Source organism: Kocuria sp. KH4, from assembly GCF_053711175.1.
In genome coordinates, this window is sequence record NZ_JBSJYX010000012.1 from 56,652 (window position 1) to 108,868 (window position 52,217).

At 73.0% G+C, this 52,217-nt stretch carries 54 protein-coding genes, 1 other RNA gene and 1 pseudogene (1 of these 56 only partly in view); 45 read left to right on the forward strand and 11 right to left on the reverse strand.

Annotated elements, in window-relative coordinates:
- From ACWCOM_RS10400 to secA, 10 genes are all read left to right on the forward strand, one after another.
- Nucleotides 1–368, forward strand: the final stretch of a protein-coding gene (locus ACWCOM_RS10400; protein WP_454548670.1) for a cysteine desulfurase family protein. Its footprint begins 838 nt before the window's first position; only the last 368 of its 1,206 coding nucleotides appear in the window; its start codon lies off the left edge, out of view; its stop codon occupies nt 366–368.
- Nucleotides 369–468: 100 nt separating this feature from the next.
- A complete protein-coding gene (mnmA, locus tag ACWCOM_RS10405) occupies nt 469–1,665 on the forward strand; it encodes a tRNA 2-thiouridine(34) synthase MnmA (protein ID WP_454548671.1) in 1,197 nt (398 codons plus the stop codon).
- Nucleotides 1,666–1,675: 10 nt separating this feature from the next.
- Nucleotides 1,676–2,077 carry a chorismate mutase gene (locus ACWCOM_RS10410; protein WP_454548672.1) on the forward strand — a complete coding sequence of 134 codons (402 nt, stop codon included), beginning with the start codon at nt 1,676–1,678 and terminating at the stop codon, nt 2,075–2,077.
- The gene (locus tag ACWCOM_RS10415) at nt 2,074–3,126 is read left to right on the forward strand and encodes a hypothetical protein (protein ID WP_454548673.1); all 1,053 of its coding nucleotides are present in this window, start codon (nt 2,074–2,076) and stop codon (nt 3,124–3,126) included. The genes ACWCOM_RS10410 and ACWCOM_RS10415 overlap by 4 nt, the downstream gene beginning before the upstream one ends.
- A 163-nt stretch (nt 3,127–3,289) precedes the next feature.
- Entirely contained in the window at nt 3,290–3,973 is a 684-nt protein-coding gene (gene mtrA, locus ACWCOM_RS10420; RefSeq protein WP_454548674.1) for an MtrAB system response regulator MtrA, read from the forward strand.
- Complete coding sequence (gene mtrB, locus ACWCOM_RS10425; RefSeq protein ID WP_454548675.1) at nt 3,970–5,715, forward strand: MtrAB system histidine kinase MtrB; 1,746 nt, start codon at nt 3,970–3,972, stop codon at nt 5,713–5,715. The genes mtrA and mtrB overlap by 4 nt, the downstream gene beginning before the upstream one ends.
- Nucleotides 5,712–7,406: an LpqB family beta-propeller domain-containing protein gene (locus tag ACWCOM_RS10430; RefSeq protein ID WP_454548676.1), complete on the forward strand. Its 1,695-nt coding sequence runs from the start codon at nt 5,712–5,714 to the stop codon at nt 7,404–7,406. The genes mtrB and ACWCOM_RS10430 overlap by 4 nt, the downstream gene beginning before the upstream one ends.
- A gap of 175 nt (nt 7,407–7,581) precedes the next feature.
- Nucleotides 7,582–8,388, forward strand: a complete 807-nt coding sequence (locus ACWCOM_RS10435) for a ComF family protein (protein ID WP_454548677.1) — start codon at nt 7,582–7,584, stop codon at nt 8,386–8,388.
- Nucleotides 8,389–8,477: 89 nt separating this feature from the next.
- Entirely contained in the window at nt 8,478–9,164 is a 687-nt protein-coding gene (hpf, locus tag ACWCOM_RS10440; RefSeq protein WP_454548678.1) for a ribosome hibernation-promoting factor, HPF/YfiA family, read from the forward strand.
- Between the two features lie 191 nt (nt 9,165–9,355).
- Nucleotides 9,356–12,097, forward strand: a complete 2,742-nt coding sequence (secA, locus tag ACWCOM_RS10445; RefSeq protein ID WP_454548679.1) for a preprotein translocase subunit SecA — start codon at nt 9,356–9,358, stop codon at nt 12,095–12,097.
- Between the two features lie 25 nt (nt 12,098–12,122).
- Here the strand turns inward: secA and ACWCOM_RS10450 are convergent, their stop codons facing one another.
- Together ACWCOM_RS10450 and ACWCOM_RS10455 are read right to left on the reverse strand one after the other, a co-directional pair.
- The gene (locus ACWCOM_RS10450) at nt 12,123–12,638 is read right to left on the reverse strand and encodes an Rv3235 family protein (protein ID WP_454548680.1); all 516 of its coding nucleotides are present in this window, start codon (nt 12,636–12,638) and stop codon (nt 12,123–12,125) included.
- Between the two features lie 118 nt (nt 12,639–12,756).
- The gene (locus ACWCOM_RS10455; RefSeq protein WP_454548681.1) at nt 12,757–13,644 is read right to left on the reverse strand and encodes a LysM peptidoglycan-binding domain-containing protein; all 888 of its coding nucleotides are present in this window, start codon (nt 13,642–13,644) and stop codon (nt 12,757–12,759) included.
- Nucleotides 13,645–13,788: 144 nt separating this feature from the next.
- Between ACWCOM_RS10455 and ACWCOM_RS10460 the strand changes: the two genes are divergently transcribed.
- Nucleotides 13,789–14,352 carry a hypothetical protein gene (locus tag ACWCOM_RS10460; RefSeq protein ID WP_454548682.1) on the forward strand — a complete coding sequence of 188 codons (564 nt, stop codon included), beginning with the start codon at nt 13,789–13,791 and terminating at the stop codon, nt 14,350–14,352.
- 34 nt (nt 14,353–14,386) lie between these two features.
- Here ACWCOM_RS10460 and ACWCOM_RS10465 read toward each other — a convergent pair whose 3' ends face one another.
- Nucleotides 14,387–14,602 (reverse strand): helix-turn-helix domain-containing protein, encoded by a 216-nt coding sequence (locus ACWCOM_RS10465; protein WP_454548683.1) that lies wholly within the window; start codon nt 14,600–14,602, stop codon nt 14,387–14,389.
- 238 nt (nt 14,603–14,840) lie between these two features.
- Between ACWCOM_RS10465 and ACWCOM_RS10470 the strand changes: the two genes are divergently transcribed.
- Genes ACWCOM_RS10470 through ACWCOM_RS10480 form a run of 3 tightly spaced genes read left to right on the forward strand, consistent with a single transcriptional unit; the run spans nt 14,841 to nt 18,487 of the window.
- Nucleotides 14,841–15,494, forward strand: a complete 654-nt coding sequence (locus ACWCOM_RS10470; protein ID WP_454548684.1) for an SAF domain-containing protein — start codon at nt 14,841–14,843, stop codon at nt 15,492–15,494.
- Nucleotides 15,495–15,508: 14 nt separating this feature from the next.
- Nucleotides 15,509–16,873 carry an AAA family ATPase gene (locus tag ACWCOM_RS10475; protein WP_454548685.1) on the forward strand — a complete coding sequence of 455 codons (1,365 nt, stop codon included), beginning with the start codon at nt 15,509–15,511 and terminating at the stop codon, nt 16,871–16,873.
- 48 nt (nt 16,874–16,921) lie between these two features.
- Nucleotides 16,922–18,487 (forward strand): sensor histidine kinase, encoded by a 1,566-nt coding sequence (locus tag ACWCOM_RS10480; protein ID WP_454548686.1) that lies wholly within the window; start codon nt 16,922–16,924, stop codon nt 18,485–18,487.
- Nucleotides 18,488–18,559: 72 nt separating this feature from the next.
- Here ACWCOM_RS10480 and ACWCOM_RS10485 read toward each other — a convergent pair whose 3' ends face one another.
- Nucleotides 18,560–18,808 (reverse strand): WhiB family transcriptional regulator, encoded by a 249-nt coding sequence (locus ACWCOM_RS10485; protein WP_017833636.1) that lies wholly within the window; start codon nt 18,806–18,808, stop codon nt 18,560–18,562.
- Nucleotides 18,809–19,116: 308 nt separating this feature from the next.
- Between ACWCOM_RS10485 and ACWCOM_RS10490 the strand changes: the two genes are divergently transcribed.
- The 6 genes from ACWCOM_RS10490 (at nt 19,117) to ACWCOM_RS10515 (ending at nt 25,713) form a co-directional block, all read left to right on the forward strand.
- On the forward strand, nt 19,117–19,515 hold the full coding sequence (locus ACWCOM_RS10490; protein ID WP_454548687.1) for a hypothetical protein: 399 nt from the start codon (nt 19,117–19,119) through the stop codon (nt 19,513–19,515).
- Nucleotides 19,516–19,613: 98 nt separating this feature from the next.
- Nucleotides 19,614–20,792, forward strand: coding sequence for a glycosyltransferase family 4 protein (locus ACWCOM_RS10495; protein WP_454548688.1), 1,179 nt, complete (start codon nt 19,614–19,616; stop codon nt 20,790–20,792).
- Between the two features lie 103 nt (nt 20,793–20,895).
- Nucleotides 20,896–22,083: a UDP-galactopyranose mutase gene (gene glf, locus ACWCOM_RS10500; protein ID WP_454548689.1), complete on the forward strand. Its 1,188-nt coding sequence runs from the start codon at nt 20,896–20,898 to the stop codon at nt 22,081–22,083.
- Nucleotides 22,080–24,083, forward strand: coding sequence for a glycosyltransferase (locus ACWCOM_RS10505; protein WP_454548690.1), 2,004 nt, complete (start codon nt 22,080–22,082; stop codon nt 24,081–24,083). The genes glf and ACWCOM_RS10505 overlap by 4 nt, the downstream gene beginning before the upstream one ends.
- Nucleotides 24,083–24,943, forward strand: a complete 861-nt coding sequence (locus ACWCOM_RS10510) for an ABC transporter permease (RefSeq protein WP_454548691.1) — start codon at nt 24,083–24,085, stop codon at nt 24,941–24,943. Before ACWCOM_RS10505 ends, ACWCOM_RS10510 begins: the two co-directional genes overlap by 1 nt.
- Before the next feature lie 2 nt (nt 24,944–24,945).
- Nucleotides 24,946–25,713: an ABC transporter ATP-binding protein gene (locus ACWCOM_RS10515; protein ID WP_454548692.1), complete on the forward strand. Its 768-nt coding sequence runs from the start codon at nt 24,946–24,948 to the stop codon at nt 25,711–25,713.
- 35 nt (nt 25,714–25,748) lie between these two features.
- Here ACWCOM_RS10515 and ACWCOM_RS10520 read toward each other — a convergent pair.
- Nucleotides 25,749–27,788 (reverse strand): annotated as a pseudogene (locus tag ACWCOM_RS10520) (DUF6541 family protein); the annotation flags it as partial.
- Between the two features lie 141 nt (nt 27,789–27,929).
- Here ACWCOM_RS10520 and ACWCOM_RS10525 point away from each other — a divergent pair.
- Both ACWCOM_RS10525 and ACWCOM_RS10530 read left to right on the forward strand, forming a co-directional pair.
- Entirely contained in the window at nt 27,930–28,595 is a 666-nt protein-coding gene (locus ACWCOM_RS10525; protein ID WP_454548693.1) for a glycosyltransferase family 2 protein, read from the forward strand.
- 55 nt (nt 28,596–28,650) lie between these two features.
- Complete coding sequence (locus ACWCOM_RS10530) at nt 28,651–29,067, forward strand: DUF2304 family protein (RefSeq protein ID WP_454548694.1); 417 nt, start codon at nt 28,651–28,653, stop codon at nt 29,065–29,067.
- A gap of 10 nt (nt 29,068–29,077) precedes the next feature.
- Here the strand turns inward: ACWCOM_RS10530 and ACWCOM_RS10535 are convergent, their stop codons facing one another.
- A complete protein-coding gene (locus tag ACWCOM_RS10535; RefSeq protein WP_454548695.1) occupies nt 29,078–30,016 on the reverse strand; it encodes a glycerophosphodiester phosphodiesterase in 939 nt (312 codons plus the stop codon).
- Between the two features lie 402 nt (nt 30,017–30,418).
- Between ACWCOM_RS10535 and ACWCOM_RS10540 the strand changes: the two genes are divergently transcribed.
- The 10 genes from ACWCOM_RS10540 to ACWCOM_RS10585 all read left to right on the forward strand — a co-directional run bounded on the left by ACWCOM_RS10540 (nt 30,419) and on the right by ACWCOM_RS10585 (nt 38,651).
- Nucleotides 30,419–31,534 (forward strand): CpaF family protein, encoded by a 1,116-nt coding sequence (locus ACWCOM_RS10540; RefSeq protein WP_454548696.1) that lies wholly within the window; start codon nt 30,419–30,421, stop codon nt 31,532–31,534.
- Nucleotides 31,452–32,861 carry a recombinase family protein gene (locus ACWCOM_RS10545; RefSeq protein ID WP_454548697.1) on the forward strand — a complete coding sequence of 470 codons (1,410 nt, stop codon included), beginning with the start codon at nt 31,452–31,454 and terminating at the stop codon, nt 32,859–32,861. Before ACWCOM_RS10540 ends, ACWCOM_RS10545 begins: the two co-directional genes overlap by 83 nt.
- 772 nt (nt 32,862–33,633) lie before the next feature.
- Nucleotides 33,634–33,936, forward strand: coding sequence for a hypothetical protein (locus ACWCOM_RS10550; RefSeq protein WP_454548698.1), 303 nt, complete (start codon nt 33,634–33,636; stop codon nt 33,934–33,936).
- Nucleotides 33,933–35,009, forward strand: a complete 1,077-nt coding sequence (locus ACWCOM_RS10555; RefSeq protein WP_454548699.1) for an AAA family ATPase — start codon at nt 33,933–33,935, stop codon at nt 35,007–35,009. Before ACWCOM_RS10550 ends, ACWCOM_RS10555 begins: the two co-directional genes overlap by 4 nt.
- A 289-nt stretch (nt 35,010–35,298) precedes the next feature.
- Nucleotides 35,299–36,087, forward strand: a complete 789-nt coding sequence (locus ACWCOM_RS10560) for a hypothetical protein (protein ID WP_454548700.1) — start codon at nt 35,299–35,301, stop codon at nt 36,085–36,087.
- Nucleotides 36,088–36,376: 289 nt separating this feature from the next.
- The gene (locus ACWCOM_RS10565) at nt 36,377–36,583 is read left to right on the forward strand and encodes a hypothetical protein (protein WP_454548701.1); all 207 of its coding nucleotides are present in this window, start codon (nt 36,377–36,379) and stop codon (nt 36,581–36,583) included.
- A complete protein-coding gene (locus ACWCOM_RS10570; protein ID WP_454548702.1) occupies nt 36,580–36,891 on the forward strand; it encodes a hypothetical protein in 312 nt (103 codons plus the stop codon). Before ACWCOM_RS10565 ends, ACWCOM_RS10570 begins: the two co-directional genes overlap by 4 nt.
- Nucleotides 36,872–37,063: a hypothetical protein gene (locus ACWCOM_RS10575; RefSeq protein ID WP_454548703.1), complete on the forward strand. Its 192-nt coding sequence runs from the start codon at nt 36,872–36,874 to the stop codon at nt 37,061–37,063. Before ACWCOM_RS10570 ends, ACWCOM_RS10575 begins: the two co-directional genes overlap by 20 nt.
- A gap of 4 nt (nt 37,064–37,067) precedes the next feature.
- Entirely contained in the window at nt 37,068–37,970 is a 903-nt protein-coding gene (locus tag ACWCOM_RS10580; protein ID WP_454548704.1) for a hypothetical protein, read from the forward strand.
- A 375-nt stretch (nt 37,971–38,345) separates the two neighbouring features.
- Nucleotides 38,346–38,651 carry a hypothetical protein gene (locus ACWCOM_RS10585; protein ID WP_454548705.1) on the forward strand — a complete coding sequence of 102 codons (306 nt, stop codon included), beginning with the start codon at nt 38,346–38,348 and terminating at the stop codon, nt 38,649–38,651.
- An 82-nt stretch (nt 38,652–38,733) separates the two neighbouring features.
- On the opposite strand, the gene ACWCOM_RS10590 is transcribed toward ACWCOM_RS10585, so the two are convergent.
- Nucleotides 38,734–38,976 (reverse strand): helix-turn-helix domain-containing protein, encoded by a 243-nt coding sequence (locus ACWCOM_RS10590; RefSeq protein WP_454548706.1) that lies wholly within the window; start codon nt 38,974–38,976, stop codon nt 38,734–38,736.
- A gap of 160 nt (nt 38,977–39,136) precedes the next feature.
- On the opposite strand from ACWCOM_RS10590, the gene ACWCOM_RS10595 reads away from it, so the two are divergent.
- Nucleotides 39,137–40,042 carry a hypothetical protein gene (locus ACWCOM_RS10595; protein ID WP_454548707.1) on the forward strand — a complete coding sequence of 302 codons (906 nt, stop codon included), beginning with the start codon at nt 39,137–39,139 and terminating at the stop codon, nt 40,040–40,042.
- 89 nt (nt 40,043–40,131) lie between these two features.
- Here ACWCOM_RS10595 and ACWCOM_RS10600 read toward each other — a convergent pair whose 3' ends face one another.
- Entirely contained in the window at nt 40,132–40,338 is a 207-nt protein-coding gene (locus ACWCOM_RS10600; RefSeq protein ID WP_454548708.1) for a MerR family transcriptional regulator, read from the reverse strand.
- Nucleotides 40,331–40,594: a hypothetical protein gene (locus ACWCOM_RS10605; protein ID WP_454548709.1), complete on the reverse strand. Its 264-nt coding sequence runs from the start codon at nt 40,592–40,594 to the stop codon at nt 40,331–40,333. The genes ACWCOM_RS10600 and ACWCOM_RS10605 overlap by 8 nt, the downstream gene beginning before the upstream one ends.
- Nucleotides 40,595–41,221: 627 nt before the next feature.
- On the opposite strand from ACWCOM_RS10605, the gene ACWCOM_RS10610 reads away from it, so the two are divergent.
- The 8 genes from ACWCOM_RS10610 (at nt 41,222) to ACWCOM_RS10645 (ending at nt 46,237) form a co-directional block, all read left to right on the forward strand.
- Nucleotides 41,222–41,485, forward strand: coding sequence for a hypothetical protein (locus tag ACWCOM_RS10610; protein ID WP_454548710.1), 264 nt, complete (start codon nt 41,222–41,224; stop codon nt 41,483–41,485).
- Nucleotides 41,482–42,339, forward strand: a complete 858-nt coding sequence (locus ACWCOM_RS10615) for a type II secretion system F family protein (RefSeq protein ID WP_454548711.1) — start codon at nt 41,482–41,484, stop codon at nt 42,337–42,339. Before ACWCOM_RS10610 ends, ACWCOM_RS10615 begins: the two co-directional genes overlap by 4 nt.
- Nucleotides 42,336–43,280 (forward strand): type II secretion system F family protein, encoded by a 945-nt coding sequence (locus ACWCOM_RS10620; RefSeq protein ID WP_454548712.1) that lies wholly within the window; start codon nt 42,336–42,338, stop codon nt 43,278–43,280. The genes ACWCOM_RS10615 and ACWCOM_RS10620 overlap by 4 nt, the downstream gene beginning before the upstream one ends.
- Nucleotides 43,281–43,331: 51 nt before the next feature.
- Nucleotides 43,332–43,556: a hypothetical protein gene (locus tag ACWCOM_RS10625; protein WP_454548713.1), complete on the forward strand. Its 225-nt coding sequence runs from the start codon at nt 43,332–43,334 to the stop codon at nt 43,554–43,556.
- A 2-nt stretch (nt 43,557–43,558) separates the two neighbouring features.
- A complete protein-coding gene (locus ACWCOM_RS10630; RefSeq protein ID WP_454548714.1) occupies nt 43,559–43,990 on the forward strand; it encodes a TadE/TadG family type IV pilus assembly protein in 432 nt (143 codons plus the stop codon).
- Nucleotides 43,971–44,426 (forward strand): hypothetical protein, encoded by a 456-nt coding sequence (locus tag ACWCOM_RS10635; RefSeq protein ID WP_454548715.1) that lies wholly within the window; start codon nt 43,971–43,973, stop codon nt 44,424–44,426. Before ACWCOM_RS10630 ends, ACWCOM_RS10635 begins: the two co-directional genes overlap by 20 nt.
- Nucleotides 44,423–44,923, forward strand: coding sequence for a pilus assembly protein TadG-related protein (locus ACWCOM_RS10640; protein ID WP_454548716.1), 501 nt, complete (start codon nt 44,423–44,425; stop codon nt 44,921–44,923). Before ACWCOM_RS10635 ends, ACWCOM_RS10640 begins: the two co-directional genes overlap by 4 nt.
- A gap of 168 nt (nt 44,924–45,091) precedes the next feature.
- Nucleotides 45,092–46,237: a glycerol dehydrogenase gene (locus ACWCOM_RS10645; RefSeq protein ID WP_454548717.1), complete on the forward strand. Its 1,146-nt coding sequence runs from the start codon at nt 45,092–45,094 to the stop codon at nt 46,235–46,237.
- A 74-nt stretch (nt 46,238–46,311) separates the two neighbouring features.
- On the opposite strand, the gene ACWCOM_RS10650 is transcribed toward ACWCOM_RS10645, so the two are convergent.
- On the reverse strand, nt 46,312–47,472 hold the full coding sequence (locus ACWCOM_RS10650; RefSeq protein ID WP_454548718.1) for a glucose-1-phosphate adenylyltransferase family protein: 1,161 nt from the start codon (nt 47,470–47,472) through the stop codon (nt 46,312–46,314).
- A gap of 87 nt (nt 47,473–47,559) precedes the next feature.
- On the opposite strand from ACWCOM_RS10650, the gene prfB reads away from it, so the two are divergent.
- Complete coding sequence (gene prfB / locus ACWCOM_RS10655; protein WP_454548719.1) at nt 47,560–48,681, forward strand: peptide chain release factor 2; 1,122 nt, start codon at nt 47,560–47,562, stop codon at nt 48,679–48,681.
- A 96-nt stretch (nt 48,682–48,777) separates the two neighbouring features.
- Here prfB and ACWCOM_RS10660 read toward each other — a convergent pair whose 3' ends face one another.
- Nucleotides 48,778–50,028, reverse strand: a complete 1,251-nt coding sequence (locus ACWCOM_RS10660) for a polysaccharide pyruvyl transferase family protein (RefSeq protein ID WP_454548720.1) — start codon at nt 50,026–50,028, stop codon at nt 48,778–48,780.
- Between the two features lie 178 nt (nt 50,029–50,206).
- On the opposite strand from ACWCOM_RS10660, the gene smpB reads away from it, so the two are divergent.
- The 3 genes from smpB to ACWCOM_RS10675 all read left to right on the forward strand — a co-directional run bounded on the left by smpB (nt 50,207) and on the right by ACWCOM_RS10675 (nt 52,165).
- The gene (gene smpB, locus ACWCOM_RS10665; RefSeq protein ID WP_062734798.1) at nt 50,207–50,683 is read left to right on the forward strand and encodes an SsrA-binding protein SmpB; all 477 of its coding nucleotides are present in this window, start codon (nt 50,207–50,209) and stop codon (nt 50,681–50,683) included.
- Between the two features lie 86 nt (nt 50,684–50,769).
- Nucleotides 50,770–51,152: a transfer-messenger RNA gene (ssrA, locus tag ACWCOM_RS10670) on the forward strand.
- Nucleotides 51,153–51,340: 188 nt separating this feature from the next.
- Nucleotides 51,341–52,165, forward strand: a complete 825-nt coding sequence (locus ACWCOM_RS10675; protein WP_454548721.1) for a hypothetical protein — start codon at nt 51,341–51,343, stop codon at nt 52,163–52,165.
- Nucleotides 52,166–52,217 lie beyond the last annotated feature (52 nt).

A 52,217-nucleotide genomic window follows, 5' to 3' on the forward strand; every position in this document is an offset into this window, starting at 1 on the left:
TGGCGGGCGTGCGGCGGGTCGTGCCGGAGGCCGTCCTGCGCGGACCGGAGGACCCGGACCGCACCGGCGCCCGGCTGCCCGGCAACGCCCACTTCACCTTCCCGGGGTGCGAGGGGGACTCGCTGCTGTTCCTGCTCGACGGCGCCGGGATCGCCACCTCCACCGGCTCCGCCTGCCACGCCGGGGTGCCCCGGGCGTCCTCGGTGCTGCTGGCCATGGGCCTGGACGAGGCCACCGCCCGCGGCGCCCAGCGCTTCAGCCTGGGGCGCACGAGCACCGAGGCCGACGTCGACGCCCTGCTCGAGGCGCTGCCCGAGGTCCACGCCCGGGCCCGGCGCGCCGGGCTCTCCGGCGCGCCCCCGGGCTGAGCCCGCGCCCCCGGACCGGGAATAGGCCCCGGCACCGGGTCGTTGAGCCCACGACCCCCGATCCCGACCCACCTGCCGCGTGCAGGGGAAGGACCCGACCGTGCGAGTACTGGCAGCCATGAGCGGCGGCGTCGACTCGGCCGTGGCGGCGGCGCGCGCCGTCGACGCCGGCCACGACGTCACGGGCGTGCACCTGGCCCTCTCCCGCACCCCCGGCACCCTGCGCACCGGCTCCCGCGGCTGCTGCACGATCGAGGACTCCCGGGACGCGTGGCGCGCCGCCGACGTGCTGGGCATCCCCTACTACGTGTGGGACTTCTCCGAGCGCTTCCAGGCCGACGTGGTCGACGACTTCGTGGCCGAGTACGCCGCCGGGCGCACGCCCAACCCGTGCCTGCGCTGCAACGAGAAGATCAAGTTCGCGGCCCTGCTGGAGAAGGCCCTCGCCCTGGGCTTCGACGCCGTGTGCACCGGTCACTACGCCAAGGTCGTCCACGACGCCGACGGCCGGCGGGAGCTGCACCGGGCCGCGGACTGGGCCAAGGACCAGTCCTACGTGCTGGGCGTGCTCACCGCCGAGCAGCTCGAGCACGTGCTGCTCCCGCTGGCCGACACCCCGTCCAAGGCCCAGGTGCGGGCCGAGGCCGCCCGCCGGGGCCTGTCCGTGGCGCAGAAGCCCGACTCCCACGACATCTGCTTCATCCCCGACGGCGACACCCGCGGCTGGCTCGCCGAGCGCATCGAGATGCGCGAGGGCGAGATCCGCGACGTCGAGGGCGCCGTCGTCGGCACCCACCCCGGAGCCACCGCGTTCACCGTGGGCCAGCGCCGGGGCCTGCGGATCGGCACCCCGGCCCCCGACGGGAAGCCCCGCTTCGTGCTGGAGATTCGCCCGAAGACCAACGAGGTTGTGGTGGGCCCGGAGTCGATGCTCGCGGTGGACGAGCTGCGCGGGATCCGCCCCTCCTGGGCCGGGGCGCCCGTGCCCGAGGCGGCGTCCGTGCTGCGGCCCGGGGCCGCGGCGGGGGAGGCGTCGTCGTCGTTCCCCGTCCTCGCGCAGGTCCGCGCGCACGGGGACCCGGTCGCCGCCCGGGCGCACGTGGAGCTCGTCCCGGGGGCCGACGGCGCCCCCGCGCCCGAGCTGGTGGTCCGGCTCGAGGAGCCGCTGCGCGGTGTCGCCCCGGGGCAGTCCGTGGTGCTCTACCAGGGCACCCGCGTGCTGGGGCAGGCCACCGTGGACCGCGCGCACTCGCTGGCCCGCCCCGACCTCGCGGGCGGGTCCGGCGCCGGCCGATAGACTGGCGGGCATGAGCGCTCCGCACCCCCACGCCTCCGCCGACGTCCGGGCCCACCACGACTTCGACCCCGCGGCGTCCTCGCTGCAGGGCGAGGCGGATCCCCGGGTGCTCGCCGAGCTGCAGTCCATCCGCGGCACCATCGACAACATCGACGCGGCCCTGGTGCACCTGCTCGCCGAGCGGTTCAAGGCCACCCAGCGGGTGGGCGTGCTCAAGGCCACCCACGGCCTGCCCGCCGGCGACCCGGACCGCGAGACGGCCCAGATCGGCCGGCTGCGCGCCCTCGCCGCCTCCGCCCAGCTCGACCCGGAGTTCGCGGAGAAGTTCCTGAACTTCATCATCAGCGAGGTCATCCGCCACCACGTGGCCATCTCCGAGGGCCACCGGCGGCAGGACCCGGACGAGTCGTGACGCCCTCGCCCGATCCCCGGCGCACCGACCCCGACGTCCCGCACGTCGTGGGCACGGCCCTGGGCGCGATGCCCGGCACCGACGTGGTGGAGACCGTGACGCTGCTGCGCGGCGAGCTCGGGGCCCCGCACCTGTCCTTCCTGCCGTCCCTGCCCGAGCGCGGGCCCGCCGCGGACCCGGTGGCGCGCACCGCCGCGGTGCTCGACGAGCTCCACGCGGACCGCCAGCCGCACGGGCTGCGCGTCTCCGGGGTCCCCGGCAAGGACTCCCGGGCCGCCCGGGCCCTGCTGGCCGGCGACGTCAACGTCCTCGCCGACGTGGTCGGCGCCGAGAGCGGCGGCGACCACGCCCCGGTGAAGACGCAGCTGCTCGGCCCGCTCACCCTCGCCGCCCGGCTGCACCTGCACGCCGGGGAGCGCGCCCTCAAGGACCACGGCGCCCGCCGCGACCTGCGCGACTCCCTGGCCTCCGGCGTGACCGCGCACGTGCGCGCAGTGCGGGCCGCGGCCCCCGGCCGCGAGGTCGTCGTCCAGCTGGACGAGCCGGACCTGGCGCAGGTGCTCGCCGGCACCCTGCCCACGATGAGCGGCTACCGGACCCTGCGGGCCGTGCCCGCGGCGGAGGCCCGCGCCGCCCTGGCCGCCGTGGCCGAGGCCTGCCGGCAGGCCGGGGCCGCCGCCGTCGCGCTGCGGCTGCCCGCGGGGGTCGACCCCCGGCTGGCCCCCGAGGCCGGCGCCGACGCCGTGCAGCTGAGCGCCCCGGAGGGCACCGCCCGCGACTGGGAGCCGCTCGCCGCGCTCGTGGAGAACGGCACCGAGCTGTGGCTCGGCCTCGTCCCCGTGCCCGCCGCCCGGGCCGGCGCCGAGGCGCTCGCCGCGGCCGTGTGGGCGGTCTGGCGGGACCTGGGGCTGCCCGCGGCGGCCCTGGACCGCGTGCGCGTCACCCCCCGGGAGGACCTCCTCGGCCTGGGCCCCGACGGGGTGCGCGAGGTCCTCTCCCGGGTCACCGGGACCGCCGCGGCCCTCGCCCGCACGGCGGCCGAGGCGTGAGGGCCGCGCCCGTGGCGACCGACACACAGCGCGCCGAGGTGCGCGGCCCGGCCGGGATCGGCGACAATGCAGGTGGACCACGGTCCAGCACGGTGCCCCGGACCTCCCGGGGCCACGGTGGGCGCCGCCCTCAGCGCGTCCGCCCGATCCCAGCGGAGAGGCGATGAACGCGCGAATACTGGTCGTCGACGACGACGCCGCCCTGTCGGAGATGATCGGGATCGTCCTGACCGCGGAGGGCTTCGAGCCCGTCTTCTGCTACGACGGCGGCACGGCCGTGGACACGTTCCGCGCCGTGCGCCCGGACCTGCTGCTGCTCGACCTCATGCTCCCGGGCAAGGACGGCATCCAGGTCTGCCGGGAGATCCGCACGATCTCCGACGTCCCGGTCGTGATGCTCACCGCGAAGTCGGACACCGTCGACGTCGTCCGCGGGCTGGAGGCCGGCGCCGACGACTACGTGCCCAAGCCGTTCAAGCCGGCCGAGCTCGTGGCGCGGGTCCGGGCGCGGCTGCGCCCGGTCGAGCGCGCCCACTCCTCCGAGCTGCGGATCGGTGACCTGACCATCGACGTCAGCGGGCACAGCGTGCACCGCGGCGACCACGAGATCAACCTCACCCCCCTCGAGTTCGACCTGCTCACCGCCCTGGCCCGCGCCCCGCACCAGGTCTTCTCCCGGGAGATGCTCCTGCGCGACGTGTGGGGCTACCAGCACGCCGCCGACACCCGGCTGGTCAACGTGCACGTGCAGCGGCTGCGCTCCAAGATCGAGCGCGACCCGGAGAGCCCCGAGATCGTAGTCACCGTGCGCGGTGTCGGCTACAAGGCGGGCTCGTCCGCCCGATGACCCCGTCGGCCGCCGTCGCCTTCCCCGGGCGCCGCGGGCCGGCCCGCACCACGGGCCGCCGCCTGCGGCTGTTCCGGCTCCTCCTGGCGCGCCGCTGGCGGCAGTCCCTGCAGTTCCGCGCCATCGCGGTGTCCCTGTCCCTGACGGCGCTGGCGTTCTTCGTCACGGGCAGCTTCCTCTCGCACCAGATCGCCGACCGGCTCTTCAACGAGCGGCTCGACCAGGTGCTCGCCTCGGCCACCGCGGACTTCGAGCAGGTGCAGGCCAGCTTCGACGCCTCGGACGCCTCGGACCGCGACGAGCTGCAGGCGCTCGTGGCCTCCACCCTGGGCGCCCTCTCGGTCGACGGCGCCGAGACGGAGCGCTGGATCCTGCTGCCGATGGACTACACGAGCGGGCAGACCCTCATCCCCGCGCAGAGCCAGAGCCCGTGGATGACGTCGAGCACCGTCCCGCAGGAGCTGCAGGAGCGGCTCGCGGAGCACGACGGGGTGTTCTGGCAGCCCGCGTCGGTGCCGATGACGGAGAACGGCGACGAGGCCCCGGTCGTCGTGGTGGGCACGGTGGTGGAGCTCTACCAGAACTCCCGCTACGGGCTCCACCTCGTCTACGACTTCTCCGAGCCCCAGCGGACCCTGGACGCGATGCACGCGGTGCTGCTGCTGTCGGTCGTGGTGCTTCTCCTGCTCGTGGGCGCGATCGTCTGGTACGTGACCCGGGAGGTCGTCCGTCCCGTCTCCAGCACGGCGAGGGTCGCCGAGCAGCTCGCCGAGGGCGACCTCGGGGTGCGCCTGCCGGTCAGCGGCTCGCACGAGGTGGCCCGCCTGGCGCGCTCCTTCAACCGGATGGCCGACAGCCTGCAGGAGCAGATCACCCAGCTGGAGCAGCTCTCCTCGATGCAGCAGACCTTCGTCTCCGACGTCTCCCACGAGCTGCGCACCCCGCTGACCACGGTGCGGATGGCCGCGGAGGTGCTGTTCAACGCCCGCGAGGACTTCGACCCCGTCAACCGGCGCTCCGCCGAGCTGCTCTACCACCAGGTGGACCGCTTCGACTCCCTCCTGGCCGACCTGCTCGAGATCTCCCGCTTCGACGCCGGCGCCGCCCGGCTCGAGGTGGCCAGCGTGGAGCTGTTCTCGGTGGTGCACGACGTGGTGGAGGGCGCCGCCCCGCTCGCCGTGTCCTCGGGCTCGGCGGTGCGCGTGCGCTCCGCGCTGTCCCGCTGCACGGTCCAGGGCGACCAGCGGCGGATCGAGCGGATCCTGCGCAACCTCGTCGTCAACGCCCTGGAGCACGGGGAGGGCCGGCCCATCGACATCGTCGTGGGCGCCTCCGACGTCGCGGCGGCCGTGGCCGTGCGCGACCACGGCATCGGCATGGACGAGGAGGAGGCGGAGAAGGTGTTCAACCGGTTCTGGCGTGCCGATCCCGCGCGGGCCCGCACCACGGGCGGGACCGGCCTGGGCCTGGCCATCGCCACCGAGGACACCCGCCTGCACGGGGGCCGCCTCGACGTCTGGGGTGCGCCGGGGGAGGGCGCCTGCTTCCGGCTCACCCTGCCCCGCACCCGTGCGCGCCGGCTCGGCCCGGAGGACCCCAGCCCCCTCGGGCTGCCCCCGGACCCCGCCGCCTACCCGGAGACGGCGGAGGTGACGGCCACCGGCACCCTGGTCCTGACGTCCGTGCGGCCGCCGGAGCCGGTCCCTCCGGCGGAGCCGGCCGACGAGGAGGGCCGGTCGTGAGCGGCACCCACCGCCGCCGGGCGACGGCCGCCGCCGCCCTGTGCCTGGCCGTGGTCCTCGGCGGCTGCGGCGCCATCCCGCGCTCCGGGCCGGTGCACCGCCACGCCGAGCCCACCCGCACCACGGCCGAGCCCACCTACGACGTGGCGCCGGCGGGACCCCAGGACGGCGCGGGGCCCGAACAGGTGGTCCGCGGCTTCCTCGCCGCCGGCACGGGCGTGGACGACGACTACTCCGTGGCCCGGGAGTACCTGACCCCGGAGCTCGCGGCGACCTGGCACCCCGACGCGCGCACCATCGTGCACCGCGGCGAGCCGTCGCTCGTGCCACGGCTGGAGGAGAACGAGTACCGGATGAGCCTCGAGATCTCCGCGGTCGTGGACGCCGCGGGCGTGATCGAGCGCAAGCCCGCCGGGGCCACCGAGGTGCTCGACGTCGACGTGGTCCAGGTGGACGGGCAGTGGCGGATCTCGGACGCCCCCGACGCCACCGTGCTCACGGCCACGGACTTCGAGGAGATCTTCGAGCCCCACCAGCTCTACTTCGCCGACACGGACCAGAGCAACTTCGTGGCGGACCCGCGCTGGTTCCCCGACCGCACGGCCGTGTCCACCTCGATCGTGCGCGGCCTGCTCGGCGGCCCCGCCCCCTATCTGCGCGGTGCGGTGGGCACCGCCTTTCCCGCCGGCACCACGCTGGCGCGCTCGGCGGTGCCGGTGCGCAACGGCACGGCCACCGTGGAGCTCAGCGTGCCCGACTTCGACCCGGCGAACATCGAGACCAACCGGCGGATGCACGACCAGCTCGCGCTGAGCCTGCGCTCGCTGACCGCCGTGAACGACGTCGAGCTGGTCGTGGACGGCGCGCCCGTGGAGCTCGGGGCGGGATGGACCGACACCGCCCCCGTCGAGGACGTCACGGTCCCGTCCCGGCAGATCGGCGTGCGCGACGGCGAGCTCGTGTTCTACCAGGGCGGCCAGACCGACGGGGTCAGCGGCCTCGGGCCGCTGGACGGCCACCGGCCCTCCAGCCCGGCGATGGACGCCGCCGCCGAGCACTTCGCGTTCGTGGACGCCGGCACCGGGGCCCTGGTGACCGTCGACCGCGAGTCGGAGCCCGTGGAGCGCTTCAGCGGCACGGGACTGACCCGTCCGAGCTTCGACGACCACGGGTGGGTGTGGGCCGCGGACTCGGCCGGGGCGGTGCGCGTCGTGCGCCCCGGGGCCCGGGACGCGGAGCCGGTGCGCGTCGAGGCCCCGTGGCTGGCCGCCCGGACGGCCACGTCCCTGCGGATCTCCCGCGGCGGCACCCGGGCGCTCGTGGTCACCCAGGACGACGGGGTCGCGCAGGTGTGGGTCTCGGGCGTGGTGCGCGGGCCCGAGGGCGCCCCGCTGCGGCTCAACGAGCCGTACCGGGTGGCCGCCGACGTGGAGGCGGACGTGGCGCTGTGGCTCAGCGACCGGGAGTTCGTGACCGCCCCCCTCGGCGGGACGGGGTCCGTGCGCCCGCGGGTCTACGACGTGTCGGGCCGCCACCGGGAGCTGCCCGGCCTGGAGGGGCTCACGGGGCTCAGCGGCGGCAACGGCACGTCCTCGGTCTACGCCGTGACCGGCGGGACGCTGCACATGCTCACCGGCAACGCCTGGGCCCCGCAGAGCGAGGACGTGCGGGACACGGCCTTCGCCGGCTGACGATCCGGCCGCGGTCCGCGCACGACGCCGCCCGCGGCCTGGGCGGCTCGTCGGCGGACCGCCCGCGGCCGGGCTCGTCGGCGGGCCGTCCGGCGCCGGGCGGTCCACAGGCGCGGCCGTCCGGACCCCCGGGCGCCCCGAGCGCCCGGTCGACCCCGTGCCCCACGATGGCCCCATGCCCGTCGTTCCGCACCCCGCCCGCGGGGCCTCCCGTGCCCTGGACCGTTGGGGCGCCCGCGTCCTGGACCGCCTGGCCGAGGCCGCCGAGGTCCTCGTGCCGGTGGAGTGCGCGGTGTGCCGGGCGCCGGGCAGCAGCCTGTGCCGGGTCTGCCGGATGCTGCTGCGCCGTTCCTGCGCCCGGCCGTTCGAGGCCTCCTCGGCCGCGCCCCTGCTCGGGCCGTGCCTGCCGGTCACGGCGGGGGGCCGCTACGCCCACCAGCTCGCGACCTGTCTGCTCGCGTTCAAGAACGGCGGGCGCACCGACCTCGCCCCCGTCCTCGCGGCCGGTCTGGCCACGGCGCTGCGCGCGGCCGCGCCGTCGTGGCCGCCCGGGCCGGTGCTGCTGGTCCCGGTGCCCACGGCCCCGTCGGCCCTGCGCCGGCGCTGGTTCGATCCCGTGCTCGTCCTGCTGGAGGACTGCGCACGCCGCGGGGTGCTCCCGGCAGGGGCCGCGGTCGGGAAGCACCTGCGGCACCGCGGCGGCGTGCTCCCCGGACCGGCGCAGAAGAGGCTCGGCCGGGCGGGCCGGCGCGCCCGGCAGGCCGGGTCGCTGCGGGCGGTCGTGCCCGCCGGGGCCCGCTGCGTCGTCGTCGACGACGTGCTGACCACGGGGGCGACCCTCGCCGAGGCGGCCCGCGCGCTGCGGGCCGGCGGCGCGGACGTGGTGGGCGCCGTGGTGCTCGCGGCCGTGCGTTCGCCGGCGGTTCCGCTCATCGCTGATTCCCGTCCGGCGCCACCGGGGGCTGGTGAATATCAGGTGTGATTCCACTAACGTTGAGTCACGGGACGCAACAATCCTCCCGGGTGGGCGGCCCCATCCGCCCACGTCACCCCCGAGAACTGGAGGGCATCATGGAACTGAACGTCATGGGGCGCAACGTCGCCGTACCGGAGCGGTTCAAGGAGTACGCCGCCGAGAAGGTCGTCAAGTTCGAGGAGCTGGGCGAGAAGGTCCAGCGCATTGATGTCAAGGTCACCAAGGACCACGCGCTGCCCGGTCACCAGGGCATGGGCGTGGAGATCACGGTGTCCGGGCGCGGCCCCGTCCTGCGGGCCGAGGCGCGCGGCGACGACAAGTTCGCGGCCTTCGACGAGGCCTACAGCAAGCTGCTCGAGCGGCTGCGCCGCGCGCGCGACCGCCGCAAGGTGCACCGCGGCGCACACCGCCCCACCGCCGTTCACGAAGCCACCGGAGCCCTGCCCGTGGTCCCGAGTTCCGGACCCATCTACACCACCCCCGAAGAGCTCGCGACCGCCGAGCAGGAGGCGTTCGACCAGAGCGTGAGCCTCACCGACGCGGTCACGCCCGTCGAGATCCGGCGCAAGCGGTTCCCCGCCGCCGAGCTGAGCGTCGACGAGGCCGTCGACCACATGGAGCTGGTCGGCCACGACTTCTACCTCTTCCTCGACAGGGAGACGGGAGAGCCCTCCGCCGTCTACCGCCGCAAGGGCTGGAGCTACGGCGTGATCAGCCTCAGCGAGGACGGCGAGGAGTCCCAGGAGAGCGTCCGGGCCTACCAGACCGAGGGCGCCCGCTGAGCACGCGCCGCTGAGCGCGGGACCCCGCCGGCCGGCAAGCGGCCCGGGTCCCACCCCGGAGGAGCCCGGTGGCCGGCGCCACCGGGCTCCTCCGTGCCCGCCGGGACGGGCATGCTCCCGTAGACTGGAGCAGGTGCCGTAATCCCCCCATCAGCCCAACGCGGCAGTCGAACACCGAGGAGCGTGTGCACGTGGCGTCATTCCTGGAGAAAGTCCTCAGGACCGGAGACAAGAAGGTCCTGACGAGGCTGCGGTCCTACACGACCGCCATCAACAGCCTCGAGGACAGCTTCCGGGAGCTCAGCGACGCGGAGCTGCGCGCCGAGACGGACGCGTTCCGCGCCCGGGTGGCCGACGGCGAGTCGCTGGACCGGCTGCTGCCGGAGGCCTTCGCCGTGGTCCGGGAGGCGGCCTCGCGGACCCTGGGGCAGCGCCACTACGACGTCCAGCTCATGGGCGGCGCCGCCCTGCACCTGGGCAACATCGCCGAGATGAAGACCGGTGAGGGCAAGACCCTCGTCGCCACGGCCCCGGCCTACCTCAACGCGCTCACCGGCAAGGGCGTGCACGTCGTCACGGTCAACGACTACCTGGCCGAGTACCAGGCCAACCTGATGGGCCGCGTCTACCGGTTCCTCGGCATGGAGACCGGGGTGGTCCTGGCCAACCAGGACCCGGCGACCCGCCGGCAGCAGTACGTCGCGGACATCACCTACGGCACGAACAACGAGTTCGGCTTCGACTACCTGCGCGACAACATGGCCTGGAGCCCCGAGGAGCTCGTCCAGCGCGGGCACAGCTTCGCGATCGTCGACGAGGTGGACTCCATCCTCATCGACGAGGCGCGCACGCCGCTGATCATCTCCGGGCCCGCCTCCGGCGAGGCCAACCGGTGGTACACCGAGTTCGGCCGGCTCGTGCAGCGCCTGCAGCCGGAGACGGACTACGAGGTCGATGAGAAGAAGCGCACCGTGGGCGTGCTCGAGTCCGGGATCGAGAAGGTCGAGGACTGGCTGGGCATCGACAACCTCTACGAGGCGCAGAACACCCCGCTCATCGGCTTCCTGAACAACGCGATCAAGGCCAAGGAGCTCTTCCGGGCGAACAAGGACTACGTGGTGCTCAAGGGCGAGGTGATGATCGTCGACGAGCACACCGGCCGCATCCTCGCCGGGCGCCGCTACAACGAGGGCATGCACCAGGCCATCGAGGCCAAGGAGGGCGTGGAGATCAAGGCGGAGAACCAGACCCTCGCCACGGTCACCCTGCAGAACTACTTCCGCCTCTACGACAAGCTCTCCGGCATGACGGGCACGGCCGAGACCGAGGCCGCCGAGTTCATGAACACCTACGGGCTGGGCGTCGTGTCCATCGAGACCCACCGCCCGCTCGCCCGCATCGACCGCCCCGACCTCGTCTACAAGAACGAGGTCGCGAAGTTCGCCGCCGTGGTCAAGGACATCGAGGAGCGCCACGCCCAGGGCCAGCCGGTCCTGGTGGGCACGGTGTCGGTCGAGAAGAGCGAGTACCTCTCCAAGCTGCTGGCCCAGCGCGGGGTCCGTCACGAGGTGCTCAACGCGAAGAACCACGCCCGCGAGGCCGCGATCGTCGCCCAGGCCGGTCGCCGCGGCGCCGTCACGGTCGCCACGAACATGGCCGGGCGCGGCACCGACATCATGCTCGGCGGCAACGCCGAGTTCAACGCGGTGGACCGGATGCGCGAGCGGGGCCTGGACCCGCAGCGCGACGCCGAGGAGTACGAGCGCGTCTGGCCCGAGGTGCTGGCCGCCTGCGAGGCCGAGACCAAGGCGGAGCACCAGGAGGTCGTCGAGGCCGGCGGCCTCTACGTCCTGGGCACCGAGCGGCACGAGTCCCGGCGCATCGACAACCAGCTGCGCGGGCGCTCCGGGCGCCAGGGCGACCCCGGCGAGTCACGGTTCTACCTGTCGCTGGCCGACGACCTCATGCGCCTGTTCAACGCCGGGGCCGCCCAGCGGCTCATGGCGGGCGCCCCGGACGACACCGCGCTCGAGCACAAGATCGTCTCCCGGGCCATCGCCTCGGCGCAGAGCCAGGTTGAGGGCCGCAACGCCGAGCAGCGCAAGAACGTCCTGAAGTACGACGACGTCCTCAACCGCCAGCGCGAGGCCGTCTACCGGGACCGCCGCCGCGTCCTGGAGGGCGACGACCTGCAGGAGCAGATCGTCCAGTTCGTCGACGAGGTCATCGGCTCCACGGTCGAGGACCGCACCGCGGCGGGCCACCCCGAGGACTGGGACCTCGAGGGCCTGTGGGAGTCGCTGCGCACGATCTACCCGGTGACCCTCACGGTCGACGAGGTCGTGGAGGAGGCCGGCGGGCGCACCCGCCTGACCGCCGAGTTCCTGCGCGAGCAGATCCTCTCCGACGCCCGCGTCGTCTACGCCCAGCGGGAGGAGGAGGTCGGCGCCGAGGCCATGCGCAACCTGGAGCGGCGCGTGCTGCTCTCGGTCATCGGGCGCAAGTGGCCCGAGCACCTGTACGAGATGGACTACCTCAAGGAGGGCATCGGCCTGCGCGCCATGGCCCAGCGGGACCCGCTCGTGGAGTACCAGCGCGAGGGCTACGCGATGTTCCAGGAGATGATGGGGGCGATCCGCGAGGAGACGGTCTCCACGCTGTTCCGGATGGAGATCCGCCGACAGCGCGTGGGCGCCGACGGCGGTCCCGTGGAGCTGCAGATCCCGCGCCAGCCCGACTTCCTGCAGTACACCGCGCCGGGCGAGACCGGCGGGACGCAGACCCGGGTGGAGCCGGCACCCGCGGCGGCGCGCGCCGGCACGGACGCGTCGGCCGGCACGGATGGGTCGGCCGCCGCGGACGAGGCCGCCCCGAACCGGGCCGGGCGCAGGGCCCGCGCCCGGGCCGGCACCGCCGAGGCCGCCGAGGGCTGAGAGGGGCGGGCGCACCGGGCCGGCGTCAGCCGACCTCGAGCTCGGTGACGCTCCAGCCCCGGCCCAGGCGCTCCACCCGCATGGCCACGGCCCGCCCGCGTCGTGGCTCGACCACCACGAGGGCCACCTCGTAGACGCCGCCGTCCACCCGGCAGACCCGGCACCGGCGGACGTGCGGGTTGCGGTGCAGCTCCTGCAACGAGGCCTTGCCCTCGAACTGCTCCTGCAACAGCCGCAGCATGTCCGCCCGCTGCTGGAAGCGCTGCACGATCTCGGGGGTGGTCCACCGGCTCAGCTGCGCCGCCGGCCGGCTGCCGCCGAGCACCTCCACGGCCGCCTGGCCGATGGAGCGGGCCAGCGCGGTGACGCGGCCGAGCTCGTCCTCGGCGGTGCCGCCGACCACGCGGGTGGCACCCCAGGTGTAGCCGCCCGGGGCCGTGGGCGGGGCCGGGCGCTCCCGGCGGACCGGCGGCGCGGACGGGGACGGCCGGGGAGCGAGCGGGCGGGCGACCGGATCGGAACCGGCGGCGGGTGCGTTCATGACGGGCCTCCTGGGAGCGGTGCGACGGTGATCGGGGCGGACGGGGCGGACGGGGCGGACGGGGCGGATGGGGCGGACGGGGCGGACGGGGCGGACGGGGTGGTGCGGACCGGACGGGTCAGTGGTGCCCCGCGCCGGGCACCACGAGCCGCTGACCGGGGAGCAGCAGATGGGGACCGTGCCGCAGGACGTGCCGGTTCAGCTCGTACCAGACGGGCCAGGCGCGGTCGACGTCCTCGGCCGAGGCCCCGTGGCCGAGCTGCGCCGCGGCGAGGGACCACAGGGTGTCCCCGCGCAGGACGGTGACGGCGCCGTCGACCGTGCGCTCCACCGGGGCCGGGCGCGACCCGGCAGGCGGCGGTGCCTCCCCGTTCGGGGACGCGGTGCGCGGCGGCGGTGCGGGGGAGTCCGGTGCCGGGGAGCCCGGTGCCGGGGAGCCCGCGCCGGTGGACGGTTGCGCCGGTCCCTCCGGAGCGGTCCCGGAGGACCCGTGCACCGCGGCGCCGCCGGACCAGAAGGGCGAGGGCGCCTCGTCGGCGACCGCCCCCGGGGCCGCGACGAGCTGCAGCCCCAGGGCCGTGGCGGCTGCCCGGCGCAGCAGCGCGGGGGAGCAGCGGCCGCACAGCCGGCCCAGGCGCTCCCACCGCCGGCGCCCGGCCACCACCGCCAGGACGGCGAGGGCGGCGGCCGCCGCCCAGGCCACCAGCACCGCGCAGCCGAGGCCGGCCGCGGCCAGGCCCACCAGCTGCCCGGGGTCCGCGGCGGCGGGCCACGGGGTGCCGCGTGTCCCGCCGGTGCGTCCGGGACCGGCCGGGAGACCGCCGGAGAGGACGGCACCGCTGGCGGCGAGCGCCAGGCCGAGGGCGGGCAGCAGCAGGACGGGCCACAGCTCGGCCGCGACACGGGACGCGGAACCGGCCGTGGAGCCTGTGCCGGCCTCCCGGCGTCGTCGCCCGAACGCCCACTTTGATGCCGTTTGATGTCGTTTGACACGGTTTGGTGTCATGGGGAATTGGTAGCACCGGGGTGGGCCGGGTGTAAAGGTTCGTGCGTTCGCCGGTGGACACAGAGCGTCTTGACGGCCGTGCGGGGCGGTCCTAGGTTGAGGGCCTGCGCGGCCGGAGGCGCCGGGCGGCGGAGGGAGGCCCGGGTGCGCTGGGAGCAGCTGTTCGCGGACATGGAGGCCCAGCTGGCCGCCGCGGACCAGCAGGCCCTCGAGGCCGAGGCCGCCGAGCAGGTCCGGGCCGAGTACGCGCGGGTGCTGCTGACCGACCGTCTGCGCCGACGGCACGGTGCGCCGGTGCGGGCGTTGCTGGCCGGCTCCGTGCCGGTCGAGGGGCGGGTGCGGGCGCTGGGCGCCGGATGGGTCGCTCTCGAGGACCGGGGCGCCGAGCACCTCGTGCCGCTGGGCGCGGTGCTGTGGTGGGAGTCCCTGGGCCGGGGGTGGCAGCCGGCCGCGGACACGGTGACCGTGCGCCTGGGACTGGCCCACGCGCTGCGGGCGCTCGCCCGGGGCCGGGTCCGGGTGCGGATCCGGCTCACCGGCGGCGGAGCCCTGGGGGAGCTGGACGGGACCATCGACGGGGTGGGCGCCGATTTCGTGGACCTGGCCCTGCACCCGGACGACGACTACCGCAGGCGGGGCAGCGTGACCGCCTCGCGGGCGGTGCCGTTCTCGGCCCTGGTCTGCGTCTCCTCGCTCACCGGGGCGTGAGCGCCGCGCCGCCGCGGCGCCGCGCGGGCGCCGGTCAGTCCAGGGAGCCGGAGCGCACGGCCTCCGCCGTGCGCTCGTAGCCGCGGGCGATGTACTCCTCCAGCTTGGCCGTCTCGACCCGCCACTGACCACGCCCGCCCACCTGGATGGCCGGCAGCTCCCCGCTGCGCACCAGGGCTCTCGCCTGCGTGGCCGAGACGTTGAGGATCTCGGCGACGTCGGCCAGGGTCAGGAAGCGCTGCTGCGCCATGCTCCGCCTCCTCGCACGTCGTTGTTCGTCGGTCCCAGTCTGCCACCGAACACCGGTCGCCGGGTGGCCGTCCACAAGGGAGGACGCCCCGCCCCGCACGCGCGGAGCCCCTGTGGGGCGGGTGCGTGCCTGTCCCCAGTTGTGCACCGGGCGGTTCCCGTGGTCCGGGCGGGGGAGCAGAATGTGGGCGACGAGCGCGGCGCCACGGCCGGCCCGTGCAGGAGGAAGGCGGTCGCCGATGAGCGGCACGGTCAGGGGCGCGGACGCCGCGTCGGCCCGGTTCAGAAGGCCGACCTGGAAGGATCCGCGGCTGCTCACCGGGCTGCTGCTCGTGCTGCTCTCCGTCGCCGGGGTCACCGCGGTGGTCACCGCCACCAACCGCACGGAGCCCTACCTGGCCGCGGCCCGCGACCTCGAGGTCGGGCAGGCCGTGACCGGGGACGACGTCGTGGCCGTGGACGTCCGCCTCCAGGACGCCGCCGGCCTGTACGTCCCGGCGGGCGCCGCACCCGCCCCGGGCACGGTGGCGACGCAGCGGATCCCGCAGGGCCAGCTGCTGCCGGGGGCCGCCCTCGGCACGGTCGACCGGCTCGATCGCAAGCCGGTCGCGGTGCCCGTCGAGCACCCGCTGCCCGAGGACGCCGCGGCGGGCTCGCGCGTCGACGTGTGGGTGGCCGACCAGAAGCCCTCCGGCCGTGGCCACGAGTCCGCGCGCCTGCTGCTGCCCGCCGCGGAGATCGCCTCGGTCTCCGCGGACGAGGGCGCACTGGGGGCGGACCGCGGCACGGTGGTGCACGTGCTCGTCGAGGACGGCCCGATGGAGGACGTCGTGGACGCCCTGGGCAACGACGCCCGCGTCACGCTCGTGTGGAACCCGGCGGGCGCGCCGTGACGGGCCTGCCGGTCATGGCGCTGGGGATCTCCACGTGGCCCCTGGTCGACGGCATCGAGCGGCTGCACGGACCCGTCACGGTGGTCCGGCGCTGCCTGGACCTGACCGAGCTCCTCGCGGCGGCGCGGGCGGGGCTCGGCCGGGCCGCCCTGGTCGCGGAGGGCGCCGAGCAGCTGACCGCCAGCCTGCTGGAGCAGGTCCGGCTTGGCGGGGCGGTGCTGCTGGTGCTCGAGGGGCACGACCACCGCCGGCTCGCGGGACTGGGCGCCGTGGTCGTCCCGGAACGAGCGGGTCCCGCCGATGCCGCGCGCCTGGTGGAGGAGGCGGTGGCCGCCGCGGGGGCCGCACCGAGCGCCGTCGGCTACGCCGACGTCGCCGCGCCGGAGCGGCAGGCCGCCGACGGCCGGGCCGACGCCGCGGAGGCCGCCGTCGGGGCGCGCACCGGGGCCGCGCCGGCCGTACCCGGCGCGGAGACGCAGGGGCCGCCGCGGTCCGGGCGGATCGTGGCCGTGTGGGGGCCCACCGGAGCGCCCGGCCGCACGACCGTGGCGGTCAACCTGGCCGCCGAGCTCGCGCTGCTCGGCGAGGACGCGGCGCTGGCGGACGCCGACACCTACGGGCCCTCGGTGGCCGCCGCCCTCGGCATGCTGGACGAGGCGGCGGGGCTCGCGCAGGCCTGCCGCCTGGCCGACCAGGGACGGCTCGACGGCCCGGCGCTGCGCCGGACCGCGGCCGACGTGGCGGTCGCGGGGCGGACCGTGCGGGTGCTCACCGGACTCACCCGCCAGGACCGGTGGCCCGAGCTGCGCTCGGGGGCGGTGGCGGCGGTCCTCGAGCGCTGCGCCCAGGAGTTCGGGACGACGGTCGTGGACTGCGGTTTCGCGCTCGAGGCCGACGAGGAGCTCACCGTGGACACCATGGCGCCCCGCCGGCACGCGGCGGCGCTGACGGTGCTGGAGCGGGCGGACGTGGTCGTGGCCGTGGGGGCGGCGGACGCCATCGGGGTTCCCCGGCTGGTCAAGGCGCTGCCCGACGTCGCCGCGGCGGCGCCGGGCGCCCGGCTCGTCGTCACGGTCAACAAGCTGCGCCGCTCCGCGGCGGGGCGGGCCCCGGAGCTGGGGATCCGCGAGGCGTGGGCCCGGTTCGGCTCCGGGGCGGCCGTGGAGCACTTCGTGCCGTGGGACCCGGAGGTCTTCGACGAGGCGCTGCTGGCGGGCGCGGTGCTGGCGGAGACCGCGGCCGGCTCGCCCGGGCGCGCGGCGCTGCGCGGGCTCGCCGCCCGGGTGCTCGCCGGGCCGGAGGACCCGGGCGCGGACGGGGAGCCGGTCGTGCGCGGTACTAGGCTGGGCGGCAGGGTCGGGGCCTGGTTGCGCCGCTGACCCCGGGGGCGCCGCCCGGTTCCCCCGCCCGCGACGACCGGAGGCGCAGTGGCGTTCACGGATCCCCTGAGGACCTGCGGTGACTTCGGTCCCGGCGACTACGAGTGGCTGCACCTGCTCGTGGGGGACTGGCAGCTCATCTCGGACCTCGCCTTCGGCGACCTCGTGCTGAGCTTCCCCGTGGACTACATCCCCTCCACCGGCAGCGGCAACGGCCGCGGCATGCCCGCCCCGGCCAGCCCCTTCCGGGTCCTCGCCCACGTCCGGCCGGCGACCGGGCCCACCGTCTTCCACCAGGACATGGTCGGGGAGCTCCTGCCCGAGGAGCTCACCGGGCCGCTGCGCGCGGCCTGGGTGGGGCGGCGGATCGAGCTGCTGCGCGCGGGAGGGGAGGGGCCGGCCGCGGCCGCCCAGGTCAAGATCGTCCCGCTCGTGCGCAACGGCCGCACCCTCGCGCTGCTGACCGTGCACACCGGCCGGAGGTCCGGGCAGGTGTCCTCCCTGCAGGAGGTCGTCTACCGGGAGGCGGCGGACGCGCTGCTGCGGATGGCCAACGACGGCCTGTGGCCGGACTTCTCGGCGCCCACGGGCTCCCGCCGCGGCGCCCCCCGGGTCGGGGACGGGGCCATCCGGATCGACGCGGACGACCGGGTGGCCTACGTCTCGCCCAACGCCGAGTCCGCGCTGCGCCGGCTGGGGATCGACGGCGAGCTGGTCGGCAAGCGCCTCATGGACGTCGTCCCGCCGGCGCTGGGCCCCGGCGTCGAACCGGACGAGACGCTCGCCCCGGTGCTCAGCGGGCGCACCGCCTGGCGCACCGAGGTGGAGGGCGCCCGGGTGAGCGTGAACTTCCGCTCCGTGCCCCTGCGGGACCGGTCGGGACGGCTGGGCGCCGTGCTGCTGTGCCGCGACGTCACCGAGCTGCGCCGCCGGGACCTGGAGCTCGTGTCGAAGGACGCGACCGTCCGGGAGATCCACCACCGGGTCAAGAACAACCTGCAGACGGTCTCCGCCCTGCTGCGCCTGCAGGCCCGGCGGATGACCACCGACGAGGCCCGGCACGGGCTCGAGCAGGCGATGCGCCGCGTGGCGACGATCGCCATGGTGCACGAGACGCTCTCGCAGGGCTTCTCGCAGAACGTGGACTTCGACGAGCTCATCGAGCGGCAGTTCCGCCTCGCCGCCGAGGTGGCCGCCCCGGAGCAGTCGGTGCGCACGCGGATCATCGGGGAGTTCGGCGAGCTGCCGACCCGCCTGGCCACGCCCCTGGCCCTGGTGATCAACGAACTGGTCACGAACGCGGTCGAGCACGGCCTGGCCGGACGGACCGGGACGGTGACCCTGGAGGCGTCCCGGCTGCCCGACGAGGAGGGCGCCGGCCAGCTGCTGGAGGTCGTGGTGAGCGACGACGGGGTGGGCATGGGCACCGCCGCGGTGGAGGAGTCCGGCACGGGCGCGTTCCGGCGGGCGGACGCCGGGGAGGGGCTGGGGATGCAGATCGTGCGCACCCTCGTGGCCGGGGAGCTGGGCGGGTCGATCCGCTGGTCCCCGCGCCAGGGCGGCGGCACCGAGGTCACGGTGCGGGCCCGTCTCGACGACCAGCCCGGCCCCTGACGGCGAAGGACCGGGACCCCGTGGGGTCCCGGTCCTCCGGTGCCGCGGACGTCCTCGTCCCGGGCGGGTGCCTCAGGAGGCGCGGCGGGCGCGGGCGGCGCGGCGCTTGAGGGCCCGCCGCTCGTCCTCGCTCATCCCGCCCCAAACCCCGGCGTCCTGGCCGGACTCGAGGGCCCACTGGAGGCAGGTGTCCATCACGGGGCAGCTGCGGCACACGGCCTTCGCCTCCTCGATCTGGAGCAGAGCAGGTCCGGTGTTGCCCACGGGGAAGAACAGCTCGGGATCCTTCTCCAGGCATGCTGCGCGACTACGCCAATCCATGGTCAGCGATCGCTCCTTTCAAGGACGGGTCCCGGCGCACAGGGCAGAACGATCCTGCGGGAGGGGCGTCCGGGACAAGAGAAAAGGCCCATTCGCACGGGCCTTGTGAAGAACTGTCGTCCACCTTCCCACGCCGCGGGGTGGGGGACAAGGGGTTTGGGGCGCCGGTCACACCCGTGTCGGTGAGGTCTTCCTCACAGCCGGCCCCGGGCGGGCGTCCCGGGGACCTGCCCGCCGCGGCGCGGCGCACTAGGGTGGCGGGGGAGCGCGGCAGCCCGCGCCCGCCCGGCCGGAAGGAGACCGTCACCATGTCCACCCCCTCCCCGGGCGTGCGCCCGCGCGAGATCGCCGTGCTGGCCGGCACCGTGCTGCTGGAGGCCCTGGCCCTGGCCGTCGCCGGGCTCCGCCTGGTGTGGACGCTGCTCTTCGAGCAGCCCCTGACCGTGGGCGGGACGGTGTTCCTGGTGCTGGTGCTCCTCGGCGGCGCGCTGTGGCTGCTGCACGTGGGCCGGGGCCTGTGGCGCGGTTTCCGGTGGCCGCGGGCCGCGGCGCTGGTGGTCCAGCTCTTCGTGCTGGTGCTCGCCCTCCCGCTGCTCCAGGCCGGCCAGTGGGCGATCGGCCTGGTCCTGGCCGCGCCCGCCGTCGTCGTGCTCCTCCTGCTGTTCCGCCCGGCGGTGCTCGCCTGGACGAGCCGCACCGTGCGGTAGGAGCGGGCCAGTACAGTGGGAGCGCCCGCGCCGGGCGCCGTCGTGCCCGGCCTCCCTTGTCCCTGCCCGTCGAGAAGCTCCGAACAGGTGGTCGCCCCGTGACTCCCCGCCGCGTCGTCATCGTCAGCCGCATCTTCGCCCCCGAGCCGGCTGCCGCGTCCTTCCGGCTGCGCGCCCTGGCCCGGGGCCTCACCGAGCGGGGCGCGCAGGTGCGCGTGCTCACCACGCGCCCGCCGGCCGGGACGGAGCCCGAGCCCGAGCCCTACCCGGTGCGGCGCTGGCCCGTGCTGCGGGACCGGTTCGACTACGTGCGCGGCATCGTGCCGTACCTGAGCTTCGACGTCCCCGTGTTCTTCCGCCTGCTGCTCACCCGGGCCGACCTCGTGGTCAGCGAGCCGCCCCCCACCACGGGGATGGCCGTGCTCGCCGCCTCGGCGCTGCGGGGCCGGCCCTACGTGTGGTACGCGCCGGACATCTGGACGACCGCCGCGGAGAAGATGGACGTCTCCCCGCTGCTCAAGCGCGCCATGCGGGTCATGGAGACGCTCGCGGCGCGGCGGGCCGCCGGCGTGCTCACCGTCTCCGAGGCGATGGGACGGGAGCTGCAGTCCGTCACCGGCGTCGCGTGGGAGAAGGTGCTCGTGGCCGAGAACGGCATCGACACCGACGTCTTCCGGCCCGACGGCCCCGTGGCCGACCCCGGCGCCCCCTACTTCGTCTACGCCGGGTCGATGTCCGAGTGGCAGGGCGCGGACGTGTTCGTCCGCGCCATGCCCCGGGTCCTGCGCGCCCATCCCGACGCGCAGCTGCGCTTCTTCGGCCGGGGCTCCGACATCGACCGGGTCGAGGAGATCGCCGCCCGCACCGCCCCCGGCCACGTCGTGTTCGAGGGGCTGCGCCCCGCCGCCGAGACCGCCGAGTGGACCCGCGGGGCCGTGGCGGCGCTGGGGGCCGTGCTGCCGCACAACGGCTACGACTTCACCAAGCCCACCAAGATCTACGCGGCCGCGGCCTGCGGCACCCCCGTCGTCTACGCCGGGGCCGGCGTCGCCGCCGAGCTCGTGGAGGACAACGGCCTGGGCGCGGCCGTGGACCACGACGCGGACGCGGTGGCCGAGGCGATGATCGCCGCCCTGGACCGCCGGCGCGACCCGGCCCTCGCCGAGGAGAACGAGCGGCTGCGGCGCCGGCGCGCGGACTGGGCGGCCGAGAACGCCTCCCTGGCGGCCTCGGGCCGCCTCGCCGCCGAGTGGCTGCTTCAGGGCTTCCCGGACTGATCAGGTACTTTGGTACGCAGCGCACGCCCGGCGCGCCCGTGCCCTCCCCCACCGGCCGGATGTCGGCCGGGCCCACCAGGACACCAATGTCAGGAGTATGCCCGTGAACGCAGATCTCGTCGTCGTAGGGTCGGGCCTTTTCGGCCTGACCGTGGCCGAGAGGGCCGCCAACGAGCTGGACCTCAACGTGGCCATCATCGACCGTCGCTCCCACATCGGGGGCAACGCCTACACGGAGAACGAGGAGCAGACCGGGATCGAGGTCCACCGCTACGGCGCCCACCTCTTCCACACCTCCAACGAGCGCGTCTGGGACTACGTCAACCGCTTCACCGACTTCACCGACTACGTCCACCGCGTCTACACGCGCCACCAGGACGAGGTCTTCCCCATGCCGATCAACCTCGGCACCATCAACCAGTTCTTCCGGGCGGCGTACTCGCCGGCCGAGGCGCGGGCGCTGATCCAGGAGCAGGCCGGGGAGCTCGCCGGGACGGACCCGCAGAACCTCAACGACAAGGGCATCCAGCTCATCGGCCGGCCCCTCTACGAGGCGTTCATCAAGCACTACACCGGCAAGCAGTGGCAGACGGACCCCAAGGACCTGCCGGCCTCGATCATCAACCGGCTGCCGGTGCGCTACACCTACGACAACCGGTACTTCAACGACAAGTACGAGGGCCTCCCGGTGGACGGCTACACCGCCTGGCTCGAGCGCATGGCGGACCACCCGAAGATCGACGTCCGCCTGGACACCGACTTCTTCGACGACGGCCACGACTACTCCCGCTCCGCCGTCTCCGGGCAGGTGCCGGTGGTCTACACCGGCCCCGTGGACCGGTACTTCGACTACGCCGAGGGCGACCTGTCGTGGCGGACCATCGACCTCGAGGAGGAGGTCCTGCCGATCGAGGACTTCCAGGGCGCGCCGGTGATGAACTACCCGGACTCCGACGTCCCCTTCACCCGGATCCACGAGTTCCGCCACTTCCACCCGGAGCGCGACTACACCAAGGACGCCACGGTGATCATGCGGGAGTTCTCGCGCTTCGCCGAGAAGGGCGACGAGCCGTACTACCCGGTCAACACGCCCGTGGACCGGGAGAAGCTGCTGAAGTACCGCGACCTGGCCCGCGGCGAGGACAAGGTCCTGTTCGGGGGCCGGCTCGGCACCTACAAGTACCTCGACATGCACATGGCCATCGGCGCCGCCCTGTCCATGGTCGACAACAAGCTCAAGCCCCACTTCACCGGCGGGGCCACCATCGAGAGCGGGGGAGTGGACGCGTGACCGCGACGACCCAGGACACCGACCGGACCGGCACCGAGGGCACCGCCCACCGGGTGCTGCAGGAGCTCGTCTTCCCGGCCAAGGACCGCAGCGCCACCCAGCCGCTCTACCTGGACACCCGGGCGGACACCGGCAGCTCCGTCCAGCAGGAGGACACGGGCGAGCAGCGCCCCCAGATCGTGGTGAACGTGGCCTCCGAGCCCGCCGGCTCGAGCGGGCTGACGATCCTCGGGCGCACCTCCGCGCGCGTGCGCGCCCGCAGCACCGTGTCCTTCGCCACGTACTTCAACGCGTTCCCGGCCAGCTACTGGCGGCACAACACGCACCTGCGCGAGGTCGTGCTGCGCGTGCGCACCACCGGCCGCGGCACGGTGAGCGTGCACAGCTCCAACGCCCGGGGCGAGTCCGTGCCGGTCTCCGTGCACGAGGTCGCCGGCGCCGAGCACGTGGTGGAGGCCGTGCTGCCCCTGAAGGCCTTCGCCGACGGCGGGTGGTACTGGTTCGACCTCGCCGCCGCGGACGAGGACCTGCAGCTGCTCGGCGCCCAGTGGCTGGGCGACGGCACGGGCGTGCCCGAGGGCACCGTGACGCTGCAGATCACCACCATGAACAAGCCGTCCTACTGCCTGACCAACGCCCGGCTGCTCGTCGAGCAGCAGGAGAACCTGCCGCAGGTCGCCCAGGTCGTCATCGTGGACCAGGGCAACCAGAAGGTCGTGGACGAGCCCGGCTTCGACGAGGTGCGGCAGCGCTTCGGCGACCGTCTGCGCGTGATCGACCAGGGCAACCTCGGCGGGGCCGGCGGCTTCGCGCGCGGGATGTACGAGGCCGTCCGCGCGGACAGCACCTACGTGCTGCTCATGGACGACGACGTGGAGATCGAGCCGGAGGCGGTGCGGCGGGTCAGCGTGTTCGCCGACTTCTGCAAGCGACCCACCCTGGTCGGCGGGCACATGATCGACCTGCTGAACCCCACGAAGATCCACAACTTCGGCGAGGCGATGGACCCGTACAGCTTCCAGTACGGGCCCGCGGGGGAGGGCGTCGAGCTCGGCCACGACTTCCGGCACAGCAACCTGCGCAGCACGGCCTGGATGCACCGCCGCGTCGAGGTCGACTACAACGCGTGGTGGATGTGCCTGATCCCCACCCGGGTCATCCGCGAGATCGGCCTGGCCCTGCCCGTGTTCATCAAGTGGGACGACGTCGAGTACGGCATCCGCGCGAAGGCGGCGGGCTACCGGACCGTGTCCCTGCCGGGCGTGGCGGTGTGGCACCTGGCCTGGGCGGACAAGGACGACACCATCAGCTGGCAGGCGTACTTCCACAAGCGCAACCAGCTCGTGGCCGCGCTGCTGCACTCGCCGTTCGAGCGGGGCGGGGAGGTGCTGGGCCGCAACGGGGCCAAGGACCTCCGGCACCTGCTGTCCATGCAGTACTTCGCCGAGGAGGCCCGGGTGCTCGCCCTCCGGGACGTGCTGGCCGGGCCCGAGACGCTGCACGAGCTGCTGCCCCAGCGGATCCGCGACGTGCGCCGGCTGATGACCCAGCACACCGACGCGGTCTACCAGGCCGACATCGACGCCTACCCGGCGGTGGCCTCGGCCCGGCCCGTCCGCACCCGGGGGCTCTCCGCACCGCACGGGGTGAAGATCCTCACCTCCACGGCGTCCGCCCTGGTGCGCCACCTCGCGGTGCGCCCCAAGGAGGAGGCGGACCAGCACCCGCAGGTGCACCTGCCCTACCAGGACGCCCGCTGGTGGCGGCTCACCCGCTACGACAGCGCCCTGGTCTCGGCCTCGGACGGCACCGGCTACACCTGGTACAAGCGCTCCCCGCGGGAGGCCCGGGCCCTGCTGGCCGAGTCCCTGCGGCTGCACGCGCAGCTGGCCCTGCGCTGGCCGGAGCTCTCCCGCCGCTACCGGCAGGCCCTGCCGGAGGTGACCTCCATGGAGGCGTGGGAGGCGACCTTCCGCGAGCACTCGGAGATCGGCGTCTGATGGCGGCACCCACGGTCGTCCGGAGGCCGTCCCCCGGGACGGGGCTGCCGGCGGTCTTCCGGCAGCGCTACCTGCTGAAGCTGCTGGTCGACAAGGAGCTGCAGATCCGCTACCGGGGCACGATCCTGGGGCTGCTGTGGTCCTACGTGAAGCCCGGCATCCAGTTCGTGGTCTTCTACGTGGCGCTGGGCATCTTCCTGGGCCTGGAGCGGGGGATGGAGAACTACGCCGTCTACCTGTTCTCCGGGATCATCCTGATGAACTTCTTCTCGGAGTCCTTCGGCAACGCCGCCCGCTCCATCGTGGCCAACGCCAGCCTGATCAAGAAGATCTACCTGCCGCGGCAGATGTTCCCGGTGGCCTCCGTGTGGGTGGCCGGGGTGCACCTGCTCCCGCAGCTGGTGGTGATGCTCGTGGCGTGCCTGATCGTGGGCTGGTCGCCCACGTGGATCTCCCTGCTGGCGATCCCCGCGGCGCTGCTGCTGGTGGGGCTGCTGGGGGCGGGCCTGGGCATGCTCTTCGGCGCGGCGAACGTGTTCTTCCGCGACGCCGAGAACTTCGTGGACCTGATCGTGATGGTCAGCACGTGGTCCGCGCCGGTGCTCTACCCGTGGATGATGGTGCGGGACGTGCTGGGCCCGGGGTGGTTCGCCGGGTTCATGCTCAACCCCCTCACCGTGGCCGTGGAGCTCTCCCACGCGGCGTTCTGGCTGCCGACCACCAGCCCCGGCGCCCACACCGTGCCGCCCGACCTGTTCTCCCTGTGGACGCCGGTCGCCCTGCTGGTGGTCGCGGTGATCATGTTCCTGGGCGACCTGACCTTCCGCCGGCTCGAGGGCCGCTTCGCGCAGGAGCTGTGACGATGAGCACTGACCGCACCATCCCCCCGGCCGAGCCCGCCGTGGTCGCCCGGCACCTGGCCAAGGAGTTCTCGCTGCGCCACGCCCGCTCCCTGAAGGAGACGGTGATGTGGCTCGCGCGGGGCCGGCGCCAGGACATCTCCAACCGCTTCCGCGCCCTGGAGGACCTCAGCCTCAGCATCCGCCCGGGCGAGAGCGTCGCCCTCGTGGGGCTCAACGGCTCCGGGAAGTCCACGTTCCTCAAGCTGGTCTCCGGCGTGATGAGCCCCGACGGCGGCACGCTGGAGGTCAACGGGCGCGTGGCCGGGCTGATCGAGGTGGGGGCCGGCTTCCACCCGGACCTCACCGGCCGGGACAACGTGTACCTCAACGGCGCGATCCTCGGGATGACGAAGGACGAGATCGACCGGAAGTTCGACCAGATCGTCGCCTTCTCCGAGATCGAGCAGTTCATCGACACCGAGGTGAAGTTCTACTCCTCGGGCATGTACCTGCGCCTGGCCTTCGCCGTGGCGGTGTTCACCGACCCGGACATCTTCATCATCGACGAGATCCTCTCGGTCGGCGACGAGCCCTTCCAGCGCAAGAGCCTGGGCCGGGTCCGGGAGCTCTCGGAGGAGGGCAAGACCCTCCTGGTGGTCAGCCACGACTTCGACGTGGTCCGCAAGGTCTGCGACCGCGGGGTGTGGATCGAGCACGGCCGGGTCCGCAGCGACGGGCCGATCGACGAGGTGATCGAGCAGTTCCGCGCCGCGGAGAACGCGGGCTGACGGGCTCCTGCGGCACGGACGACGACCTCGTAGAGCGCCGCCGGGCCCTCGCGCTCGACGAGGGCGAGGCCGGGGGCGCCGGCGGGGTCGACGGCGTTGAGGTCCGCGTAGTCCCGGGCCTGCCGGGCGTGCGGGATGATGAACTGGGTGCCGAAGTCCAGCACCCAGCGGACGTCGAGCTCCTCGGCGGCCGCGCAGGCCGGGCTGCCCGGGACGGCGTCGCCGATGCCCGCCGCGAGGGCGTGCAGCTCCGGGTCCAGGGCGCCCAGCGCGGTGTCGGGCGACTCGACGTGGTACTGCGTCACGGGCCGGTCCGCGACCGCGTAGGCCAGCGATCCGCCGTTCCAGGGGTTGACCGCGATGACGTCCCCCGGCTCGGTGAGCTCGTCGAGGTCCTGCAGCAGCTCGTACTCCGCCCGGTTGAGGATGCTCTCCGGGCCCTCCCAGGCGTAGTACTGCTTGCCCCACCGGGTGGCCTGCGTCAGCGACTCGACCTGGGAGTACGGCACCGCGAGCCCCAGCAGCACGAGCGCCGCCACGGGGTAGGCCGCGCGGGCGGCGCGGGGCCGGCCCGCGAAGGAGGCCAGCGCCGTCCCGGCCGCCGCGAGACCGGCCACCACGTGCGCGGCCCCGAGGGCGATGAGCGGCACCGCGGTCATGGGCAGGGTGGCCGCGAGCCGGTACGAGTCGGTGTACCACCCGCCCACGAGCCACTGCCGGGCCGGGCCCTCCTCGCCCGCGGCCGCCACGGCGTAGAGGTACACGAGCACCAGGTGCGCGACGACCAGCCAGCGCAGCCTCCGCCGGGAGACGGCGGCGTAGATCCCCGCCGCGGTGAGCACCACGAGCACCCAGGGGACGTCCTCCCGGCCGTTGGCGCCGTAGAGCAGGGCCTCGCCGACCGCCCGCGCCACGGTGGTGGACGGCTCCCACACGAACGAGGTGGTCAGCACGTTCCACAGCAGCAGCCACGCGGTGACCGCGACCGCCGCGACCGCCGCGAGCCCGAGCGACGGCCCGAGCCGCCGGGCGCGGGCCGCGGTCCGCAGCCCCAGCCACCAGGCCGTCGCCGCCAGCGGCACGGCGACCACGAGCAGGGCCAGGAACGCGTTGGGCTGGGCGACGAACAGCGCGCCCAGGGTGACCACGAGGCTGGCGGCCAGGCGGACCCGGCCGGCGGCGTCCGGGGTGCGGGCGGTCCGGTCCGCGGTCACCCCCGGCCCCAGCAGCCGGACGAACAGCCCGAGGGAGACCGGGACGATCGCCAGGGCGAGCAGGTTGGGGAAGAGCGGCCCCCAGGACATCAGGCCCAGCGGGAAGACGCTGAACCCGGCGGCCGCCGTGCCGGCGGCCACGGCGGCGACCGCGGACGGGCCGACCAGGCAGCGCACCAGGAAGATGCACGAGACCGGCCAGACCACCCCGGCCACCGCGAGCAGGGTCAGGTTGTGGGCGACGAGCACGCTGTCACCGCTCAGCGGCACCGCCAGGGACGCCAGCTGGTGCCACGCCGCCGGGTACAGGGCGATGGCGCTGTCCGGGTTCACCAGCCGGTTCAGGGTCAGGGTGGAGCCGCTGCCGGTCTCCACGACGTAGCGGATCGCGTTGAGGTGGAAGATGTTGTCCCAGCGCTGGGCCATGGCCTCCGGGGCGCCGATCACGGACGTCAGCCGGCGCACCAGGAGCACCGCGCCGATCGCGAGCCCGGCCGCGGCCCCCGCGGGGAACAGCCAGCGGTGCGCCGCGCCGACGCGGGCCTCCGGGTCCCCCGGGTCCGGCGCCGCCGCGGAGGAGCCGGCCGCGTGCCCGCCGCGCGGGATCAGCCGCCCCACCAGCCAGGCCAGCCCCGCCAGCACCACCGCGGCCAGCACCTGGGAGAGCGCCCCGTAGGGGACGCCGACGAGGTCCAGCACCACCCCCGTGAGCCCGACGACGGCGACGCTGAAGGCCGGAGCGGTCAGCAGGGTCCGGCCGCCGCGCTGCCCGAACGCCCACAACAGGGCGAGCCCGGGCAGCCACAGGAACGCCAGCAGCACCAGGAACGCCGGGAGGTACGGCCACCAGTCCGTCAGCACGTCGGTCCTGCGGAGCTCGTCCTGGCAGCGGGCACAGTCTCGTCCTCACGGTGGGGGGAAGGGTCGGGTCGATCATAACGGCCACCCGGCCGGGGACCGGCCCTGACGGGCGGGCCCGGCGCGCTGTGCGAGAATGTCCGGGTGAGTCGTTCGTGGATCGTCATGCCCGTGTACAACGAGGCGGCCGTCGTGGGAGAGGTGCTGAGGGAGCTCCGCAGGACCTTCCCGCACGTCGTCTGCGTCGACGACGGGTCCTCCGACGACTCCGCCCGCATCTGCGCCGAGGCCGGTGCCGTGGTCGTCCAGCACCCCATCAACCTGGGCCAGGGCGCGGCCCTGCAGACCGGCTTCGAGTACGCCCTGCAGGACCCGGACATGGACTGCGTGGTGACCTTCGACTCCGACGGCCAGCACCGCGTGGTCGACGCGTGGGACATGGTCGGGCGCATCCGCTCGGGGGAGGCGGAGGTCGTGCTCGGCTCCCGGTTCCTGGACCGGCGCACCCAGGTCTCCGCGCTCAAGCGGGTGGTGCTGCGCACCGCGGCGTTCTTCTCCCGGCTCTCCACGGGCATGGACCTCTCCGACGCGCACAACGGGCTGCGCGCCATCGACCGGGGCACGCTGTCGAGGATCCGGCTGACCCAGAACCGGATGGCCCACGCCTCGGAGATCGTCAACCAGCTCGCGGACATCCGGCCGCGCTGGGTGGAGCACCCGGTGCAGATCATCTACACGGACTACTCGAAGTCCAAGGGGCAGTCGCTGCTCAACGGCGTGAACATCCTCGCCGAGCTGTTCGTGAAGTAGCCCCCCGCACCGACCCGCCCGCACCCCGCACCACCGAAGGAAAGAAACGCCCCCCATGATCTACGCCGTGCAGATCCTGCTGGTCCTCGCCGTGGGCTACGGCGCGCTCGCGCTGATCCGCGGCGGGGCCAACGCCAAGCACCAGGCGATCCGCCGGGTCGTGGGCCTGGCCTTCTTCATCTTCGCGGCCCTGTCCATCTTCTTCCCCGACCTGCTCACGGGCGTGGCCCAGTTCTTCGGCATCGGCCGCGGCACGGACCTGGTGCTCTACGGCTTCGTGGTGGTCTTCATGATCACCCAGGCCACCTCCGCCCTGCGCAACCGCCAGCAGGAGGTCAACGTGACGCGGCTGGCCCGGCACATCGCCGTGACCGAGGCGGAGCGGCCGTGGGCCCCGGCCCCCGCCCACGCCGACCGGGCCTCGGTGCGGTCCTTCGCGCCGTCCTCCCCCGGGGAGCGCCCCGCCGGCTGACCCGCACCGGTCAGGCCTCCCGGACCACCCGGGCGAGCAGGTCCGGCCGGTCGGTCATGACACCGTCCACGCCCCACGCCAGCAGCCGGCGCATGTCCTCCTCCCGGTCGATCGTCCACACGTCCACGCGCAGGCCGGCCTGCTGGGCGGCCCGCAGCAGCCGGGGCGTGAGGACCCGCAGCCCCAGCAGGGTGTCCGGCGGCTGCAGGCCCTGGAAGGGCAGGGCGTGGCGGTCCTGCCGGCCCAGCAGGCACAGCAGCCGGAAGGCCGCGAACTCCGTGACGGCGGCCGCGGTGGGGACCGCCCCGCCGGAGGCCCGGCGGAAGCGCCGGATCGAGGCGGTGCGGTTGGCCGCGACCAGCGTGCGGTCCTGGGCCCCCGCCGCCCGGACGGCCTGCCAGACGACCTCCTCGGCGCCGGGGCGGTTGCCCTTGAGCTCGATCGCCACGCGGTGGTCCGGGAAGGACGCGTAGACCTCCGCCAGCGTGGGGACCCGCACCCCGCGCCCCCGCCACGGGAAGGTCTGCCCGTCGGGGGTGAACGCGTGCCCAGCGTCGAGGCGCCGCAGCTGCGCGACGGGCAGCAGGGCGACCGCCCCGGTCCCGTCCGTCGTGCGGTCCACCGTCAGGTCGTGCATCAGGACGGCCGTGCCGTCCGCGCTGACCTGCACGTCCAGCTCCAGGACGACGTCGCCGAGGGCCGCGGCGGCCCGGAACGCCTCAAGGGTGTTCTCGGGGGCGACCTCGGCGCCGCCCCGGTGGGCGAATGCCGTCGGCCAGCCCCGGGGCACGGGGGTCCTCGTACCCGGTGCGGGGGCGCCGACGTGCCGGACGAGGGCCGCGCCGACGGCGCTGGTGAGCAGGTTGCCGGTGAAGGGGACGGCCGCGAGCAGCAGGGCCCGGGCCCGGGCGGCGACGCCGGGGCGCGCGGCGTGCTGTGCGGTGCTCACGTGGATCACGGCGGTCCTTCCGGTCGGCGGCCACGGTCCGGTCGGCGCGGGGCCCGGTGCTGCCGGCCCCGGCTGCGCGCCGCGGGTGCGGACCTCCGGCGCGGAGCGCGTCCGCCCACCCTACGGCTCTCGCGGCCCGGCGCGCACCCCCGGTGCCGGCCGGGCACGGTCTCCGCAGGACGGCGCGGAGCGGCGCCCTCCGCCCCGCATTTCATGCACCCGCATCCTGTGACGTGCCGGGCGTTCGCGGTCGGGAACAACGCCGCAGGTCAGGCCCGGCTGTCCACAGGCGACGGCCCCGGGGTTGTGGCCGGTGCCGCCGTCTCGCCTATGTTCCTGTGCATGCGCTCCGGGGGGAGCGCCGCCGGTGCGCACCGCACCGGGCACCGTGCAGGGGGTCACATGGCGGCACTGCTCTCCGAGGACGCGCTCGGGCTGGTGGAGGCCGAGGTGCGCGAGCTGATCCGGCGCCGGGGGCTGGACCCGGTGCTGGAGCTGGAGCGGACCCGGGAGCTGGTGGACGCCGCGGTGCGCGACTACGACCAGCGCTCGGCGCGCGGGGTGCTGCCGGCCCTGACCGACCTGCAGGCCGCCCGCCGGGTGCTGCTGGACCTGGTGGCGGGCTTCGGGCCGCTGCAGCCGCTGCTGGACGACCCCCGGATCGAGGAGATCTGGATCAACGGCCCCGCGGAGGTCTACGCGGCCCGCGAGGGGGAGTCCGAGCTGACCAGCCTGGTGCTGACCGAGGCGCAGATCCGCAACCTGGTGGAGCGGATGCTGAAGTCCTCGGGCCGCCGGCTGGACCTCTCCTCCCCGTTCGTGGACGCCGCGCTGCCGGACGGGTCCCGGCTGCACGTGGTGATCCCGGACGTGACCCGCCGGCACTGGGCGGTGAACATCCGCAAGTTCGTGGCGCGGGCCCGCCGGCTCGACGACCTGGTGGAGCTGGGCTCGCTGCCGGCACGCGCGGCGCGCTTCCTCGACGCGGCGGTGGCCGGCGGCCTGAACATCCTCGTCTCCGGCGCCACCCAGGCCGGGAAGACGACCCTCCTCAACTGCCTGTGCGCCTCGATCGGGCCGCGGGAGCGGGTCGTGACCGTCGAGGAGATCTTCGAGCTGCAGGTGCCCCTGCGCGACGTCGTGGGCATGCAGTGCCGCCAGCCCAACCTCGAGGGCGCCGGCGAGATCCCTCTGCGGCGGCTGGTCAAGGAGGCGCTGCGGATGCGCCCCGACCGGCTCGTGGTGGGGGAGGTGCGGGAGGCCGAGAGCCTGGACATGCTCATCGCGCTCAACAGCGGGCTGCCCGGCATGTGCAGCCTGCACGCGAACTCGGCCCGGGACGCTGTGACGAAGATCTGCACCCTGCCGCTGCTCGCGGGCGAGAACATCAGCACCGATTCGTTTGTCAATGCACAGCCAAGGCTAGGATGGGTGTATGCCCGTCGCCTGCGTCATCTACGCCCGAATCTCTCAAGATGCCCAGCACACCGGCCTAGGCGTGCAACGGCAGCTTCGTGATTGTCGGGAACTCGCGCAGGCACTCGGCTGGACCGTTGCCGGCGAGTACGTGGACAACGACACAAGCGCGTTCAGCGGGAAGCCCCGGCCTAGGTATATGGCCATGCTCGATCGCCTCGGCGAGAGCGACATTAACGGCGTACTGGCCTGGCATACGGACCGGCTACACCGCTCCCCGGTGGAGTTGGAGCGATACATCGACCTTTGCGAGGCGCACGGGGTAACCACGCATACCGTCAAGGCCGGTGAGATTGACCTTTCGACCCCGTCGGGGCGGGCCGTTGCCCGAACTCTTGGGGCGTGGGCACGATACGAATCGGAGCACAAGAGCGAGCGTGTGCGTCGGAAGATGTTGGAGATAGCCCAGAACGGGCAGCGGCCGGGCGGTCCGATTCCGTACGGCTACCGGCTCGTCGCCGGGGTGCCTGTGGTCCATGAGGACGAGGCCGCCGAGATCCGCGGGGCTTACCACGCTATAGTCGCCGGCAGGTCCATTGGATCCATTGTGAAAGACCTCAACGACCGCGGGGTGAAGACGGCGCGGGGTGGGGCATGGACTTCGACAAGCGTGCGCAACCTGATACTGCGGCCCGCTAACGCAGGCCTCGGAAAGTACCAAGGCAAGGCCTTGGAAGGAGTGCGTAGCGTCTTTCCGCCGATCGTCTCTGAAGATGTGTGGCGCGCTGCCACCGGCATTGTCTCGGACCCATCGCGACGATCGCGCCGTGAGGATGCGGTAAGACATCTACTCTCAGGTCTAGCCCGCTGCGGAACGTGCGGGGCACCGCTGCGCATCAGCGCCCGCGCAATGTCTCAGCGCGGCGACAATGGGCGGTTCTTCTATAAGTGCAGGCAAACGGGCGGGGGACATTCGTCGCAGAACGCGGGACCGCTCGAAGAGTACGTCTCCGAGGTGGTCGTAGGCGTTCTAAGCCGTCCTGAGACGTTATCCGCGTTACTCGCCAACGAGTCCCCGGCCGTGGACGTTGGGGCACTTAGGGCAGAGGCTGATGCCTTGCACGCCCGGTTGGACGAAGCGGCAGGCGCGTTCGCTGCCGGAGCGATTACAGGGGGCCAATTGGCGACAATTACGTCTGCCGTGCGGGCGAAAATGGATGATGTCGAGGCTCAGATTTCCCGGGCTGTAACGGGCGCACCGGCGGCGGAGTTCGCCGGCCCTGGGGCACGAGAGCGGTGGGAAGCTGCGGACGTCGAGGGGCGACGTGCAGTGATTGATGCGCTGGTCGAGGTGTATGTCGACCCAGTTCGGAAGGCCGCGCCACGTGTCTTCGATCCGGGGCGAGTGAGGTTTGAGTGGAGGGCCTAGTCAGGCGGCACGTACGGCCGGGTGTTGACAGGTGCGGACGCAAAGTGGAACACTCATAAGCAGTGCCAGAGTTGTATCTACTGGCAACTACCAGCCCCGACGGCAGTAAGCCGATCGGGGCTTTTTCATGCCCGCATTCCACGAAAAGGCCCCGACGGCGTCATGCCCTCGGGGCCTTTGGCATTTAAGCCCCAAGGAGAACCAATGTCAGACGGACAAAATCCCGTACCGCGCCTCGTAGACGTAAAGACGGCGGCCGAGTCCGTCAGCGTTTCGACGCGCACTATCCGACGTTTTCTCGACGACGGCCGCCTCACGCGGTACACGCTAGCCGGCGGTCGCACGATCCGCGTTGACGTCGGGGAGGTCTACCGGCTGTTCGGACTTGACCTGTGACTCTCGCCGAGCACATCGCCGAGCAAGTCGCCCGCGCTCCCGTTCCGACGGCGGAGCAGATTCAAGCGGTCTCCCGCGCCCTGCGAGCACAGAAAAGCCCCGACGTGCGTCCACTTAGGACGTGACGCCGGGGCTTCATCTTCGACCGGTGGGCCATTCCCGCGACACTACCGCCGGATCGGCCCCCTGAGACACCACGCAGAGAAGGGAGGGCACTCAATGACTCAAAAAGCACTCGCCTCGTCCCACAGTCCTCAGACTACCGACGACAAACGACACGCTAGGCAATTAGTAGGAGTAGCCGGCACCCCCTGAGCGCGCACCGCTCAGCGAACCCCCGACATGGACGGATTCGCGCAGAAGGGGACAAGAGCAAATGACGATTACACATCAAGACGTCCAGGCGGCCGCAGGAAATGACCTCGTCGCCGCCGAGCAGGCGTTGCGCAAGGCAATCGACCAGCATCAACAGGCCGAGGCTCTGCTCATGGGGGGCGACCCGATCGCCGCCGACCTGTACCAAGCCGGATTTCGGGCCGGCATCGAAGAAGGCGAACGGAGAGCAGCCGAACGCGCAGAGCAGGCCGCAGCCGCGTTCATCGACTACCTACGGACGGACCCCGCCGCGACTCCGCAGCCGGTTCCGCCCCTCGACAACGATTGGAGGTCCGCAGCATGACGGACGTCATGGAACACCCCACAGCGCCGGACCCACTCGACGGGGCGTTCACTGCGGACTGGCTCACAAACCAGGTGTTCCCACCCACGGAATACGTGGTCCCGGGCCTGATACCCGAAGGCCTGACCCTGCTCACCGCTGCCCCGAAGATCGGGAAAAGCTGGCTCGTCCTGGGCCTCGGCGTCGCCGCAGCAACCGGTGGCTACGCCTTCGGCTCGGTCCGCGTCGACCGCCGCCCCGTCCTGTACCTCGCACTGGAAGACGGCCAGCGTCGACTGCAGAACCGGCTCCGCGTCATCGGTGCGTGGCCCGGCCCCGCGGGCCTGACGTTTATGACCGACACACCCGTGACGGCCCCTGCCACCATCGGGGCCTTCCTCGATCGTCACCCCGGTGAGAAACCGCTCGTCGTCTTGGACACGCTCGGAAAGGTCCGCGGCGTCTACAACGGGAGCGACGCCTACGGGCGGGACTACGCGCAGCTATCCGCGCTGAAGAGTCTTGTCGACGCGCACCCCGGCTCGTCCCTCGTGGTCGTGCACCACACCAAAAAGGCCGAGACGAGCGACTTCCTCGACAGCGTGTCCGGGACACAGGGCCTCGCCGGCGCGGCTGACTCGATCCTCGTGCTCAGACGATCCAGGCACGAGGAAGCGGCCACACTGCACGTCACCTCCCGGGACGCAGCCGAAGGTGAATACGCCGTGACGTTCTCGGCGGACACCGGCTCGTGGTCCCTGAGCGGGCCCGACCTGGCTGCCGCGGCCCGCGCCGTAGAAGAACGTCGAGCCACTCAAGGGCTGGGGGACGAAATGACGGAGCTCGTCAAGATCGTAAACCGCTACCCGGAGGGCATCAGGCGGAAGGACATCGAGAGTCTGATGCACACCGACCCCGGCACCTTGGGCAAGAATCTGCGCCGCGCTGTGGATAGCGGGCGGATCTGCAACCCAAAGCGGGGCATCTACATGCCTGCCACAAGTGCCATAAGTGCCACATTCCAGACAGAGGCACTGCCGAATGTGGCAGATGTGGCAGATATGGCACCAACTCACATGGAGGTCATCCGGTGAACATGGCCGCACTGATCCAGGCCGTAGCAGCGCGAGGCGCGGCCGCATGCGAGCACTGCAACGCGGACTACCGGCTCAGCCGCGACCCCGAGCACCCGAGGGTCACGCGACTGACGATCCATCACGACGCTCACTGCCCCGAGTACTTACGCAGGCAGGGCGCGAACAGGGCGGCACGACGAGCAGCACGCCGCCAGCGGTAGCACTACACCACACGACAAGGGCCCCGACCAACGCCGGTCGGGGCCCTGACCATTCACGCGCACCCGCTGTGCGCAATGGAGGAACGATGAACTCAGACGCCTTCGAGGAGCAATACGCTCTCGCCCTCGCCGAGGCCCGACGGCAGCAGGACATGGCCTTCGCTCGGGCGAGCCTCGACTACGACGAAGATCCGGGGCTGTCTCACCCTGACTCGCCTGCCGACTACTACCGCCGCATCCATGTCGGGGAACTCTGGAACTTGCGTCAGCCGGTCCCTGGCTTCCGCATGATCGCGTTCGACGAGAACGGCCGCATACGCAATCACGAGAGTGGGGTGCACGCAGAACGCGCCGCGTGCATCCGACTCGCGGACAGCCTCTTCGCAGCTTCCGCGAGTATCGGTGCGCCGAGACACGACCCGCGCTGCATGTGCGGCTATCGCGTCTGCAGGGACGTGGACACCGTCTTCGCGTATTTCACCGATGACCGGGTGCAACAGGAAGCAGCGGACTACTTCGCCGGCAAGCACGGCATTCGAGTCGAGGGACGCAACAGAGGCGGCTACGGCATCGCCTCTGTGCTCGCCACGGGGCACGCCGCTACCCGCGACGAGGCGTCGTTCGAGCCTCGGGGACTGCTGCGGGTCGAGTACATCGAACTGACGGGCCTAATGGTCCCCGACGAGTGGGCGACGTGGACGGACCCGAACCGCATTCGCAGGCTCGCGGCCGAGCGGTACGGCATCGACGTCACGGCTTCCGTTCCCGGAGCGACCGCCGAGCAGTTAGAGCTCACCCGGCGCGTGTGGGAACACATCGACGGGTGGCCGCAACGCGCAACGGCTACGGGCGGGCACCGGGAGGGGGCCGCATGACGGTCCTCGACCGCGATCCGACCGACCTGGGCCTGCCCCGGCTCCCCGTGAGCCCGGACAGCGCCCCGCACGAGTGCCGCGCCGGCTGGACCGGCTCAGACGACATGCCCCAACCCTGCCCCGTGTGCCGGCCGCACCTCGCGCACCGGCCCGACGGGTGGCACCTCGACCGCACGGCACTACCGTCCCGCCCCCGACGACGGAAAGCGGCGGCATGAACGCCGATCCCCGGACGCGCCCCGGCCCCTCACACGGACCCGGACGCGCCCCCACACGAGAAGGAACCGACATGGCCGTACCGGACAAGCCCACAGTTCGCCCGTGGCTGTGGAACCCGCAAAGGGACCGGGTGCCCGGCGCGCACATCAGCAACGGCCGGTCGTGGCTGTTCGTCCCGCTCGATGACCTCTACCGCGTCGCCGACGCCCTCGTGGACATCGCCGAGGCGAACGAGCGCGGCACCGTCATGGACCTGAAACGAGGCACGCCAGCATGATCCTGCAGACCGACCACCGCACCCCGGCCGAACGCCGAGCCCGCTACGAACGCCGGCAACGGATGCGCGAGGCCCGCGAGGACCGCCAATGGAAGACCCTCGCCGAGGCCGGGCCCAGCGCCTACAGCGCCCAGCTGATCCGCCACTACCTCGGCCCGATCAGCAAGAACGACCCGCCCGCACGGCAACTCGAAGCCTGGCGCGACCTCGCCGAGGCCCTCGCCAGCGCCCTCGACGAGCTCGACCACGGCCCCGAGCCCGACCAGGACGACGAGGAAGGCGACGACGATGCCGAGCCTCGACCCTGACCACCTCGACGACGACGAGCCCGACGACTGGCAGACAGCCGCCGCTGAGCACTTCACAGGCGACTGGCGCACACACGCCAGCCAGCGGAGCGGCCCCCGCACACAGCGGCGGCCCTTCACTCGATCGATGAACACCGACCACCCCGACACCGGGGAAGAAACGGAGCACTGACACCATGACGAAGAAGCAGACCACCCTCACCGCACTGCAGATGATCGGCGTGCTCAACGCCGGCTACCGCCGAGGCACCGGCTACCCGTTCAGCGACGCCGACAACGCCCTGCGCCTGGTCGAGAAGCTCGGCCTGTCCTGGCCCAGCGCCGTGCACGAGGCATTCGCCGCGGCCCTCGACGCCCGGGCAGTGCTCGACCGGATCAACCCGACAGGGCGGATCACCTTCGACATGCTCAGCGCGACCGACGCCGAGCAGCAGGTGCGCGACGTGATGATCGGGCGACTGCTCGACGACGGCGTGCACCGCATCACCGCTGAGGTGAACATGGCCGTGACCGACCATCTCGCACCCGTGCTGATCGAAGCGGCCCCGTACGTCCTCGACCAGCTGCGCGCGTACGCCGCCGAGCACGTCGACGACCGCCGCTTCGATGGAGTGACCGGCTCCCTACCCGATGACCTCGCCCATCGGGTGCACATGTGGCGCGACATCGCCGAGTTGCACCGGGCGCTGATCACCTTGGCCACCGGTGAGGGCAAGTTCTACGAGACGCAACCCGTCCCGTACTGGTCCTGGTGCTACCTGTACCAGTGGGAGCCGGCGGCCTTCTTGGAGTTCCTCGACCTCTACGGCGATCAGGAACGGGAGGACAAGCTGCACGAGTACGCCCAGCGCCGCGGCATGGTCCCCGACCTCGCCTCGACCGGAGCCGAGCTCACGGCCCGCGCCCGGCCCCTGGCCGCAGCCGTCGAGGCACGCGAGAAGGCGCAGCAGGAAGAGGCCGAGCAGCAGCAGCTCACCCGTCAGCGGCCCCTGGCGCACGTCGGTGCCACGTTCGGCGGGACCACGGACAGCCGCGCCGCGCAGGTGATGTCCGCATACGGCAGCAGCGTCGGCATCTGACCGACCAGCACGAGCAGGGCGGGCGACCACCACGGACGCCCGCCCTGCAGTGCTCAGCGCCCCGCAGAAGCAATTGCAGACGCACGAGCGACCAAGCACCGCGCGCAGATGCTAGCGGGGCGCAGGCGGGCGCTCAGGGGTGGGGGAGGGACTCGCGGACGGGCCCGCTGCCTTGTCCCGGGCCGCACGAGGCGGGATTTCGTTCGCGGCCCATCAGAAGGGTGGGACAAGCGTTGATACAAAGCGCCCGCAGGGCAGAAAAGAGTCCCGATGGGTAGAGAGTTGAAGCCGTGCGGCACGGAAGCGGCGCGCCGGCGGCACCTACGGGCGGGGGAAGAGCCCTGCGAGCCGTGCAGGGACGCGCACGCTGCGGACATGGCCGAGCGCCGGCGGCTGGATCGTGGCGGGCGGCCGCGTGACGAGCTTCCCGAACTCGTGGTGCCTGTGTTTACGGGCGATCCGGGCGACCGGCTGGCCGTGCTTCGGTGGCTGCGGGAGGTGATGCGCGCCGCGGTGGACTTCACGGCCGTGTTTGATCCTGGGCGGCTGGCGGCGACTAGTGCGGAGTTCCGGGCGGTGCTCGCCGAGCTCGACATGCTTGAAGCGCAGGACCGCGCGGCGTCGTCGCCGGATCCGTTCGCGGAGTTCTTCGCCGGCGGTGGGACACAGCCTGTCCCGTGAGTGTGTGCTGTATGGCAATTGGGCCCCGGGCCGTTTCCTTAGTGGGAGCGGCCCGGGGCCCTTTCGTCATGCCCGGGTGTTCTTACGAGCTTCCGGTATAGCCTCGGGGCGGCTCGGCGGCCGTTGCTGCGTTGTCGGGGCACAAGTCACCTCGGGTGTACGCCTCCACGACCTCGCGGCGGAAGTGGTACTGACGGCCGACGAGGAATCCGGGCAGTTTGCCGGCCCGGCGCATGCGGTTCACAGCGGCGCGGCTTGTCCTGAGGTATTCGGCGACTTCGTCTGCGGTCATCACTTCAGGCGGCAGGATCCAACCGTTCTCCATGGCTCCCACGGTAGGGCACGTACTTAGCGCCCTAGAGGTAGAGCGTGCCGTGTGCCCCCTGGCTGGCAACATGAAAGTGGGTGCTGGCTCAGCTACCAGCGCCGGCCAGAGGGCGAGGCGAAACGAGCACAAGTGTCGGCCCCTGGCATTATGGGTTCTCATGGATGAGACGGCATGGCTCGGCGATTTCTTGGGAGTGCGGGCTGAAACTTGGCTTGATTTCTGGCTCGCCGTCGTGCCGGCGACCATCGGCGGACTCTTTGCGGTGGCGGTCGCCTTTCTCGCCCATCGCCTGGGTGGACGCCGAGAGAGACGCGTGCGCAATGAACACGCAGCTGCGGCGATGCTTGAGAAGATTTCAGAGATCGCCGACAAGGGCGTCAAGCGCGCGGGTCCCCAGTTCAACCGCGTCGCCATGAGCAGGGTGATGAACGACTGGGCCGACACTTGTGTGTTGCCACGACGGCAGGCGGCTAACCTTGGCATCGCGGTTCTGCTGTGGATGCGCGTCTGGGTGTGGCTACATGAAGCTCACGATGTCGACGAAGAGCTGCCTGTGGTTGTCTACTCGCGCCGGCAGGTCCTGGCGGAGTACGAAGAGGCGTTCTTCGGTATCTTTTCCGCCTGGTTGAATCTCACGGGGCGCGGCAAGATCGCGCACTGGTACTTCTATGACCGCACCATGGCCGTTACACGCGACCTTCATAACCGGAAAGTATCGCTGCTTGCCGCTGCCCGAACGCCTGAGCTTAACGGCCGAATGAGCGTGAAGATGTATGAGGCACCGCCATGGTTTTGGCGGCCCCTTATCTCAGCAGCCGAGAAGCTGGGGCGACTCGAACGTGTCAACCCGGTGCGCGAAGGTCCCGCCGTGGCCGCACGGGCGGCTAGGACCCGCAACGAAGTCCGTGCCATGCCATTGAGTGGTTCAACGCGCCCAACAAATATCCAACAGAAGTATCTCAACTCAGGGGAATGGACGAGCATGGATGCGGAGTTCGAGACAGTCTCTGGCATGCAGCTTCGGCATACAGTGAATAGCTTCCGTGCCCAACGGAATCTATAGACTGAGAGCCCTGAGGGCGCGGCTACTTCGTCCGTCGTCATGGAAGGCGATGCCCCGGCGACCGTGTGTGGTCGCCGGGGCATCGTCGGCTAGGTGCTCTTCTTTGCAGCCTTGGTCTTCTGCTCACGGTGCACGCGGCGCACGTCACTCAGGGCGTACAGGCTGCGGCCGCGCTCATCCTGACCCGCGCTTTCGATTTTCCCGCGGTGGGCCCACTGCCGTATGCGGGCGGGCGGCACGTCTATGGCGTGGGCGGCGGCGATCGTGTCGACGAGTACCTTCGTGCGGTCAGTCACGCGACCCCTCAGGTTCAACCTTCCTAGCAGCACGAAGCGCGCCGCGTAGATCACGTACGAGAGCCTCCAAGTCGTCAAGGTCGAGAGGCTCGTCGGGAAGCTCAACGGTGTGCTGAATCCCCTCTGTATCGGTCCAGAGGGGGAGGATACGAGCGGTGCCGGCATTGAGCGGCACGGTGATCGCTGGGCCGACGGCGACACTTTCGACGCTGTCGATGGTCCAGTCGGCGGGGAAAGCGGGGAGTGAGATGGGCATGGCGGGGGACCCTTTCAGGGGGAGGAACGGGGGGAGGGGGATTTAGCGCATGCCGTCGAAGATTGCAGATGCAATTGCGAACGGACCTAGGTATAGCACGGCCAACAATGCGACGAACGCGAGGATCCGTGCGACGCGCTAGTGCAGGGGAGTCACGGCGGGGGCAGGCTTTCGCGTGGACATGGGATCAACCTTCCTCGTGTTCTCTTGAGTGGGGGAACAGATGAAGCGGAGCCCCTGCGGGGCCGGTGGCCTGTCGGCCCTCTCCCCAAAGCGCCCCGATCGTCCGGCCCCCCGCAATCGGAGTAGGTGCCCACGGCGAGTAGACCCCCCTACATCGGGGCGTCTGCTCTATGGGCAGCTAGGGCAGGCCGGCCGGCCATTCCTCGCACCTCCCGCGCTAGGTGCGTTAGCAGGGCTATCAAGCGGGCGTCCTGCCGGATTGTGGTGGTGAGGACGAAAGCAAAAGACCACCCGGAGCAATGGCTCCACGGGTGGTCACAGATGCAGGATCGGTTTATCCTGGTCGGTGAGCCGACGCCGTAAACGTCTGCTCCGCGCCCCGGGAGTGTTCCACCACTCGCCGGGGCCTTTAGTTGTGCCTCGACACTAAGACGGACGGGCTTCGTGGTGCCGACCGTGGCCTCGTGCTTCGACCTCGTGGTGCACTGCCACCGGGACGCCGACGGTCGCCGCCGCGTCACCGAGATCCTCGGCATCGGCAACCGGGTCGAGAACGGCGTGATCGAGACGTACCCGGTCTTCGCGGAGGGCACCGACGGCCTGCGGGCGGTGGCCGCGGAGGCCCCGGCGGCGTGGAAGTTCGAGCGGGCCGGGCACCGGGTGCGCGACCTGCTCGCCGAGGACGGGCCGTCCGGGGGCGTCCGGTGAGCGCCGCGCTCGGCGTGCTGATGGGCGCGGGCGTGTTCCTGCTCTGGTGGTCGTGCTGGGCGGAGGAGACGCCACGGGCGCCGCGGCGCCGCCGGCCCGGGCGGCTGCGCGAGCTGCTGGTGCGCGCGGACCTGGCCCGGGTCGGTCCCGCCGGGCTGGTGTCGGCCTGCGCCGGGGCCGGGATGCTGAGCGGACTGCTCACCGCCGCCGTCACCGGCGCGGCCGTGCTCGGGCTGTGCGCCGGCCTGCTCGGCGCCTGGCTCCCGGCGGCGTTCGTCCGGCACCGGGCCCGCAGCCGCACCGCGGTGCTGCGGGAGGTGTGGCCCGACGTCGTCGACCACCTGCGCTCGGCGATCCGGGCGGGCATGTCCCTGCCGGAGGCGCTGATCCAGCTCCAGTACCGCGGCCCCGAGCCGGTGCGCCCGGCCTTCGCCCGCTTCGCCGCCGACTACCGGGCCTCGGGGCAGCTGCAGGGCTCGCTCACGCTGCTCAAGGACCGGCTGGCCGACCCGGTCGCGGACAACATCGTCGAGGCCCTGCGCGTGACGCGGGAGGTGGGCGGCACCGACCTCGGCAGGCTGCTCAGCACCCTCTCGGAGTTCCTGCGCGAGAACGCCCGCACCCGCGGCGAGCTGGAGGCCCGCCAGTCCTGGACCGTCAACGCCGCGCGCCTGGCCGTGGCCGCCCCGTGGATCGTGCTGCTGCTGATGGCCACCCAGCCCGCGGCCGTCCGCGCCTACGACACCCCGGCCGGTGCGCTCGTGCTGCTCGGCGGCCTGGTCGTCTCCGTGCTCGCCTACCGGCTCATGCTGCGGATCGGCGCGCTGCCCGAGCCCGAGCGGGTGCTGCGATGAGCGCCTCACCGGCCCTGCTGGTCCTCCTGGGCCTGCTGCTCGCCGCAGGACTGTGGCTCGTGCTCACGGCGAGCCGGGCGGCCGGCGGGCCGTCCTTCGCCGTGCGGATCTCTCCGCAGCTGCGGTCGGTCGAGGTCGAGTCCGCGCTGCTGGCCGGGCCGGGGCTGCGCCGTGCCGGGAGCCGGGAGCCGGGGAGCGCGGTGCTGGGCTCCGCCGCCCGGGACCTGGCCCGTCGGCTGGTGCGGCACGCCGGCTCGTCGTCGCGGGTGGAGCGGCGGATCGCCCGAGCGGGGTCCGTCGGCACGGCGGTCGACTTCCGCGCCGAGCAGCTGCTGTTCGCGACGGGGGGCCTGCTGCTCGGCGTCCTGCTGGGCCTGGCCGCCGCCGCCCGCTGGGGCACGGGCGCCGGGGGCGTCGTGCTGGCCGGCGCCGCGGCGGCGGCGGCCGGGCACCTGCTGCGCGACCACCTGCTGAGCCGGCGGATCCGGGCCCGGGAGGCGAGGATGCTCGCCGAGTTCCCCGCCGTGGCCGAGCTCATGGCGCTGTCCGTGGGCGCGGGCGAGAGCGCCGTGGGCTCGCTCGAGCGGGTGTGCCGGGTCGCGGAGGGCGAGCTCACCGCGGAGTTCCGCCAGGTGCTCGCCCAGACGCGGTCGGGGGCGGGCCTGGTGCACGCCCTGCAGGACTTCGCCGCGCGCACCCCGGTCGCCCCGATCGGACGGTTCGTCGACGGCATGGTCGTCGCGATCGAGCGCGGCACGCCCCTGGCCGACGTCCTGCGCGCCCAGGCCCAGGACGTGCGCGACCACGACAAGCGCGAGCTGATGGAGGCCGCCGGCCGCAAGGAGATCGCCATGATGGTCCCCCTGGTGTTCTTCGTGCTGCCGCTGACGGTCGTGTTCGCGGTGTACCCCGGGCTGGCCGTGCTGGAGCTCGGCTTCTGAAGACCCCCGCCGCGCCCGGCCCCGGGCGCCGCCACCACGAGAGGACACCCCATGAAACACCTGCTCCGGCCGGCCGCGCTGCTCGGTCTGCTCGCCCTGGTCCGCGCCGGCCTCCTCGACCGGCTCGCCGCGGAGGACCCCGACCGGGGCGACGTCCCCGGCTGGGTCATGCTGACGCTGATGTCGGCGGTGCTCGTGGCCGGGCTGCTCCTCGTGGCGCAGCCCGCCCTGGAGGGGCTGTTCCAGGACGCCATGGCCCGGGTCAGCCAGAACTGAGCATGCGGCTCGCGCGCCTGCTCCGGCCGCTGCGCTCCCGGTTCCGGGGAGCCGGCGGCCCCGCGGACCCGGACCGGGGCCACGCCGTGGTGGAGTACGTCATGGTGGCCGGTCTCGCGGCGATGATCTTCGCCGGCACCCTGCAGCTGGCGCTGGCGCTGCACGTGCGCAACACCCTCATCGACGCCGCGGCGGCCGGGGCCCGGTACGGGACCCTGGCGGACCGCTCGCCCGAGGACGGGGTGGAGCGCACCCGCCGGATCGTCGCCGACGCCCTCGGACCCCGCTACGCCCAGGACGTGGCCGCCTCCCCCGTGACGGTGGGGGAGGTGCGGACGCTGGAGGTCCGCGTCGTCTCCCCGCTGCCGGTGGTGGCGCTGCTCGGCCCGCCCGCGTCCCTGGAGGTGCGCGGCCATGCCGTGCTCGGCGGCTGACCCGCGCCCCGCCGGCGGAGCGGGACCGGCGGAGGACGAGGGCAGCGCGGTGGTGGAGTTCGTGGCGCTGGGCACGCTGCTGCTGGTCCCGGTCGTCTACTTCGTGCTCACGGTCGCCCAGGTCCAGGCCGGGGCGTTCGCGGTCGTGGCCGCCGCGCACCAGGGGTCCCAGGTGCTGGCCGGGGCCGGGTCCGGGGAGCTCGCCGCGGCGGACCTGTCCGCCGCGGCGCAGCTGGCGGTCGCCGACCAGGGCTTCGCGCCCGAGCAGCTGGCCGTCCGGATCGAGTGCTCCGACGGGGCCTGCACGAACCCCGGCGCGGTGGCCACGGTGCACACGACCCTGGAGGTCCCGCTGCCCCTGGTGCCGGGCTTCACGGACCTGGAGGTCGCCGTGCTCACCTCCTCGGCCACGGTCGTGCCGGGACGGTACGGATGAGCCGGCCGGACGGCCCGGCGGACCGCGATCCGGCGGGGACCGGCCGGCAGCACGGGCCGGAGGACGGCCCGGACTCCGGGCAGGTCACGATCCTGGTGCTCGGCTTCGCGGTGGTCTCCCTGCTGCTGACGGTGGTGGTCATGGGCGTCACGTCCGTCCACCTGGGCCGGCAGAAGCTGCAGGTGCTCGCCGACAACGCCGCGCTCGCCGCGGCGGACACGTTCGTGGCGCTGCGCCCGGGCGGACCCGGTGGGCCGCCCAGCACCGTCCTGGACGACGACGCCGTGGCCGCCGCCGCCGCGAGCTACCTCGACACCGTCGGCGCCCGGGCGGACACCCCGGGCCTGGCCCTGGCCGCCCCGACGGGCAGCCCGGACGGGCGCACCGCCGAGGTGACCCTGACCGCCGTGGTGCACCCGCCGGTGGTCAACCTGCTGGTCCCCGAGGGCGTCGTGATCACCGCCGGCAGCGAGGCCCGTGCCCGGCTCGGGCGGTGAGCGGCCCCGCTCGCGGGGAACCGTGCCGCGCGGGCGCCGCGGTTCACACCCGGCGAGAACACCCCTGGCGCCGGCCGCCGCGCGGTTCCTACGCTGACGGGCACCGGGGGAAACTCCCCGCACGGCACGCGCACCGGCCTGCCGGCACCGTCGTCGAAGGGAAACGCCATGGACGCTCCCGTCCGCTCCGTCATCAGCCCCGGGCGCTACGTCCAGGGACCGGGCGCCATCGCCCGCCTGGGGGAGTACCTGCCGGCCATCGGGCGGACCCCCCTCGTCGTGGCCGACGACGTCGTCTGGGGGTTCGTGGGCCACGAGGTGGAGGCGTCCCTCGCCCGTGCCGGCCTGACGGCCACGCGCGAGACGTTCCGCGGCATCCCCTCGGCCGGGGAGATCGACCGGCTCACCGCCGTCATCCGCGACACCGGGGCCGACGTGGCCGTGGCGGTGGGCGGCGGCAGCACCATCGACGCGGTCAAGGCGTCCGGCCACCTCGCCGGCATCCGGTGGGTCAGCGTGCCCACCGTCGCCTCCACCGACGCGCCGACCTCGGCGCTGGCGGTCGTCTACACCGACGAGGGCGTGTTCGAGGAGTACCGCTTCTTCCCCCGCAACCCCGACCTCGTCCTGGTGGACTCCCAGCTGGTGGCCAACGCGCCCGCGACGTTCCTGGCCGCCGGGGTCGGCGACGCCCTGGCCACCTGGCTGGAGGCCCGGGCCACCGCCGCCTCGGGGTCGCTGACCATGGCCGGGGGGACGGCCACCCTCACGGGCACCGCCCTCGCCCGGCTGAGCTGGGACGTGCTGTGGGAGAATGCCCTTGCGGCGATGGACGCCGCCCGGGACCACGTGGTGACCCCGGCGCTGGAGAAGGTCATCGAGGCCAACACCCTGCTGTCCGGGCTCGGCTTCGAGTCGGGGGGCCTCGCGGCGGCGCACGCCGTCCACAACGGGCTCACCGCGGCACCGCAGACCCACGGACTGGCCCACGGGCAGAAGGTCAACATCGGCTCGATCACCCAGCTGGTGCTGGAGGGGGCGCCGAGCGCGGAGATCGCGGACTTCATCGAGTTCACCACCCGGGTGGGGCTGCCGACCACGCTCACGGAGATCGGGCTGCGCCCGGAGGACACCGAGGAGATCCAGGCCGTGGCCCGGGCGGCGACCGTGGAGGGCGAGACCATCCATAGCATGCCCTTCACCGTGCGGGCGGCGGACGTCGCCGCGGCGCTGACCTCGATCGAACGCCTGGGCCGCCGGGTCCGCGAGCGCGCCGGCCTGCCCGAGCCGCAGCCCTACCGCCACGCCCACTAGGACCCCGCCCGGGGCCGCCACGCCGACCGAAGCCCCATCCGGGGTCGCCCGGCACCCGGCGGCCCCGGGCCGGCTCAGAAGCCGCGGGGCAGGACCGCCCGGCGGTCGAACTCCTCCGTGACGGACACGGCCCCGGACCCGTCGAGCAGGGTGACGGCGCCGGGACCGCCGTGCGTGCCCGCCGGGATCCCGGCGCCCATGTCGGCCACGACGTTCTCCAGCCGTGCCCCGGCGCCCACCCGCACCCCGTCCAGCAGCACCGAGTGGCGCACCGTGGCGCCCTCCTCGACCACCACCCCGGGGCCCAGCACGGAGTGCTCCACGGTCCCGTGCACGGTGGCGCCCGCGGCGACCATGGACCGGCGCACGTCGGCGCCGCCCTCGATCCGGGCGGGCACCAGCTGCGGCTGGGCCGAGAGGATCGGCCAGTCCGGGTCGTCGAGGGTGACCCCCTCGCCGTCGAGCACCTGCAGGTGCGCGGTCCAGTAGGACTGCAGGGTGCCCAGGTCCATCCAGTACCCCTGGAGGCGGTGCTCCACCACGGTGCGGTGGGCCACGAACCAGGGCACGAGGTCGTGGCCGTAGTCCTCGAGCTGCCCCTGCTGCTCGTGCAGCTCCTCCAGGGCCGCCAGCAGCTGCTGGGCGTCGTAGAGGAACATCTCCCCGGCCACCAGCCGCCCCTCCGGCCGCTCGGGCTTGTAGTCGAAGCCGGTCACGCGCCCGTCGTCGTCGGCCTGCACCACGCCGTAGCGGGAGGGGTCCTCGTCCACGACCGTGGTGACCATGGTCAGGTCCGCGCCCCGCTGCAGGTGGGTGTCCACGACGTCGAGGAAGTTGATCGTGTACAGGTGGTCGGCGCTGAGCACCAGGACCAGGTCCGGGGCGAAGTCCCGGATCAGGTCCTTCTGCCGGTAGAGGGAGTCCGCGTTGCCCTCGGCGAACCCCTCTCCCTCCGCGCCCTCGTAGGGGGGCAGGACCTGCAGGCCGCCGTGCGTGCGGTCGAGGTCCCAGGGACGGCCGTTGGCCAGGTGCCGGTTGAGGCTGTGGGGGAGGTACTGCTGGACCACCCACACGTCCGAGATGTGGGAGTGCGCCAGGTTGGACAGCGCGACGTCGACGAGCCGGTAGGTGCCGGCCACGGGCAGGGCCGGTTTGACCTTCTTCTCGGTCAGCGCCCCGAGGCGGGAGCCCTTTCCGCCGGCGAGCACGAGGGCCAGGGTGCGGGGAATGCGCATCGTGCGTCCTCTCTCTCGCCTTCATCCTGCCAGAGGATCGGCCTCCGGGCCCGGGGCAATTCGCCCCATGCGATAATCTTGGCTTCCATGGCCTCCCTTGACTTCCCGGCAGAGATCTCCGCCCTCCGTTCCACGTTCGCCTCCATCGAGGCCGTGAGCGACGTCGACGCGATGCGGCGGGACATCGCCGAGCTCTCGCAGCAGGCGACCGCCCCGGACCTGTGGGACGACCCCGCCGTGGCGCAGAAGATCACCTCCAAGCTCTCCCACAAGCAGTCCGACCTCGAGCGGCTCGAGAAGCTCGGCGGCCGGATCGACGACATCGAGGTGATGGTCCAGCTGGCCGCCGAGGAGGACGACCCGGAGACCCTGGAGCTGGCGGTGGAGGAGCTCGCGTCGGTGAAGCAGGCGCTCTCGCAGCTGGAGGTGCAGACCCTGCTCTCCGGGGAGTACGACGAGCGCGAGGCCGTGGTGACCATCCGCTCCGGCGCCGGCGGCGTGGACGCGGCCGACTTCGCCGAGATGCTGATGCGGATGTACCTGCGCTGGGCCGAGCGCCACGGCTACCCGACCACGGTCCTGGACACCTCCTACGCGGAGGAGGCGGGCCTGAAGTCCGCCACCTTCGAGGTGAAGGCACCCTACGCGTTCGGCACCCTCTCCGTGGAGGCGGGCACGCACCGGCTCGTGCGCATCTCCCCGTTCGACAACCAGGGCCGCCGCCAGACCTCCTTCGCGGCCGTGGAGGTCATTCCGCTCATCGAGCAGGACGACTCGATCGAGATCCCCGAGTCCGAGATCAAGGTCGACGTCTTCCGCTCCTCCGGCCCCGGCGGTCAGTCGGTGAACACCACCGACTCCGCGGTGCGGATGACCCACCTCCCCACGGGCATCGTGGTGTCCATGCAGAACGAGAAGTCGCAGATCCAGAACCGTGCCGCCGCGCTGCGCGTGCTCCAGTCCCGCCTGCTGCTGCAGCGCCAGGAGGAGGAGAGCGCGAAGAAGAAGGAGCTCGCCGGCGACGTCAAGGCGTCCTGGGGGGACCAGATGCGCTCCTACGTGCTCAACCCGTACCAGATGGTCAAGGACCTCCGGACCAACCACGAGGAGGGCAACCCCTCCGCCATCTTCGACGGGGCGATCGACGGCTTCGTCGACGCCGGCATCCGCTGGCGCGCCGACCAGCGGCACGCGCCCGCGGACGCCTGAGCCCACCGGGGCAGGGGGTCGCAGGAGCCGGCTGGACCCGTGCTCCCGGCGGGCGGAGGAGCCCGGCCGGTCCGCGGACCGGCCGGGCTCCTCCCGTCAGCGGCGCAGGAAGCGGGTCACCGCCCGGCCGGGCGGGACCCGTCCGGCGGGAGCGGCCGGCGGCTCCTCCGGCGCCTCCCGCACCGGGTAGAGCTCCTCCGCCTCCCGCAGCTTCGTGCGGTGCAGCCGGGCGGCGGTCTCCGGGAACGACGACGAGCGCGCGGGCGGCCGGACCGTGCGGCTGCCCGCCGGGGTGACGGACCAGCCCGTGCCCGCGTCCAGCAGGGACTGGTGCTTGACCCGGTAGTAGTCCGAGCTGACCTCCAGCGCCGTGCCCTCGGCCCCGCAGGCGGCGGCCAGGAGGTGGAAGTGGAACCGGGAGGTCAGCCACGTCTGGCCGGGCCCGGCGGGGAAGCCCTCCGTCCACACCCGGGTGAAGGGCACGAAGTGCTGCTCGGGGATCAGGTCCGCCAGACGGTCGAAGGCCGCGCGGTCCACCCCCGGGATGGCCTCGAGGTAGCGCACGGTGCGGCCCGCCAGCTCCGGGCCGGTGAGGGCGGAGCGCACGGCGGCCACGGCGTCGTCGAGGACGCCCGGGTCGGCCATGTCGCCCTGCAGGCACACCCACACGTCGCCCTGCGCGGCGGGCGCCCTGGACGGGCCGGCCGGAAACCCCGCCACGTCGGGCAGTCCGAGGAAGGCGTCGTCGGGGGCCCGCCGCGCCCGGGACAGCTGCGCGCTGGGCGCGTCCCGGACCGTGACGTGGTCGAAGGCGGCGAGCGCCTCGCGCAGGGCGTCCGTGGCCGCCGCGGTGTCCTCGGCGGGGGTCAGGCCCAGGCCGGTGGCCGCCAGCCGCGCGCCGGAGAGCTCGCCCAGCCGCCGCGCCGCCCGCAGCAGGCGGGCGTGGTGCGGCCAGATGGCGTTGAGGTAGCCGCCCCCGAGCAGGTGCACCGAGCTCGCGCGCCGGGCGCCGAGCAGGCCGAGGTCGTAGCGCGGGGAGCCCAGGGAGGTCACCACCCGGTCGACGTGGGCGTCCGCGGCGGCCGGGTCCATCCCGGTGGTCTCGAAGACGAGCCGCCAGAGGGTGTCGGTGGTCCGCAGCCGCGGGTGCAGCCCGTCGAAGAGGTGGGACGCCAGCCCGGGGTGCGGGCAGTCGAGCCAGACCTCGGCGTCGGGGCGGGTGCGGGCGAGGAAGCGCAGCCACGAGGCGGCGATGAACTCGTCGCCGAAGTTGGGGTGACCGCTCGTGCCGACGAGGTAGAGGATGTCCGCGGCCGGGGACGGCGCGGCGGGGACGGTGTCCAGCATTGGCCCAGCGTACCGGGTGGCCGGGCGGCGCATCGGGGCGAGCACCGTCCCGGGATCGGCCGGCGCGGGACGGCGCGGCCGGCGCCGGGGGAGCAGCGGTGGCGTAGGATGGAGGACCGGCCGCGCGCCCCGGCGCGCGGCCGCGTTCCGTCCGCACCGTTCCCGAGGGAGGAGGCCCATGGCCACGAAGGACACCGGCCGCCAGGTCGTCGCGAACAACAAGAAGGCCCGGCACGACTACCACGTCCTCGACACCTACGAGGCCGGTCTGGCCCTCATGGGCACGGAGGTGAAGTCCCTGCGGATGGGCCGCGCCTCGCTCGTGGACGGGTTCTGCCAGTTCACCGACGGCGAGCTGTGGCTCGAGGGCGTGCACATCCCCGAGTACCTCCAGGGGTCGTGGACGAACCACTCCGCCCGCCGGCGCCGGAAGCTGCTGCTGCACCGCAGCGAGATGGACAAGATCGAGCAGAAGGTCCGCGAGTCGGGTTTCACGATCGTGCCGCTGTCCCTGTACTTCGTGGACGGCAAGCGGGTCAAGGTGGAGATCGCCGTGGCCAAGGGCAAGAGGGAGTACGACAAGCGCCAGGCCCTGCGGGAGAAGCAGGACAACCGGGAGGCGCAGCGGGCCATGCGGTACAAGAACCTGGGCTGAGTCCCGGCGCCCGGTCCTTGCACCGCCATGTACCGCGCGGTAGACTGGGACATCCCGCTGCGGCGGGGTGCTTGGAAACAGAATACGGGGATGATCGGTTTCGACGATGTGAGTTGAGACAGGGGAAGCGGGTCGAGGACGCAGAGTTATCTCGTAAACGCTCTCTGTAAAACAATAGTTGCCAATTCCAACAGCAACGCCACCGCAAAGTCTGACCTCGCGCTCGCCGCGTAACCAGACTTAGGTGACTGTCAGCCCGGGTTCGCCTTCGACCCGGGGCCTGGCATCAGCTAGAAGGCCACTGCTCCAGCCGTTCGTCGCGGGCGTCTGGAGAACACTTGCGCGACTGAGTCCGTCGGCCACGGGTCTGCACGAGGGCCGGGACTGAGAAAACGCCACGCAGACTGCACCCGGAGAAGCCCTGACAAAGCTGCATCGGACGGGGGTTCAATTCCCCCCATCTCCACGATTCCCCGACCGGGGAGCGCCGCGAGGCGCTCCCCGGTCTTTTTCGTGTCCGGGACCCTTCCCGCCGCGGGCGGGAGGAGGACGGCGGGGCCGGGCGTGCGGCCCGTGGCCGGCCGGGGAAATGGGCGGCGGCCGGGGACCGGTGTGACAAGCTGGAGGTGTACCGCCGACGACCGAGAGGGCAACGCCATGAGCCACAACGACAACACGCCAGACCAGAGCGGCACGGGTGCCGGCGGGTCGTCGAGCTACGGCGGCCAGGACGGGCCCGAGTACGGCCAGCGCATCGAGGGCGCCCCGTCCGGGCCGTCCTACGAGGCGCCCCGCTACGGCCAGGGCGGGGACCAGTACTCGTCCCCGCAGTACGGTCAGGGGCAGTACTCCCAGGGCCAGTACGGTCAGGGTCAGCAGGACCCGTACGGCGCGGGGCAGTACGGCGGCGGCCAGTACGGCGGCGGCCAGTACGGCCAGTCCCCGTACGGCCAGCCGCAGCACTCCCAGGACCCGTACTCCCAGGGACAGTACGGCCAGGGGCAGCAGGGCCAGGGCGCGTACGGCGCCGGTCAGTACGGCCAGGACCCCTACTCCCAGGGGCAGCACGGCGGCCAGGGATATCCCGCCCAGTACCAGCAGGGCCAGTACGACATGGGCCAGTACGGCGCGAAGCCGCAGGGCACGGGGCTGGGCATCGCCGCCCTCATCCTCGGCATCGTGTCGCTGCTGACCTGCTGGTTCGTGCTGGGCCTCGTGCCCGGGCTCGTGGGCCTGGTGCTCGGCATCGTGGCCGTGCGCAAGCTCGGCCGGACCCCGGGGGCGTCCAAGGCGGTGCCGATCGTCGGCATCGTGCTCAGCGTCCTGGGCATCCTGGCGAGCATCTTCTTCCTCGTGATCTTCGGGGCGCTGCTCGGGGAGTTCGGGCCGGCCATGGAGGCCTGCAACCAGTTCTCGTCGGACCCGACCGCCTTCCAGCAGTGCCTCGAGCGCGAGACGGGCTTCGCCACCCAGGACCTCTGAGCGCTGCCGGCGATGCGACAGGCCCGCACCCGACGGTGCGGGCCTCACGCAT

Excerpts from the sequence above, each read along its gene's own strand:
- ACWCOM_RS10455 (WP_454548681.1), bottom strand. The coding sequence starts at position 13,644 with ATGACACCAAACCGTGTCAAACGACATCAAACGGCATCAAAGTGGGCG.
- ACWCOM_RS10540 (WP_454548696.1), top strand. The coding sequence starts at position 30,419 with ATGGCGGCACTGCTCTCCGAGGACGCGCTCGGGCTGGTGGAGGCCGAG.
- ACWCOM_RS10475 (WP_454548685.1), top strand. The coding sequence starts at position 15,509 with ATGGCGCTGGGGATCTCCACGTGGCCCCTGGTCGACGGCATCGAGCGG.
- ACWCOM_RS10630 (WP_454548714.1), top strand. The coding sequence starts at position 43,559 with ATGCGGCTCGCGCGCCTGCTCCGGCCGCTGCGCTCCCGGTTCCGGGGA.
- ACWCOM_RS10585 (WP_454548705.1), top strand. The coding sequence starts at position 38,346 with ATGGCCGAGCGCCGGCGGCTGGATCGTGGCGGGCGGCCGCGTGACGAG.
- ACWCOM_RS10645 (WP_454548717.1), top strand. The coding sequence starts at position 45,092 with ATGGACGCTCCCGTCCGCTCCGTCATCAGCCCCGGGCGCTACGTCCAG.
- ACWCOM_RS10595 (WP_454548707.1), top strand. The coding sequence starts at position 39,137 with ATGGATGAGACGGCATGGCTCGGCGATTTCTTGGGAGTGCGGGCTGAA.
- ACWCOM_RS10555 (WP_454548699.1), top strand. The coding sequence starts at position 33,933 with ATGACGGACGTCATGGAACACCCCACAGCGCCGGACCCACTCGACGGG.
- ACWCOM_RS10450 (WP_454548680.1), bottom strand. The coding sequence starts at position 12,638 with ATGAACGCACCCGCCGCCGGTTCCGATCCGGTCGCCCGCCCGCTCGCT.
- ACWCOM_RS10605 (WP_454548709.1), bottom strand. The coding sequence starts at position 40,594 with ATGCCCATCTCACTCCCCGCTTTCCCCGCCGACTGGACCATCGACAGC.
- ACWCOM_RS10560 (WP_454548700.1), top strand. The coding sequence starts at position 35,299 with ATGAACTCAGACGCCTTCGAGGAGCAATACGCTCTCGCCCTCGCCGAG.
- ACWCOM_RS10485 (WP_017833636.1), bottom strand. The coding sequence starts at position 18,808 with ATGGATTGGCGTAGTCGCGCAGCATGCCTGGAGAAGGATCCCGAGCTG.
- ACWCOM_RS10650 (WP_454548718.1), bottom strand. The coding sequence starts at position 47,472 with ATGCGCATTCCCCGCACCCTGGCCCTCGTGCTCGCCGGCGGAAAGGGC.
- ACWCOM_RS10590 (WP_454548706.1), bottom strand. The coding sequence starts at position 38,976 with ATGGAGAACGGTTGGATCCTGCCGCCTGAAGTGATGACCGCAGACGAA.
- ACWCOM_RS10515 (WP_454548692.1), top strand. The coding sequence starts at position 24,946 with ATGAGCACTGACCGCACCATCCCCCCGGCCGAGCCCGCCGTGGTCGCC.
- mtrA (WP_454548674.1), top strand. The coding sequence starts at position 3,290 with ATGAACGCGCGAATACTGGTCGTCGACGACGACGCCGCCCTGTCGGAG.
- ACWCOM_RS10435 (WP_454548677.1), top strand. The coding sequence starts at position 7,582 with ATGCCCGTCGTTCCGCACCCCGCCCGCGGGGCCTCCCGTGCCCTGGAC.
- ACWCOM_RS10470 (WP_454548684.1), top strand. The coding sequence starts at position 14,841 with ATGAGCGGCACGGTCAGGGGCGCGGACGCCGCGTCGGCCCGGTTCAGA.
- ACWCOM_RS10570 (WP_454548702.1), top strand. The coding sequence starts at position 36,580 with ATGATCCTGCAGACCGACCACCGCACCCCGGCCGAACGCCGAGCCCGC.
- ACWCOM_RS10410 (WP_454548672.1), top strand. The coding sequence starts at position 1,676 with ATGAGCGCTCCGCACCCCCACGCCTCCGCCGACGTCCGGGCCCACCAC.
- ACWCOM_RS10490 (WP_454548687.1), top strand. The coding sequence starts at position 19,117 with ATGTCCACCCCCTCCCCGGGCGTGCGCCCGCGCGAGATCGCCGTGCTG.
- ACWCOM_RS10510 (WP_454548691.1), top strand. The coding sequence starts at position 24,083 with ATGGCGGCACCCACGGTCGTCCGGAGGCCGTCCCCCGGGACGGGGCTG.
- ACWCOM_RS10625 (WP_454548713.1), top strand. The coding sequence starts at position 43,332 with ATGAAACACCTGCTCCGGCCGGCCGCGCTGCTCGGTCTGCTCGCCCTG.
- ACWCOM_RS10580 (WP_454548704.1), top strand. The coding sequence starts at position 37,068 with ATGACGAAGAAGCAGACCACCCTCACCGCACTGCAGATGATCGGCGTG.
- mtrB (WP_454548675.1), top strand. The coding sequence starts at position 3,970 with ATGACCCCGTCGGCCGCCGTCGCCTTCCCCGGGCGCCGCGGGCCGGCC.
- ACWCOM_RS10675 (WP_454548721.1), top strand. The coding sequence starts at position 51,341 with ATGAGCCACAACGACAACACGCCAGACCAGAGCGGCACGGGTGCCGGC.
- ACWCOM_RS10620 (WP_454548712.1), top strand. The coding sequence starts at position 42,336 with ATGAGCGCCTCACCGGCCCTGCTGGTCCTCCTGGGCCTGCTGCTCGCC.
- ACWCOM_RS10640 (WP_454548716.1), top strand. The coding sequence starts at position 44,423 with ATGAGCCGGCCGGACGGCCCGGCGGACCGCGATCCGGCGGGGACCGGC.
- ACWCOM_RS10530 (WP_454548694.1), top strand. The coding sequence starts at position 28,651 with ATGATCTACGCCGTGCAGATCCTGCTGGTCCTCGCCGTGGGCTACGGC.
- hpf (WP_454548678.1), top strand. The coding sequence starts at position 8,478 with ATGGAACTGAACGTCATGGGGCGCAACGTCGCCGTACCGGAGCGGTTC.
- prfB (WP_454548719.1), top strand. The coding sequence starts at position 47,560 with ATGGCCTCCCTTGACTTCCCGGCAGAGATCTCCGCCCTCCGTTCCACG.
- ACWCOM_RS10575 (WP_454548703.1), top strand. The coding sequence starts at position 36,872 with ATGCCGAGCCTCGACCCTGACCACCTCGACGACGACGAGCCCGACGAC.
- ACWCOM_RS10565 (WP_454548701.1), top strand. The coding sequence starts at position 36,377 with ATGGCCGTACCGGACAAGCCCACAGTTCGCCCGTGGCTGTGGAACCCG.
- ACWCOM_RS10545 (WP_454548697.1), top strand. The coding sequence starts at position 31,452 with ATGCCCGTCGCCTGCGTCATCTACGCCCGAATCTCTCAAGATGCCCAG.
- ACWCOM_RS10635 (WP_454548715.1), top strand. The coding sequence starts at position 43,971 with ATGCCGTGCTCGGCGGCTGACCCGCGCCCCGCCGGCGGAGCGGGACCG.
- ACWCOM_RS10550 (WP_454548698.1), top strand. The coding sequence starts at position 33,634 with ATGACGATTACACATCAAGACGTCCAGGCGGCCGCAGGAAATGACCTC.
- smpB (WP_062734798.1), top strand. The coding sequence starts at position 50,207 with ATGGCCACGAAGGACACCGGCCGCCAGGTCGTCGCGAACAACAAGAAG.
- ACWCOM_RS10465 (WP_454548683.1), bottom strand. The coding sequence starts at position 14,602 with ATGGCGCAGCAGCGCTTCCTGACCCTGGCCGACGTCGCCGAGATCCTC.
- ACWCOM_RS10660 (WP_454548720.1), bottom strand. The coding sequence starts at position 50,028 with ATGCTGGACACCGTCCCCGCCGCGCCGTCCCCGGCCGCGGACATCCTC.